This window comes from Burkholderia cepacia GG4, assembly GCF_000292915.1.
Taxonomy (GTDB): Bacteria; Pseudomonadota; Gammaproteobacteria; order Burkholderiales; family Burkholderiaceae; genus Burkholderia; species Burkholderia cepacia_D.
This window is the reverse complement of record NC_018513.1, coordinates 1,368,999-1,426,669: the sequence shown is the minus strand read 5'-3', so window position 1 is coordinate 1,426,669 and position 57,671 is coordinate 1,368,999. Positions and strand designations below refer to the sequence as shown.

The window sequence follows — 57,671 nt, the reverse complement described above, 5'->3', positions numbered from 1 at the left end:
TCGAAGTCGAGATCAACCCGGCCGACCTGCGCATCGACACGTACCGCGCATCGGGCGCGGGCGGTCAGCACATCAACAAGACCGACTCCGCGGTGCGGATCACGCACATGCCGACCGGCATCGTCGTGCAGTGCCAGAACGACCGCTCGCAGCACCGCAACCGCGCCGAAGCAATGGCGATGCTGAAATCGCGCCTGTACGAAGTCGAAATGCGCAAGCGCCAGGCCGAACAGGACAAGCTCGAATCGAGCAAGACCGATGTGGGCTGGGGTCACCAGATCCGTTCTTACGTGCTCGACCAGAGCCGCGTGAAAGACCTGCGCACGAACGTCGAAATGAGCAACACGAGAGCTGTCCTCGACGGCGATCTCGACGACTTCATCAGCGCGAGCCTCAAACAGGGCGTGTAAGCGCCGCGGCGCGGCCCCTCCGGTCGCGCCGCCCCTCCCGTTGCGTCGCCGCACCCACTCCGAATTCCGACCATCATGACCGAACCGACCCAAACGCAGCCCGCCGTCGCGGCGGACGAAAACCAGATCATCGCCGAGCGCCGCGAGAAGCTGCGCGCCTTGCGCGAGCAAGGCATCGCCTATCCGAACGATTTCCGGCCGACGCATCACGCCGCCGATCTCCAGGTGAAATTCGCCGACTCGGACAAGGCCGCGCTCGAAGCGAACCCGGTCGAGGTGTCGGTCGCCGGCCGCATGATGCTCAAGCGCGTGATGGGCAAGGCGAGCTTCGCGACGGTGCAGGACGGCTCGGGCCAGATCCAGTTCTTCGTGACGCCGAACGACGTCGGCGCGGAAACCTACGACGCATTCAAGAAGTGGGACCTCGGCGACATCGTCGCCGCCCGCGGCGTGCTGTTCCGCACCAACAAGGGCGAGCTGTCGGTCCAGTGCAAGGAGTTGCGCCTGCTGTCGAAGGCGCTGCGTCCGCTGCCGGACAAGTTCCACGGCCTCGCTGACCAGGAAATGCGCTATCGCCAGCGCTACGTCGACCTGATCGTCACGCCGGAAACACGCGACACGTTCCGCGCGCGCACCAAGACCATCGCGTCGATCCGCAAGTTCATGGACAACGCCGAGTTCATGGAAGTCGAAACGCCGATGCTGCACCCGATCCCGGGCGGCGCCGCGGCCAAGCCGTTCGTCACGCATCACAACGCGCTCGACATGCAGATGTTCCTGCGCATCGCGCCGGAGCTGTACCTGAAGCGCCTGATCGTCGGCGGTTTCGAACGCGTGTTCGAGATCAACCGCAACTTCCGGAATGAAGGCGTGTCGCCGCGCCACAACCCGGAATTCACGATGATGGAGTTCTACGCCGCGTACACCGATTACCGCTGGCTGATGGATTTCACCGAACAGCTGATCCGCCAGGCGGCGATCGATGCGCTCGGCACCGCGACGATCCAGTACCAGGGCCGTGAGCTCGATCTCGCGAAGCCGTTCCACCGCCTGACGATCACGCAGGCGATCCAGAAGTACGCGCCGCAGTACACCGACGGCCAGCTGTCGGACGACGCATTCCTGCGCAGCGAACTGAAGCGCCTCGGCGTCGACGTGTCGCAGCCGGCCTTCCTGAACGCCGGCATCGGCGCGCTGCAACTCGCGCTGTTCGAGGAAACCGCCGAATCGCAGCTGTGGGAGCCGACCTACATCATCGACTACCCGGTGGAAGTGTCGCCGCTCGCACGCGCATCGGATACGGTGCCGGGCATCACCGAGCGTTTCGAGCTGTTCATGACGGGCCGCGAAATCGCGAACGGCTTCTCCGAGCTAAACGATCCGGAAGACCAGGCCGCCCGCTTCAAGAAGCAGGTCGAGCAAAAGGACGCCGGCGACGAGGAAGCCATGTTCTTCGACGCCGACTATATCCGCGCGCTCGAGCACGGGATGCCGCCGACGGGCGGTTGCGGGATCGGTATCGACCGTCTCGTGATGCTGCTGACCGACAGCCCGACGATCCGCGACGTGCTGCTGTTCCCGCACCTGCGCCGCGAAGACTGACGGCCGCGCATGCGTGTGCGCCGCGCCCCGCGGCGCGCACGCGTCGGCTTTGTAACCACGCGTAAATCCCGCCTGCCGGCGTCCGACGGCTTTCGATCCTCCCCCCGTTTTACTCCCTTGCCGCAACGGCCTTCCCCGGGTTTTCCCGAGCGCGCTCGCCGGTCCCCCGCTGCAATTCGTTACACCTTGATACGGCGCGGCCCGCGCCCGTGGACGACACTCCTGTTGCGTCACCACGCATGACCACGGGACCAGAACGCGGCGCCGGAACGCCAAGTCTGCTCGCTCCCGAAGCGTGGGATCCGACCCGCACCAACGTGCGGCCGGATCGACACCGGAGAAAAAAATGGACAACCAGAATCAGACCACGCCGCAAAAGCAACGCCTCCACCCGCTCATCGCGACCGCAGCAGGCGCCGTCATCGTCGCCAGCCTCGCGGCGACAGCCGCGATCACGGGCATTTTCCCGAAGGCAAGCAGCAACAACGCGCAGAACGGCCAGACCCAGGCCGCGCTGATTGCGTCTCAGCCGGCCGTCGACACGGCCGCCGCGGCCAGCGCCGCGCTTGCCGCGCAGGCGCAGCAGCAGGCGGCCGAACAGGCCGCGCAGCAGAACGCTGCTGCCGAGAAGGCGGCGGCTGAGAAGGCAGCGGCTGAGAAGGCAGCTGCCGCACAAGCCGAACCGAAGCCCGCGCCGCGCCCGGCGGCAACGCACCACCGCCATCCGCCGGCACCGCAGCCGCCGCAATATGCGCAGCAGCCGTCCGCCCCCGCGCAGCCGACCTATTGCCAGACCTGCGGCACGGTCGTCGGGATTACGCAGACTCGCACGCCGGGCCAGAGCTCGGGGATCGGCGCGGTCGGCGGCGCAGCGGCCGGCGGCCTGCTCGGCAACCAGTTCGGTCACGGCAACGGCCGCACCGCGATGACGATCATCGGCGCGCTCGGCGGCGGTCTGGCCGGCAACCAGGTCGAGAAGCAGGTGCGTGCGGAAACGGACTACCAGGTGCAGGTACAGATGGAAAGCGGCGCGACGCGCACGTTCACGTACCACAACCCGCCGCCGTTCGGCCAGGGTCAGCGCGTCCGTGTCGAGAACGGCACGCTGGTCGGCTCGTAACGCGCAACGGATGACGCATCGCCGGGGCCATCCGTCGACGGGCGACCCCGGCAGCGCGCCGGAAACGAAAAAGGCTCGTGACGCATCACGAGCCTTTTCTTGTTACGGGAGCAGCGCGGCGCGAGTGCCGGCGCGAACCTCAGTCCTCGTCGTCGAAGTCGGATTCGTCGATCCAGTGGGCCTGGATCGCTTCGAGGATCTTCTCGCCCGAGTGGCCAGGATCGTCGGTGAAGCCGTCGAGCTCGAGGACCCACTGGCGCAGGTCGACGAAATTGATCCGCTGCGGATCGACGTCCGGATGCTTGTCTGCCAGCGCGATGGCGATTTCGCGCGAATCGGTCCATTTCATGGCCTGCTCTCCCGTGTACGTGGCGGGTCCGCAGGGCGGAATGCACGCGATCCGCGCCGCCCGACCCGCCGGTCCGTCAGTGATTTTCCTTCGCGTGGTTGATCGAGTACTTCGGGATCTCGACCACCAGGTCCGACTCTTCCGTCACGATTGCCTGGCACGACAGGCGAGACGTCGGCTCGAGGCCCCACGCCTTGTCGAGCAGGTCGTCCTCGTCCTCCTCGGACGGCTCGAGATCGTTGAAGCCCTCGCGGATCACCACGTGGCAGGTCGTGCATGCGCACGACTTCTCGCATGCATGCTCGATTTCGATCCCGTGGTCGAGCAGGTTGTCGCAAATACTCTTGCCGGGCGTCGCGTCGATCACTGCGCCGTCCGGGCACAGTTCGACGTGAGGCAGCACCACCAGTTGAGGCATGTCCGTTCCGTCAGTCAGGGTGCGGCGGCTGGCGCCGCACGGTTCAATATCGCGCGGGCCGTCGCCGGCCCGCGTGCAGTTCGTTCAGATCTCGTCGAGCCGCCGGCCCGCCAGCGCGCGCTTGATGCTCTTGTCCATCCGGCGCGCTGCGAATTCGTCGGTGCCGTCGGCCAGCGTCTTGGTCGCGGCTTCGATCGCGTCCGTGTCGTCGCCCCGTGCGATCGTGCGCAGCGCCGCGACGAGCGCGTCGACCTGCGTGCGCTCGGCGTCATCGAGCAATTCGCCGTCGGCCGCCAGCGCCGCCTGCGTCGCCTCGATCATCCGTTCGGCCTCGACCTGCGCTTCGCGCAGCGCGCGTGCCCGCATGTCGATCTCGGCGGTCTTGAAGCTGTCCTCGAGCATCTTCGCGATGTCGTCGTCGGCCAGGCCGTACGACGGCTTCACGACGACCGATGCCTCGACGCCCGAATGCTGCTCACGTGCGAACACCGACAACAGCCCGTCCGCATCGACCTGATAGGTCACGCGGATCCGCGCCGCACCCGCCGTCATCGGCGGGATGCCGCGCAACTCGAAGCGTGCAAGCGACCGGCAGTCGGCAACGAGCTCGCGCTCGCCCTGCACGACGTGGATCGCCATCGCGGTCTGGCCGTCCTTGAAGGTCGTGAATTCCTGCGCACGCGCGATCGGAATCGTCGAGTTGCGCGGAATGATCTTCTCGACCAGGCCGCCCATCGTCTCGACGCCGAGCGACAGCGGAATCACGTCGAGCAGCAGCCAGTCGTCGCCGCTGCCGCGATTGCCCGCGAGCAGGTCGGCCTGAATCGCCGCGCCGAGCGCGACGACCTGATCCGGATCGAGATTGACGAGCGGCGGCTGGCCGAAATGCTTCGCGACCGCCTCGCGGATCACCGGCATGCGCGTCGCGCCGCCGACGAGCACGACCCCCTTGATGTCGGCCGGGCTCACCTGCGCGTCGCGCAATGCCTTGCGGGTCGGCGTCAGCGTGCGCTGCACGAGCGGCTCGACGAGCGACTCGAACGTGTCGTGCGAGATCGTCTGTACGAGATGCGCACCGTTCGACAGCATCACGTCGAGCGACGCCTGGGGCGCGGACGACAGCGCTTCCTTCAGCACCCGCACGCGGTCGAGCAGCAGGCGCACATCCTCGGGCGCGAGCGCCTTCGCGTCGATGCCGGCCTGCGCGAGCACGTGGCCGAACAGCGCGTGGTCGAAATCGTCGCCGCCGAGCGCGGAATCGCCACCCGCAGCCAGCACTTCGAACACGCCCTTCGTCAGCTTCAGGATCGACAGGTCGAACGTGCCGCCGCCGAGGTCGTACACCGCGTAGAGGCCTTCGGCAGCGTTGTCGAGACCGTAGGCGATCGCCGCCGCAGTCGGTTCGTTCAGCAGGCGCAGCACGTTGAGGCCCGCGAGACGCGCGGCGTCCTTGGTCGCCTGGCGCTGCGCATCGTCGAAATACGCGGGCACCGTGATCACCGCGCCGACCAGTTCGTCGCCGAGCGTGTCTTCCGCGCGGTAACGCAGCGTCGCGAGAATCTCGGCCGAGACTTCGACCGGGCTCTTCACGCCGTCGATCGTGCGGATCTGCACCATACCCGGCGCGTCGACGAATTCGTACGGCGCGTTCGCCGCGCCTTCGACCTCGGCCTTGCCGCGGCCCATGAAGCGCTTGACCGACACGATCGTGTTGCGCGGATCGGTCGCCGCCTGATCCTTGGCCTCGTGGCCGATGCGGCGGCCGCCCTTCTCGAGATAACGGACCACCGACGGCAGCAGCGCACGGCCCGCTTCGTCCGGCAGCACTTCGGGCACGCTGTTGCGCACCGCCGCGACGAGCGAGTTCGTCGTGCCGAGATCGATCCCGACAGCGAGTCGCCGCTGGTGCGGCGCCGGCGCCATGCCCGGTTCGGAAATTTGCAGTAAAGCCATCTTGGTTCGTTCGGGCGCTCGGCCCGTTTGCTGCGCGTGCCGCGAGGCACGCGGTTAAGTTTCGAGGCGCTCGATCTGCGCGCCCACTTCCGACGCGACCCGTTCGATGAACATCAACTGGCGCACGGCCTCGGCGGCGGCCTGGTCGGCCGCGCTGTCGAGCAGCGTGCCGAGGCGCTCGAGGCGGACGCGCTTTTCGTCGCGCAGTTCGGCGAGCAGTGCATCGAGCGCGCCGACGTTGCGGGCCGCCGCGGCATCCTCGATGCCTTCGCGCCACTCTATCTGCTGCATCAGGAACGCGGGCTCCATCGCGGTGTTGTTTTCAGCACCGATGTCGACGCCGCGCAGCGTCAGCAGATAGGTCGCGCGCTTCAGCGGATCGCGCAGCGTGCGGTACGCCTCGTTCGCGCGGGTCGCCCATTGCATCGCGATGCGCTTTTGCGCGTCGCCGGCCGCAGCGAAGCGGTCCGGGTGCACCTGCGTCTGCACCGTGCGATACGCGCTGTCGAGCGTCGCCTCGTCGAGCGCGAATTGCGCCGGCAGGTGAAACAGATCGAAGTGGCTGTCTTTCAGCGAAACCATCGTCGCGTTCAATTCCGGTTCGTCGCGCGGCAAACGCCGCACATTAAAAAGGCGGCACGTGCCGCCTCTTGCCCGCATCGCGCGGAAGCCCGCGTCACACGCGGAACGATTCGCCGCAGCCGCACTCGTCCTTCACGTTCGGGTTGTTGAACTTAAACCCTTCGTTCAGGCCTTCGCGCGCAAAGTCGAGCTCGGTGCCGTCGATGTACGCGAGGCTCTTCGGGTCGACGATGACCTTCACGCCATGGCTCTCGAACACCTGATCCTCGGGGGCCAGCTCGTCGACATACTCGAGCTTGTACGCGAGCCCCGAGCACCCGGTCGTGCGAACGCCAAGCCGCAGGCCCACACCCTTGCCGCGACGGACGAGGTATTTCTGGACGTGCTGTGCTGCTTTTTCGGTCAGTGTAATTGCCATGATGTCCTTGCCGCAGCGTGCCACGGGGGCCCGCCGCGTTCCTTCACAAGCCGCTCGATGCCGCTCAGGCCGCTGCCTGATCGCCTTCCGTGGTGTCGTGGCGCTTCTTGTAGTCGGCCACGGCTGCCTTGATCGCGTCTTCCGCGAGAATCGAGCAGTGAATCTTAACCGGCGGCAGTGCAAGCTCCTCGGCGATCTGCGTGTTCTTGATCGACAGCGCCTCGTCGAGGGTCTTGCCCTTCACCCATTCGGTCACGAGCGAGCTCGACGCGATGGCCGAACCGCAGCCGTACGTCTTGAACTTCGCGTCTTCGATCACGCCGTCCGCGCCGACGCGGATCTGCAGCTTCATCACGTCGCCGCAGGCGGGCGCGCCGACCATGCCCGTGCCGACCGCGTCGTCGTCTTTCGCGAACGAACCGACGTTACGCGGGTTTTCGTAGTGATCCAGAACCTTGTTGCTGTATGACATGACTCAGACTCCTTGACTCGTTACGTCTGCGTGCGCAAATCCGCCCGCGAATGTATTCAATGCGGTGTTTAGTGTGCGGCCCATTCGATCGTCGACAGATCGATGCCTTCCTGGTGCATTTCCCAGAGCGGCGACAGTTCGCGCAGCTTGGCGATCTTGCTGTTCAGCAGTTCGATCACGAAGTCGACGTCCTGCTCCGTCGTGAAGCGGCCGACCGTGAAGCGGATCGAGCTGTGGGCCAGTTCGTCGTTGCGGCCGAGCGCACGCAGCACGTACGACGGCTCCAGCGACGCCGACGTACACGCGGAGCCCGACGACACCGCGACGTCCTTGATCGCCATGATCAGCGACTCGCCTTCGACGAAGTTGAAACTGATGTTCAGGTTGTGCGGGACACGGTGCTCCATGTCGCCGTTCACGTACGTTTCCTCGATCTGCGACAGGCCGCGCAGCAGTTTGTCGCGCAGCATGCGCACCCGCTCGTTCTCGGTCGCCATTTCTTCACGCGCGATGCGGAACGCTTCGCCCATGCCGACGATCTGGTGCGGCGCCAGCGTGCCCGAACGCATGCCGCGCTCGTGACCGCCGCCGTGCATCTGCGCTTCGATGCGCACGCGCGGCTTGCGGCGCACGTACAGCGCGCCGATGCCCTTCGGGCCGTAGGTCTTGTGCGCCGAGAACGACATCAGGTCGACCTTCAGCTTCGCGAGGTCGATCTCGACCTTGCCGGTCGACTGTGCGGCGTCGACGTGGAACACGATGCCCTTCTCGCGGCAGATCTCACCGATCGTCTCGATGTCCTGGATCACGCCGATCTCGTTGTTCACGTGCATCACCGACACGAGGATCGTGTCCGGGCGCAGCGCAGCCTTGAACACGTCGAGGTCGATCAGGCCGTCTTCCTTCACGTCGAGATAAGTGACTTCGAAGCCGTCGCGCTCGAGCTCGCGGCAGGTGTCGAGCACGGCCTTGTGCTCGGTCTTCACCGTGATGATGTGCTTGCCCTTGCCCTTGTAGAAGTTCGCGGCACCCTTGATCGCCAGGTTGTCCGATTCCGTTGCGCCGGACGTCCAGATGATCTCGCGCGGATCCGCGTTCACGAGCGCGGCCACCTGTTCGCGTGCTTCCTCGACCGCGCGTTCCGCGTCCCAGCCGTACGCGTGGCTACGCGATGCCGGGTTGCCGAACTGCTCGCGCAGGTACGGCACCATCTTGTCGACCACGCGCGGGTCGACCGGCGTCGTCGCGCTGTAATCCATGTAGATGGGCAGGTGGAGAGTCTCTTGGGTCATCTGTCGCTCCGGGTATTCTGTGCAGGGACTATGTGTGCGTTGTGGGGTGTGCGGCGCGTTCGCGCTCACGAACTCGCGATGTTGAACACCGAATTGGGGCCGAGCGGCATCGTGCGCACCGGCTCGGCCGGCGCCGCGGCGGGCTCCGGCGCGCGCCGATCGCGCAGCACCGCGGGCGCGCCCTCGCGTGCGCGCTGCTGATCGACGAGATCCTGCAGCGACACCGAATCGAGGTATTCGACCATTTTCTGGTTCAGGGTCGACCACAGCTCGTGCGTCATGCAATGGCCGTCGGGCTGCTTCGAGCCGTCGCACGTGCCTTTGCCGCCGCACTGCGTGGCGTCGAGCGGTTCATCGACCGCGATGATGATGTCGGCAACGGTAACGTCCTGCGCGCGACGCGCGAGGTTGTAACCGCCGCCCGGGCCGCGCACGGATTCGACAATTTCATGCCTGCGCAGCTTGCCGAACAGCTGTTCGAGATACGAGAGCGAAATCCGCTGGCGCTGGCTGATGCCTGCAAGCGTCACCGGGCCCTGCTCCTGGCGCAGTGCCAAGTCAATCATCGCCGTGACGGCGAAACGGCCTTTGGTGGTGAGTCTCATGGTGTCTAGGGGACTGCAATCTTGACGATTTTGGTCAAGTATAAATATTTGACGATTTTAGTCAAGTATCCATGTCTTCGACAGGGTATTCGCAGAGCGCTGAATACCCGCGATCAGCGTGCGATGCGCGCGTGGAGCGTTTCCAGCAGGCCCGCGCACGCGCGCTCGACCTGGTCGAGCACCTGCTCGAAGCCCTGCGCGCCGCCGAAATAAGGATCGGCCACTTCGGTCTCGGCCGCGCCTGGCGCAAATTCCATCAGCAGGCGCACCTTGTCGCGTTGCTCCGGCGGGCAGCGCCGGCGCAATTCCGCGAGATTGGCTTCGTCCATCGCCAGCAGCAGGTCGAACCGGTCGAAATCCACCGCGCTCACCTGCCGCGCACGCAGCGCCGACAGGTCGTAACCACGGGTGCGCGCGGCAGCCTGCGCGCGCGCGTCGGGCGGTTCGCCGACGTGCCAGTCGCCGGTGCCGGCCGAATCGATCGCGATCCGGTCGGCCAGCCCGGCCGCGCCCACCTGGTGGCGCATCACGCCTTCTGCCGTGGGCGAACGGCAGATATTGCCGAGACAGACGAAACAGATCGCAACGCGGGTCATCGCACTATCGGAAAGCCGCGGCGAGCCGCGTGGGAGAACAACGCGCCATTATACAAAGGCGCCCGGAATCGCGCCGCCGCGCAAAGCGACGGCGGCGTGCCTTACAGCGCCTTGGGTGCGGCGAGCACGACGTCGCCGGATGCGGCCGGCAACGGCTTCGTCGCGTCGTCGACCAGCCCGAACGACACCGCGCGCGCGAGTTCGGCCGATGCCTGATGAACGGCGATCGGGCCACGCGACGGCGCGTCCGCCACGGCGTGCAGATAGGCGACCGCGGCGAGCGGGACGACGATTGCCAGCGGCCAGTACATCGATATTGTCTTTCTCATGATGCGGCTCCTTGACCTCATTCCCCGAAACCCAATTTCGGGGACTACAGGCAAGATTCTATAGACCGCATCTATCGAGATAAATACATAAATAGCGAACGCACTGTTGCCGCCCGATGAACAGTCGTCAGCCGAGGTGGCTTTGCGATGCCGCGTACAGTTCGCGGAACGTGCGGCCGGTCGGCGTCGGCATGTCGCGCGTGTCCATCCAGCCGCCCATCATCGGCAGGCGCCGCAGCGCGCCACCGCTGCCGCCCAGCCGCTCGAGCACCCGCACCGCAAGCTTGGTCGTCAGCGCGTAGAGCAGCGGCCGGCGCGCGAGAAAGCCCCACGCGGCGAGCGCGGCGCGCTCGCGCCACGGCCGCAGGTGTCGCTCGACCTGCTTCTCGCGCAGCGTGCGCAGCAGGTGCGACAGCGGAATCCCGGCCGGGCATACGCTGTCGCATTCGCCGCACAGCGTCGCGGCCTGCGGCAGGTCGAGCGCGCGGTCGACCCCGACATAGCTCGGCGTCAGCACCGACCCCATCGGCCCCGGGTAGACCCAGCCGTACGCGTGGCCGCCGACCTTCTGGTACACCGGGCAATGGTTCATGCACGCGCCGCAGCGGATGCAGCGCAGCATCTCCTGGAACTCGCCGCCGATCAGGCCCGTGCGACCGCCGTCGACGAGCACCACGTAGTTGTGCTCCGGGCCGTCCTCGTCGCCGGGGCCGCGCGGTCCCGTCAGCAACGAGAAATAGTTCGACGTCTTCTGCCCGGTCGCCGAGCGCGGCAGCAGGCGCATCGCGGTCGCGAGATCCTCGAGCGTCGGCAGCACCTTCTCGATGCCCGTCACCGCGACATGCACGCGCGGCATCACCGTGCACATCCCTTCGTTGCCTTCGTTCGTGACGACCGCGACCGAACCCGTCTCGGCGATCACGAAGTTGCCGCCCGTCACCCCCATGTCGGCCGACAGGAAATGCGGACGCAGCACCTCGCGCGCCTCGCGCGTCATGTCGGGAATCTCGGTCAGCCGCTCGCGGTGGTGCGTGCGCGCGAACAGGTCGGCAATCTCGTCCTTGTCCTTGTGCACGACCGGCGCAATGATGTGGCTCGGCGGCTCGTTGTCGTTGATCTGCAGGATGTATTCGCCGAGGTCCGTCTCGATCGATTGCACGCCCATCTCGGCGAGCACCGCGTTCAGGCGCATTTCCTCGGACACCATCGACTTCGTCTTGATGACCTTCTTCACGTCGTGCCGGCGCGCGATGTCGGCGACGAGCCGCGCGGCGTCCGCGGTCGTTTCCGCGAACAGCACCGTCGTGCCCCGCCGCGTCGCCTCGCGCTCGAACGCCTCGAGCCACACGTCGAGGTTCTCCAGCGCACGGTCGCGGCGCGCCTTGAGCGCCGCGCGCGTCGCCGGGAAGTCGATCGCGGTCATCGCGTCGGCGCGCGCCGACACGAACTTCGTCGACAGCTTCTTCAGGTTCTGCTGCAGGCGCTGGTCGGCCAGCTTCTGGCCGGCACGCGCCTTGAAATGCATCGATTGGACTTGCATCGCGGTATCGGGGATAAGTGAGCGGAACCGGGCGTCAGACGTCGCCCGCCAGCACCTGCGCGACGTGCAGCACGCGGGTGTCGCGGTCGCCGGTGCGGCGCAACCGCCCTTCGATGTTCAGCATGCAGCCGAGATCGCCGAGCACGACGGCGCCCGCGCCGGATGCGCGCACGTTCGCGCATTTCTCGTCCGCGATGGCCGCCGAAATGTCGCCGTACTTGACCGCGAACGTGCCGCCGAAGCCGCAGCAGTGCTCGCAGTCCTTCATCTCGGTGACGGCCACGCCGCGCTGCGCGAGCAGCGCGCGCGGCTGCGCCTTCACGCCGAGCTCGCGCAGGCCCGAGCACGAGTCGTGATAGGTGACGGGCCCCGTGAATTCACCGGGCGCGAGCGTGACCTTCGCGACGTTCGCGAGAAAATCGGTCAACTCATAGACTTTCTGCTGGAACCGCCCGTAGCGCCCCATCAGCTCCGGGTCGTCGCGGAACAGGTCGCCGTAATGCGCGCGGATCATGCCGCCGCACGAGCCCGACGGCGCGACGACGTAATCGAACTGCTCGAATTCGCGCAGGGTCTTTTCCGCGAGATCGCGCGCGAGCGCGCGGTCGCCGGAGTTGTAGGCCGGCTGGCCGCAGCAGGTTTGCGCGGGCGGCACGAACACCTCGTAGCCGGCGTCGCGAATCAGTTTCAGCGCCGAGAAACCGATTTCCGGACGCATCAGGTCGACCAGGCAGGTCACGAACAAACCGACTCGCATACGCGCTCCTTCGAGAAAACGGCTCTCATTATCCGCCGTTTGGCCGGTAAGACCAACGCCGGCGCGCGCGCAAGTGCACGCTGCCGGAAACGAGGACTTCCTCGAACGGCGTTCGCTTTTTTCACGATACGAGATACAATCGTCGCAACACCGCTTGACGCGTCAACCGATTCCTCCCCCGACATGAGCCAACCCACCCCGGATTCCAAAACGTCGATCCAGGTGATCGAACGCATGATGCGGCTGCTGGACGCGCTCGCCGCGCACAGCGACCCCGTCAGCCTGAAGGAACTTGCGCAGCGCACGGAGCTGCATCCGTCGACCGCGCACCGCATCCTCAACGACATGGTGACCTGCCGCCTCGTCGACCGCTCCGATCCCGGCACCTACCGGCTCGGCATGCGGCTGCTCGAGCTCGGCAACCTCGTGAAGGCGCGCCTGTCAGTGCGCGACGCGGCACTGATGCCAATGCGCGAGCTGCACCGCCTCACGGGGCAGACCGTGAACCTGTCGGTACGCCAGGGCGACGAAATCGTCTATATCGAGCGTGCGTATTCGGAGCGCTCGGGGATGCAGGTCGTCCGCGCGATCGGCGGCCGCGCACCGCTGCACCTGACGTCGGTCGGCAAGCTGTTTCTCGCGGTCGACGAAACGTCGCGCGTGCGCGCCTATGCGACGCGCACCGGGCTGTCCGGCCATACGCAGAACAGCATTACCGACATCGCGAAGCTCGAGCGTGAGCTGACGCTCGTGCGCCAGCAATCGTGTGCGCGCGACAACGAGGAACTGGAGCTGGGTGTGCGCTGTATCGCGGCCGGCATCTACGACGACTCAGGCAAGCTCGTTGCGGGCCTGTCGCTGTCCGCACCGGCCGACCGCCTGCAGGACGCATGGCTCGGCCAACTGAGCCGCACCGCGCTGACCATCTCGGAATCGCTCGGCTACCGGCCCGCGCCCGCGAAGGACGCGGAAGGGTTGCAACGGCACGCATAAGCCGCGCCACCCGCCGTACCGCGCCCGAACGAAAAAAGCCCCGCGATTGCGGGGCTTTTTGTTTGCAGCTATCGGACGACTGGCACGGCGGCGAACCGCCGTGGCCCGATCAGGTGCCGCCGGTCGCCGTGTTGGAGGCCGTCAGGCGCTCGCCGCCGCCGGCGTCGAGCCAGTTGCGCAGGCGCGCCGCGTCCGCGAAACGCGAATACTTGCCGAACGAATCCAGCAGCACCATCACCATCGGCCGGCCATGGATCGTTGCCTGCATCACGAGACATTCGCCTGCCTCGTTGATGAAGCCCGTCTTCTGCAGGCCGATGTCCCACGAGCCGTTGCCGCGGATCAGCGCGTTCGTGCTGTTGTAGACCAGGTTGCGCTTGCCCGTATTGACATCATAAGTACGGTCGGTCGAGAACTGGCGAATCATCGGGTACTGGTACGCCGCATTGACCATCTTCACGAGGTCGCGCGCACTCGACACGTTCGAGCTCGACAGACCCGTCGAATTCTCGAAGTGGGTGTCGTTCATCCCGAGCGCCTTTGCCTTCGCGTTCATCGCGGCGATGAACGCCGGACGGCCGCCCGCGTAGTAACGCGACAGCGCGGCAGCGGCGCGGTTTTCCGACGCCATCAGCGCGATGTGCAGCATGTCCTCGCGCGACAGGATCGAGCCGACCGACAGGCGCGAGCCCGTACCCTTCTCGTAGTCGCGATCTTCGTCGGTGACTTCGATCTGGTCGGTCATCGGCGACTTCGAGTCGAGCACGACCATCGCCGTCATCAGCTTCGAGATCGACGCGATCGGCACGACGGCGTGCGAATTCTTGTCGAACAGCGGCTCGCCGGTGTTCTGGTCGACGACGTACGCCACGCTCGAGCGCAGCGCGAGCGCGTCCGGCGTGTCGTGCAGGCCGAACGCCTGGCCGACCGTCGGGCGACGCGGCTGGAACGCGACCCTGCGGACCGCGCCACGGTGGCCGTGCACGTTCGACGCGAGCGTCGCGCGCTTGCGCGTGGCCTTCGGCGCATCGGCCGACGCGACGTTGGCGGATTTTGCGGAAGCGGCCTTCACCGTCTTCTTCTTCGCGGACGAAGCGGAAGCGGCTTTCCTGGCGGCCTGGTGGGTATTCGCAGTGGCGGCAAAGGCGTCAGCGGGCGTGACGGACGCAGCGGTCGCCAGCAAGGCGACGGCGACCGACACAGCCGTGCCGAGCGTCATGCTCTGCAACAATCTGCGCGGTGAAAACGATTCGGCTTTCATTGGGGTCTGGACAAAGCGGGCGGGAGGTTTCCGCAAGTGTAGTTAAAGCTTAAAAAAAGAGCAATATTAGGCACTTACCGATCGTCGTTAAACCGGAATGTAAGGGTCGATCACGCAAAAACGATCAACCCTCCCGCCCCCATCGAAAAAATTGATGGGATGCGCTGCCCGACAGTACCCGTCTCCCGATTACCACGCGGTTAATTGAGATAACGTCACTTCGGCGACAAATTAAAGCGGGGAAAGTACGGATCCGGCGCTCGGCGTGCCAACGACACCGGTCTCGGCCATGGCGGCGGCACGTCGCCACGGCACGCACATCGAAACGGCGCGTTTTTCGACAGGAACAGAAGCATAACGTTCCACACGCCTGTCAGGTTTACCTGTGCATGATCATGGTGCGCCGCGCGCGCCCCGGCTATGTGCGCACCATGTGGGAACGCGCCTGAAACCGATTCCGAACGACCACGATAACTTGTTGTTTTATCGATAATTTGTCACGATTGTGCAACGCACAAAAAGTGCTTGACAAGCATTTTCTCTGCCCTAAAATACGACTCATTGTTGCGTTGCACAAAGCACGCACATCCGAGGTTCCCCAGCGTAGTGCCCTTTACCCCTGCGATCGACGCGATCGCTTTTCAGGAGCTTGACATGTCCTTGCTGACCCCCGAGCAAATCGCCGCCGCCCAGAAAGCCAACCTCGAAAGCCTGTTCGGTCTGACGACCAAGGCATTCGAAGGCGTCGAAAAGCTGATCGAACTGAATCTGCAGGTCGTGAAGTCGACGCTGACGGAGAGCCAGGAAAACGCACAGCGTCTGCTGTCGGTGAAGGACGCGCAGGAACTGATCGCGCTGCAAGCGAGCCTGACGCAACCGGTCGCGGAAAAGGTGCTGTCGTACAGCCGTCACCTGTATGAAATCGCGTCGTCGACGCAAGCCGAGTTCGCGAAGGTTGCTGAAGCGCAATTCGAAGAGCAGAACAAGAAGGTCCAGGCCCTCGTCGACAACGTCGCGAAGAACGCCCCGGCCGGTTCGGAAACGGCTGTTGCCGCACTGAAGTCGGCACTGAACGCCGCGAACACGACGTACGAAACGGTCCAGAAGGCTGCCAAGCAAGCCGTCGAGATCGCTGAAACGAACTTCAACGCGGCTGCCGCTGTCGCGACGAAGGCTGCGAGCGCTGCCGCATCGCGCCGCACGAGCAAGCCGGCCGCGTAAGCGTCCCCTGCTCCTGAAAAAGCCGCGCACTGCGCGGCTTTTTCGTTTCCGGCGCCGGAACGCGCGCGCATCCGGTCGTCGCCCGTCGGCGCTGCACGGCAGTGGGTAGCCGCCGGTCGCGGGCAAAAGAAAACGCCGCCGTCCGGATTCCCGGGCGGCGGCGTTTTTCGTGGCCGGCGCGAGGCCGGCCATGCCGGTCGCGTTACTTCTTGCGTTGCGGCGGCAGGTCGGTACAGACGCCTTCGTACAGTTCGGCGGCCATGCCGACCGATTCGCCGAGCGTCGGGTGCGGATGGATCGTCTTGCCGATGTCTTCCGCGTCCGCGCCCATCTCGACGGCGAGACACACTTCGCTGATCAGGTCGCCCGCGTTCAGGCCGACGATCCCGCCGCCGATCACGCGATGGGTTTCCTCGTCGAAGATCAGTTTCGTGAAGCCTTCGTCGCGGCCGTTCGCGATCGCGCGGCCCGATGCGGCCCACGGGAACACGGCCTTGCCGTACTTGATGCCTTCGGCCTTGCACTGGTCTTCCGTCTTGCCGGCCCACGCCACTTCCGGATCCGTATAGGCCACCGACGGGATCTGCAGCGCGTCGAAGTACGCCTTCTCGCCGTGCGCGGCTTCCGCTGCGACGTGGCCTTCATGCACGGCCTTGTGTGCGAGCATCGGCTGGCCGACGACGTCGCCGATCGCGAAGATGTGCGGGACGTTCGTGCGCATTTGCTTGTCGACGTCGATGAAGCCGCGGTCGGTGACGGCGACGCCGGCCTTGTCGGCGCCGATCTTCTTGCCGTTCGGGCTGCGACCCACCGCGACGAGCACGAGGTCGTAGCGCTGCGCTTCCGCCGGCGCCTTCTCGCCCTCGAACTTCACGTAGATGCCGTCTTCCTTCGCTTCCGCGCCGACCGTCTTGGTCTTCAGCATCACGTTGCCGAAGCGCTTCGCGTTGTACTTTTCCCAGACCTTCACGAGATCGCGGTCCGCGCCCATCATCAGGCCGTCCATCATTTCGACGACGTCGATCTCGGCGCCGAGCGTCGCATACACCGTCGCCATTTCGAGGCCGATGATGCCGCCGCCGATCACGAGCATCCGCTTCGGCAACTGGCGCAGTTCGAGTGCGCCCGTCGAATCGACGACGCGCGGGTCCTCAGGCATGAACGGCAGCTTCACGGCCTGCGAGCCCGCGGCGATGATCGCCTGCTTGAACTTGACGACCTTCTTGCCGTTTTCGCCCTGCACTTCCATGTGATACGGATCGACGAACGCGCCGACGCCGGTGACCACTTCGACCTTGCGCGCCTTCGCCATGCCGGCGAGGCCCGTCGTCAGCTTCTTGACGACGCCGCCCTTGAAGTCGCGCAGCTTGTCGAGATCGACTTCCGGCTTGCCGAACGAGATGCCGTGCGACGCGAGCGCCGCGGCTTCGTCGATGACGAGCGCGGTGTGCAGCAGCGCCTTCGACGGAATGCAGCCGACGTTCAGGCAGACGCCGCCGAGTGTCGAGTAGCGTTCGACGAGCACCGTCTTCATGCCGAGGTCGGCGGCGCGGAATGCGGCCGAGTAGCCGCCGGGGCCGGCGCCGAGCACGAGCATGTCGCATTCGATGTCGGCGGAGCCGCTGTAGCTGCCTGCTTGCGGAGCGGCGGCCGGGGCGGCGGCGGGCGCGGCGGCCGGAGCCGGTGCTGCGGCCTTCGCGGGTTCGGCTGCTTTCGCGGGCGCGGCTGCGCCTGCCGAGGCTTCGACGATGGCGATCACGGTGCCTTGCGAGACTTTCTCGCCGGCCTTGACCTTGATTTCCTTGACCGTGCCGGCGACGTCGCTGGGCACTTCCATGGATGCTTTGTCCGATTCGAGCGTGATGAGCGTTTGCTCTTTTTCGATCACGTCGCCCGGCTTCACGTTGACTTCGATGACATCGACGCCGCTGAAATCGCCGATATCCGGAACCTTGACTTCGATGAGACTCATTACTGTCCCCTTCTTGATTAGCTGCAGACAGAGAGGGAGAGACCCGCGATTGACCCCGAGACTACGGCCGGACAAAAGAACGGGAATTTGGGCAGAACCACCTTTGCTGTCCGCCCAAGGACGCGCCTTTCTTTTGGTTACTTTTCTTTGGAAGACAAAGAAAAGTGACCGCCGCCCCGCGCAGGGGCGACGCTAATAGACCGTTAGCGAAACAGGTTCAACGACAGGGCGTGGAAAACCAACAAAAAACCCACGCCCCCGCGAGCACCCTCCCCGCTCATCAAAGAATGATGCGACGGAAATCGGCAAGCAACGCGCCGAGATACGCATTGAACCGCGCGGCTTCCGCGCCATCGATGACGCGATGGTCATACGACAGCGACAGCGGCAGCGTCAGACGCGGCACGAACTGCTTGCCGTCCCACACCGGCTTCATCTGGCCGCGCGACAACCCGAGGATTGCGACTTCCGGCGCGTTGATGATCGGCGTGAAGTTGGTGCCGCCGATCCCGCCGAGCGACGAGATCGAGAAGCAGCCGCCCTGCATCTGGTCCGGCTTCAGCTTGCCGTCGCGCGCGGCCTTCGACAACTCGGCCATTTCCTTCGCGATGTCGACGAGCCCCTTCTTGTCCGCATCGCGGATCACCGGCACGACGAGACCGTTCGGCGTGTCGGCGGCGAAACCGACGTGGTAGTACTGCTTGAACACCAGGTTGTCGCCGTCGAGGCTCGCATTGAAGGTCGGGAACTTCTTCAGCGCCGCGACGACCGCCTTGATCACGAACGCGAGCATCGTGAACTTCACGCCCGCCTTCTCGTGCTCCTTGTTCAGCTGCACGCGCAGTGCTTCGAGCTCGGTGATGTCCGCTTCGTCGTTGTTCGTGACGTGCGGGATCATCACCCAGTTGCGATGCAGGTTCGCGCCCGAGATCTTCTTGATGCGCGACAGCGGCTTCGCCTCGAACGGGCCAAACTTCGAGAAGTCGACCTTCGGCCACGGCAGCAGGTTCAGCTCGCCACCGCCTGCCGGCGCGGCTGCAGCGGCCGGCGCTGCGCGCTGGCCCGTCATCACGCCCTTCACGAAGCCGGTGACGTCTTCCTTCGTGATACGGCCCTTCGGACCGGTACCCTGCACGCGTGCGACCTCGACGCCGAGTTCGCGCGCGAACTTGCGCACCGACGGCGATGCGTGGCTCGCGCGGTACTCGCCCGACGACGCGGCAGCCGGCGCGGCGGCAGCCGGAGCCGGTGCAGCCTGCGCGGGTGCCGGCGCGGCAGCCGGAGCCGGCGCAGCAGCGGCCGGAGCCGGTGCGCTTGCCTGCGGTGCGGCAGCAGCCGGTGCACCGACGGCGTCGAGCAACACGATCAGCGTGCCTTCCGACACCGAGTCGCCCACCTTGACCTTGATTTCCTTCACGACGCCGGCGGCCGGGCTCGGCACGTCCATCGTCGCCTTGTCCGACTCGAGCGTGACGAGCGACTGCTCCTTCTCGACCGTGTCGCCGACCTTCACGCCGATCTCGATCACCGGGACGTCCTTGTAGTCGCCGATGTCGGGCACCTTGACCTCGAGCGTGCCGCCCGATGCAGCGGGAGCGGCAGCCGTTGCTGCGGCAGCCGGTGCTGCGGCAGCCGGTGCTGCGGCAACCGGCGCCGGCGCTGCCGCCGGAGCCGGGGCTGCTGCCGGCGCGGCCGCGCCGTTCACCTGCGCCGCGGCGCCGCCGTCGAGCAGGATGATCAGCGAGCCTTCCGACACGGAATCGCCGACCTTGATCTTCACTTCCTTGACCGTGCCGGCTGCCGGGCTCGGGACGTCCATCGTCGCCTTGTCCGACTCGAGCGTAACGAGCGACTGCTCGGGCTCGACCGTGTCACCCACCTTGACGAGCACCTCGATGACGGGCACGTCCTTGTAATCGCCGATATCCGGCACCTTCACTTCGATCGCTTGACTCATCTTTTTGTGTCTCCATGGCCGCGCGCGCCCCTCCCGGAAGCGGCGCGCGGCATCACACGGCGCGTGTGCGTTAAACGGTCATCGGGTTGGGCTTGGACGGATCGAGGTTGTACTTGGCGATCGCGTCCGCGACCACCTTGCGCTCGATCGTGCCTTCGTCGGCCAGCGCGTTCAGCGCGGCGACGGTGACCCAGTGACGGTCGACTTCGAAGAAGTGACGCAGCTTCTCGCGGGTATCCGAGCGACCGAAGCCGTCCGTACCCAGCACGACGAAGCGGCGATCGATCTGGCCGCGGATCTGGTCGACCAGCGCACGGACGTAGTCGGTCGATGCGATGACCGGGCCCTGCGTGTCCTTGAGGCACTTCTGCACGTGCGACAGGCGACGCTCCTCGCTCGGATGGAGCAGGTTCCAGCGCTCGACTTCGTGGCCTTCACGCGCGAGTTCGGTGAAGCTCGGCACGCTCCACAGATCGGCCGCGACGCCCCAGTCGTTCTTCAGCAGGTCGGCGGCAGCGATCACTTCGTTGAAGATCGTGCCCGCGCCGAGCAGTTGCACGCGCGGCGCCTTCTTGTCGGCGTCGGCCTTCTTGAACGCGTACATGCCCTTGATGATGTCGGCCGCCACGTGCTCGCCCTGCGGAATCGCCGGGTGCTCGTAGTTCTCGTTCATCACCGTGATGTAGTAGTACACGTCTTCCTGGTCCTGCACCATGCGGCGCAGACCGTCCTGGATGATCACCGCGAGTTCGTAACCGAACGTCGGGTCGTAGCTCACGCAGTTCGGCACCGATGCCGCCCACAGGAGCGAGTGGCCGTCTTCGTGCTGCAGGCCTTCGCCGTTCAGCGTCGTACGGCCCGCGGTACCGCCGAGCAGGAAGCCGCGCGAACGCATGTCACCCGCGGCCCATGCCAGGTCGCCGATCCGCTGGAAGCCGAACATCGAGTAGAAGATGTAGAACGGCACCATGATCTCGCCGTGCGTCGAGTACGACGTCGCCGCCGCGATCCAGTCGCACATGCCGCCCGCTTCGTTGATGCCTTCCTGCAGGATCTGGCCGGTTTCCGATTCCTTGTAGAACATCAGCTGGTCGGAATCTTCCGGCACGTACTTCTGGCCCTGCTGGTTCCAGATACCGATCTGGCGGAACAGGCCTTCCATGCCGAACGTGCGCGATTCGTCCGGGACGATCGGCACGACGCGCTTGCCGAGCGCCTTGTCCTTCAGCAGGATATTCAGGATCCGCACGAACGCCATCGTCGTCGAGATCTCGCGGCCTTCGCCCGTGCCCTTCAGCAGCGGCTCGAATGCATCGAGCGCCGGCACCGGCAGCGACGTCGCCTTCTCGCGGCGGTGCGGCAGATAGCCGCCGAGGTCCATGCGCTGCTTGCGCATGTATTCGAGTTCCTTCGAGCCTTCCTCGAACTTCAGGTACGGCACGTCGGCGATCTGTTCGTCGGTGATCGGCAGGCGGAACTGGTCGCGGAACTTCTTCAGTTGCTCGACCGGCAGCTTCTTCTGCTGGTGCGTGATGTTCATCGCCTGACCCGACTCGCCCATCCCGTAGCCCTTGATGGTCTTCGCGAGGATGACGGTCGGCGCGCCCTTCGTGTTGCTGGCTTCGTGGAACGCCGCGTAGATCTTGTGCGGATCGTGGCCGCCGCGGTTCAGCGCCCAGATGTCGTCGTCCGACCAGTCGGCGACGAGCGCCTTCAGTTCAGGCGTGTTGAAGAAGTGCTCGCGCACGAACGCGCCCGACTCCGACTTGTACGTCTGGTATTCGCCGTCGACGACTTCCATCATGCGGCGCATCAGCGCGCCCGACTTGTCGCGTGCGAACAGCGCATCCCAGCGGCTGCCCCAGATGACCTTGATCACGTTCCAGCCGGCGCCGCGGAATTCCGATTCGAGTTCCTGGATGATCTTGCCGTTGCCGCGCACCGGGCCGTCGAGACGCTGCAGGTTGCAGTTGATCACGAACACGAGGTTGTCGAGCTTCTCGCGGCTCGCCATCCCGATCGCGCCGAGCGATTCCGGTTCGTCCGTCTCGCCGTCGCCGAGGAATGCCCACACCTTGCGGCCTTCCGTCTTCGTGATGCCGCGCGCCTCCAGGTACTTCATGAAGCGCGCCTGGTAGATCGCCATGATCGGGCCGAGACCCATCGACACGGTCGGGAACTGCCAGAAGTCCGGCATCAGCCACGGGTGCGGGTACGACGAAATACCCTTGCCGTCGACTTCCTGGCGGAAGTTGTCGAGCTGGTCTTCCTTCAGGCGGCCGAGCAGGAACGCGCGCGAGTACACGCCCGGCGACGAATGGCCCTGCACGAACACGAGATCGCCGCCGTGCTGGTCGGACGCCGCGTGCCAGAAGTGGTTGTAGCCGACGTCGTAGAGCGTCGCGGCCGATGCGAACGATGCGATGTGGCCGCCGACGTTCGTGTCCTTGCCGGCGCGCAGCACCATCGCCAGCGCGTTCCAGCGCGTGTACGAACGGATGCGGTGCTCGATGTCCTGGTCGCCCGGGATCTTCGCCTGGGCGGCAACGGGAATCGTGTTGATGTACGGGGTGTTGGCGGAGAACGGCAGGTGTTCGCCGTGAATGCGCGCGAATTCGATCTGCTTTTCGATCAGGTAGTGCGCGCGGCCGGTGCCCACGGAGGAGATCACGCCGTCGAGCGACTCGAGCCATTCAACGGTTTCTTGCGGGTCGTCGTCACGTTCGGCGGCGACAAATTTCATCACTTCGTTCGGTACAGCGGACATTCTCGTCTCCTGGGTCCTGGAATGTGAGGATCGCTCTGGTGCAGACGACGCGACGCGGCGGGCTGCGGGCAAGCTCCAGCGGATTGTAATGAGCGTGGCTGGCCGTGCGCAACAGAATTTTCGAATTATGAGATCTTTTCTCGTAATGCGAAATATTGCTGCGCTGCACCCATATTTCGGGCGTCTGCGGCGCGCGCCGCCGCGACAAATTCGTTTCCGTTCAACATATCCGGTATAGGTTTTCCATGTATTGCGCTGCGCTACAATCCTGCCATGTTGACCGATCGGCTTTTCGCACGCTCGGCGCGACCGTCGGGCCCGCCGGCGGAGTCGCAGCCGTCCCGTTGGCACCACGGACCGTGGTGGTCCAATTCCTATTTGCTGACGCCCCTGCTGTCGATCCTCGTGTTCCTCGTGGTGATGAGCCTGATTCTATGGAGCCTCAATCGCCGCGAGCAGCAGCAGCAGGAAGACACCCTGTTCCGTAACGTCGCATGGGCGCAGCAGCAGATCCGCCTGTCGATGACGGGCGCACAGGAACAGTTGCAGGCGCTGTCGCGCGATCTCGCGTCCGGCCGCCTCGACCAGAACGCGTTCCAGATGGCCGTCGCCGACGTGATGCAGACGCATCCGGAAATCCTCTATCTGAACTGGTACACCGCGCCCGGCGTGCAGCGCTGGCCGACCGTGCATCCGCCGCTGCTCGGCCAGCGGCTCGCGAAGCCCGGCGACGCGCAGTTGCAGGACGCCGTGCGCGGCGCCTACGACGAAGCGCGCAGCACGCGCCGCCAGGCCTATTCGCCGCTGATCTACGACGACTTCGGCAACGGCTTCATCACGCTGCAGACGCCCGTGATGCGCGGCGACCGCGAATATCTCGGCTCGATCGCCGCGGTGTTCTCGGTCGAAGGGATCCTGAAGCACGACATCCCGCAGGAGCTGTCGTCGAAGTACAAGATCTCGATCACCGACTCGAACAACCGTGAGCTGTCGTCGACGTCGACGCGCCCGCGCCTGCCGCGCGACTCCCACTACGACCTGCCGCTCGATCCGCCCGGCCAGGGGCTGACGGTGCGCGTGTACGCGTTCCCGCAGCTCACGAACCTGACCAACAACACGCTCGTGTGGCTCGTGGCCGGCCTGTCGTGCTTCGTGCTGTGGAGCCTCTGGAGCCTGTGGAAGCACACGCGCCAGCGCTTCGAGGCGCAGCAGGCGCTGTACGCGGAAGCGTTCTTCCGCCGCGCGATGGAAAACTCGGTGCTGATCGGCATGCGCGTACTCGACATGCACGGCCGCATCACGCACGTGAACCCCGCGTTCTGCCGGATGACGGGCTGGGACGAAACCGACCTCGTCGGCAAGGTCGCGCCGTTCCCGTACTGGCCGCGCGACTCGTACCCGGAAATGCAGCGCCAGCTCGACATGACGCTGCGCGGCAAGGCGCCGAGCTCGGGCTTCGAGCTGCGCGTGCGGCGCAAGAACGGCACGCTGTTCCATGCGCGGCTGTACGTATCGCCGCTGATCGACAGCTCCGGGCGCCAGACCGGCTGGATGTCGTCGATGACCGACATCACCGAGCCGAAGCGCGCACGCGAGGAACTCGCGGCCGCACACGAACGCTTCACGACGGTGCTCGAAAGCCTCGACGCCGCGGTGTCGGTGCTGGCCGCCGACGAGGCCGAGCTGCTGTTCGCGAACCGCTACTACCGCCACCTGTTCGGGATCCGCCCGGACGGCCACCTCGAGCTGTCGGGCGGCGGCTTCGACCGCGCGCAGGCCTCGTCCGACTCGATCGACATGGTCGACGCGTTCGCGGGCCTGCCGGCCGCCGCGCTGACGAGCAGCACCGCCGACGCGCAGGAGGTGTACGTCGAGAGCATCCAGAAGTGGTTCGAGGTGCGCCGCCAGTACATCCAGTGGGTGGACGGCCACCTCGCGCAGATGCAGATCGCGACCGACATCACGACCCGCAAGAAGGCGCAGGAACTCGCGCACCAGCAGGAAGAGAAGCTGCAGTTCACGAGCCGATTGATGACGATGGGTGAAATGGCGTCGTCGATTGCTCACGAATTGAACCAGCCGCTCGCCGCGATCAACAACTACTGCTCGGGCACGCTCGCGCTCGTGAAGAGCGGCCGCGGCACGCCCGAGACGCTGCAGCCCGCGCTGGAAAAGACCGCGCAGCAGGCGCTGCGCGCGGGGATGATCGTCAAGCGGATCCGCGAATTCGTGAAGCGCAGCGAGCCGAAACGCCAGCCGGCGCGGGTCGCGGACATCGTCGCCGACGCGGTCGGGCTCGCCGAAATCGAGGCCAGGAAGCGCAGGATCCGGATCGTCACGGAAATCCTCGCAAGAATGCCTATTATTTATGTCGACCCCGTGCTGATCGAGCAGGTGCTCGTGAACCTGATGAAGAACGCGGCCGAGGCGATGGCCGACGTGAAGCCGGCGGCCGCGGACGGCGTGATCCGCGTGGTCGCCGACATCGACGCGGGTTTCGTCGACATCCGCGTGATCGACCAGGGTCCGGGCGTCGACGAAGCGACCGCCGAACGCCTGTTCGAACCGTTTTACAGCACCAAGTCCGACGGCATGGGCATGGGGCTGAACATCTGCCGTTCGATCATCGAATCGCATCGGGGGCGTCTGTGGGTGGTCAACAATGTCGAACCGGACGGCCGCATTTCCGGCGCGACATTCCACTGCAGCCTGCCCATTGGGGAACCCGCTGATCTCGGCCAAGGGGGGCGCGAGGCATCGGCATCACATACCGTTACGGGAGAACTATGAATAGCCCTGTCACCACCACTCAGGAAACTGTCTTCGTCGTCGACGACGACGAAGCCGTACGGGACTCGCTGCGCTGGCTGCTGGAGGCGAACGGCTATCGCGTGCAATGCTTCTCGAGCGCCGAGCAGTTCCTCGATGCCTATCAGCCGGCCCAGCAGGCCGGCCAGATCGCATGCCTGATCCTCGACGTGCGGATGTCGGGCATGAGCGGCCTCGAACTGCAGGAGCGCCTGATCGCCGACAACGCCGCGCTGCCGATCATCTTCGTCACGGGCCACGGCGACGTGCCGATGGCGGTGTCGACGATGAAAAAGGGTGCGATGGACTTTATCGAGAAACCGTTCGACGAGGCCGAACTGCGCAAGCTCGTCGAGCGGATGCTCGACAAGGCCCGAAGCGAAAGCAAGAGCGTCCAGGAACAGCGCGCCGCGAGCGAGCGCCTGTCGAAGCTGACCGCACGCGAGCAGCAGGTGCTCGAGCGGATCATCGCCGGCCGCCTGAACAAGCAGATCGCCGACGATCTCGGGATCAGCATCAAGACGGTCGAGGCGCACCGCGCCAACATCATGGAAAAGCTCAACGTCAACACGGTAGCCGACCTGCTGCGCCTCGCGCTGTCGAAGAAGCAGGCCTGAACGTTGTGCGCGGCCCCCGGGCAATCGCGCCCGGGCGGGCCGCGCCACCGCGCCGCGCGACGCGGTCCACTCGCGCGGCGCGGCCCGGCGCTTCCTCCCGGGGCGCCGGCGCCGCCGCCATGACGCTTCCCGTGTATTCGCTGTCGGACGACAGCAAGCGAACGGTATAATTGCGTGTTTTGCTGCGGCGCTTCGCGCGTCGTACGCCCGCATTCCAACTTCCCGGCAGGACCCACCACCATGACAGCCCTCCTCATCGACGGCAACGCCCTCTCGAAGACCTTGCGCGCGCAGGCCGCCGAACGCGCCGCCGCGCTGACCGCGCGTGGCCACCAGCCCGGCCTCGCGGTGATCCTCGTCGGCGCGAACCCGGCGAGCGAAGTCTACGTGCGCAACAAGATCAAGGCGTGCGAGGACAACGGTTTCTTCTCGCAGAAGGATGCGTACTCGGACACGCTGTCGGAAGCCGACCTGCTCGCGCGCATCGACGAACTGAACCGCGACCCGAAGATCCACGGCATCCTGGTCCAGCTGCCGCTGCCCGCGCACATCGACAGCCACAAGGTGATCGAGGCAATCGCGCCGGAGAAGGACGTCGACGGCTTTCACGTTGCGAATGCCGGCGCGCTGATGACGGGCAAGCCGCTGTTCCGCCCGTGCACGCCGTATGGCGTGATGAAGATGTTCGAAGCAAACGACATCCCGCTGCAAGGCGCGAACGCGGTGGTGATCGGCCGCTCGAACATCGTCGGCAAGCCGATGGCGATGCTGCTGCTCGAAGCCGGCGCGACCGTGACGATCTGCCACAGCAAGACGCGCGACCTCGCCGCGCACACGCGCCAGGCCGACATCGTGGTGGCCGCGGTCGGCAAGCGCAACATCCTGACGGCCGAGATGGTCAAGCCCGGCGCGACGGTGATCGACGTCGGCATGAACCGCGACGACGCGGGCAAGCTGTGCGGCGACGTCGACTTCGCGGGCGTCAAGGAAGTCGCCGGCCACATCACGCCGGTGCCGGGCGGCGTCGGCCCGATGACCATCACGATGCTGCTGATCAACACGATCGAAGCCGCCGAGCGCGCCGCCGCTGCCGCCTGATCGCCCTGCCCGTCCAGCCGGCGCGCATTCGTGCGCCGGCGTCTCGCCGGTCGCCATCGCGGCCGCGTCGCCACACTGTCACGCTGCCACACCGCGTTTCGCCCGGATCCGCCCCCGCTCAACCGCCCCAATCGCGTCGTTAGAAACTAACGATTGGAAAGCGCGCGATGCGCCCCAATAATGTCGATATCGGGCGCGGCCGCATCGCGCCTCACCCTTTTCACCCCGGTTCATCCGGCAACAGACAGGGAGTCTTAATGTCCGCCAGCGCCAACACCAATCCGCTCCTCGATTTCTCCGGCCTGCCCCGCTTCGGCGAGATTCGCCCGGAACACGTGACGCCCGCGCTCGACACGCTGCTCGACGCCGCCAATCGCGCGGTCGACACCGCGAGCGCGCCGGCGACGCCGGCGACCTGGGCCGAGATCGTCGAGACGGTCGAGCAGGCGACGGAGCCGCTCGGGCGCGCATGGGGCGTCGTCGGCCACCTGAACGCGGTCGCCGATACGCCGGAACTGCGCGCCGCATACGGCGAGAACCTGCCGCGCGTGACCGAATTCTGGTCGAGCGTCGGCCAGAACCTCGCGCTGTACGAAAAGTACAAGGCGATCGCCGCGGGCGCCGAATACGCGACGCTGTCCGCCGAGCGCAAGAAGATCCTCGACAACGCATTGCGCGACTTCCGCCTGTCGGGCGCCGAACTGCCCGAGGACGAGAAGCCGCGCTTCGCGGAACTGCAGGAACAGCAGGCCGCGCTGTCGAAGGCGTTCTCCGACCACGTGCTCGACGCAACCAACGCGTATGCGTATTTCGCGCAGGACGAGGCCGAACTGGCCGGCCTGCCGGGCGACGCGATCGAAGCGGCCCGCGAAGCCGCGCAAAAGGAAGGCAAGGAAGGCTGGAAATTCACGCTGCACTTCCCGTCCTACTTCCCGGTGCTGCAGTACGCCGAAAACCGCGCGATGCGCGAGACGCTGTATCGCGCGTATGCGACGCGCGCGTCCGAACTCGGGCCGCAGTACGGCGACGGCAAGGCCGAGTGGGACAACACGGCGATCGTCGCCGACGAGCTGAAGCTGCGCCGTGAAGAGGCGCAGATGCTCGGCTACCGCAACTTCGCCGAAGTGTCGCTCGCGCCGAAGATGGCCGAATCGCCGCAGCAGGTGATCGCATTCCTCGAGGATCTCGCGACGCGCGCGCGCCCGCACGCCGACAAGGACTGGGACGAACTGCGCGCATTCGCCGCGAAGGAACTCGGCCTGACCGAACACGCGCCGTGGGACATCGCGTTCGCGGCCGAACGGCTGCGCCAGCAGCGCTATGCGTTCTCGGAAAACGAGGTCAAGCAGTACTTCCCGGAACCGGCCGTGCTGAAGGGCCTGTTCACCGTCACCGAAACGCTGTTCGGCGTGCGGATCAAGCCGGACGATGCACCGGTGTGGCACAAGGACGTGCGCTTTTTCCGCGTCGAGAACCGCGACGGCTCGCTCGTCGCGCAGTTCTATCTCGACCTGTATGCCCGCGAAGGCAAGCGCGGCGGCGCGTGGATGGACGATGCGCGGGCGCGCGCGAAGCGCGGCAGCACCGTGCAGACGCCGGTCGCGTACCTGACCTGCAACTTCTCGGCGCCGGTCGGCGGCAAGCCCGCATGCTTCACGCACGACGAAGTCATCACGCTGTTCCATGAATTCGGCCACGGGCTGCATCACATGCTCACGCGCGTCGACGAACTCGGCGTGTCGGGCATCAACGGCGTCGAATGGGATGCGGTCGAGCTGCCGTCGCAGTTCATGGAAAACTTCTGCTGGGAATGGGACGTGCTGTCGTCGATGTCGTCGCACATCGACACGGGCGCCACGCTGCCGCGCGAGCTGTTCGACAAGATGATCGCCGCCAAGAATTTCCAGAGCGGGCTCGGCACGCTGCGCCAGATCGTGTTCTCGATGTTCGACATGCTGCTGCACGTCGACTTCGACCCGGCGGGCGCGACCGGCGTGAACGCGTTCGCGCGCGAGATCAACGAGCGCTACCACGTGATCCCGCAGGCCGCGTTCTCGCGCTGGCCGAACACCTTCAGCCACATCTTCGCGGGCGGCTATGCGGCCGGCTACTACAGCTACAAGTGGGCCGAGGTGCTGTCGGCCGATGCGTACGCGGCGTTCGAGGAAGCGGCCGCCGCAAGCGGCAGCGTGCTCGACGCGGCGACCGGCACGCGCTATCGCCGCGAGATCCTCGAGGTTGGCGGCAGCCGCCCGGCGATGGATTCGTTCAAGGCGTTCCGCGGCCGCGAGCCGGAAATCGACGCGCTGCTGCGTCACAACGGGATGGCCGCTCCCGCGCACTGAGCGCGCGGCCCTGCCCGGTTCGTCCTGCTGCATCGAAAGGCACCGCTTCGGCGGTGCCTTTTTTCACGGCGCCGGCGTTTCGTTGCCGGCGGCTTCGCCAGCTTCGTCGTCGAACAGCGAGAACTGCCCGTGACGCTCGGCCGTGTCCTCGTCGATGCGCACGCCGACACCGAGCAGCCGCACGGCCTGCGCGCGCCGCTGCAGCCCCTTCGCGAGCAGCGTGACGGCCGTCCGCTCATTCGTCGCATCGGCCACGCATTCGACCGTCGTGCGCTGGAAATCGGCGAAGCGGATCTTCACGTACAGCTTGCGGATCGCGCGCGCGGCGCCCGCGCGCGCGATGCGTGCGTCGAGCTGCACGACGAGGCGGCGGATCTCTTCCGCGCATTGCTCGAGCGTCGTCAGGTCGGTCACGTAGGTCGTCTCGACGCTGACCGACTTGCGCTCCTGGTCGGCCTCTACCGGCCGCTCGTCGATGCCGCGCGACAACTGGTACAGCCGCCGGCCGAACGCGCCGAACTCGCGATGCAGGTCGATCAGCGACCAGTCGCGCAACTGCGCGCAGGTCTGGATGCCGAGCCGGTCGAGGCGCGTGGCCGTCACCTTGCCGACACCGTGCAGCTTGCGCACCGGCAGCGCTGCGACGAACGCGTCGACCTCATGCGGGCGCACCACGAACAGGCCGTCGGGCTTGTTCCAGTCGGACGCGATCTTCGCGATGAACTTGTTCGGCGCGACGCCCGCCGACACCGTCACGCCGACCGTGTCGTACACACGTTGGCGGATCTCCCGCGCAATCAGCGTCGCGCTGCCCTGGCACAGTTCGGAACCGCTGACGTCGAGGTACGCCTCGTCGAGCGACAGCGGCTCGACGTCGTGCGTGTAGTCGCGGTAGATCGCCATGATCTGCCGCGACGCCGCACGGTACTTGTCCATCGCGGACGGCAGGATCAGCAGGTCCGGACACTTGCGCATCGCGAGCGCCGACGACATCGCCGAATGCACGCCGTAGCGCCGTGCCTCGTAGTTGCAGGTCGCGATCACCCCGCGCTGATCGGGCCGGCCGCCGACCGCGATCGGCCGGTTGCGCAGCGACGGGTCGTCGCGCATCTCCACCGACGCGTAGAAGCAGTCGCAATCGCAATGGATGATCTTGCGCACGCGCGGCGGCGCGTCGCCGGGCGGCGGCACGGCCGGATCGGCAGGCGGGATGATGGTCGGATTCACGGTGCCGATACTGTACAAAAACACAGTGATCGTTTCAACTGTCGCGTGCTGCCACGTTCGGCCGCCGCCGGGCGCAGCCGGCCGCCCGGAGACCCTCCCGCACTCCCCGGCCACCGCCGGCCGTCAGCCCCGGCCGGTCGCACCGTACCGGTCCGCTTCGCGCGGATCGTACCGCCGCGCGCACGGGACGCCCCCTATACTCGTCTGCCACGAGATACGAAATGCACAGGTGACGGATGAAGACGATCGGGTTGATCGGCGGGATGAGCTGGGAATCGTCGGCCGAGTATTACCGGCTGATCAATCGCCATTCGAAGGCGCTGCACGGCGGGCATCACAACGCGAAGAGCGTGCTGGTCACAGTGGATTTCGCGGAAATCGAAGCTTTGCAGCGCACGCACGACTGGCCGGCACTCGGCGAACGGATGGCCGATGCCGCGCGTCAGCTCGAAGCGGCCGGCGCCGATCTCGTCGTGCTGACGACCAACACGATGCACCGCGTGCACGGCGCAATCGAGGCTGCAGTGTCGCTGCCGTTCCTGCACATCGCCGATCCGACCGGCGCCGCGCTGCGCGCCGCCGGCGTCGAGCGCGTCGCGCTGCTCGGCACGCGTTACACGATGGAACTGCCGTTCTATGCGAAGCGTCTGCGCGACAAGTTCGGCCTCGACGTGCTGGTGCCGGACGAACCCGCGCGCAACGACGTGCACCGGATCATCTACGACGAGCTGTGTCACGGTGTCATCGATGCCGGGTCGCGCGCGACCTACATGGCGATCATCGACGAACTGGCGAAGCGCGGCGCGCAGGCCGTGATTCTCGGATGCACGGAAATCACGCTGCTGATCGGCGCGGAGGATTCACCGCTGCCGGTGTTCGATACGACCGCGCTGCATGCTAAGGCCGCGGTCGAGTGGGCGGCGGGCTGAAAACAAAAAACCCGGCACGGAGCCGGGTTCTTGTCGACGAAGCGCGCATCGGTCACTTGCGCAGCACATCGTCTGGTGTGCTTGGTTGCGGGGGTAGGATTTGAACCTACGACCTTCGGGTTATGAGCCCGACGAGCTGCCAGACTGCTCCACCCCGCGTCAGAGAAATAAATTATAGGGTGAGGAAGTACTCACGTCAACACTTTTGTCACAATTTCTTCGCGAGCGGCCGCCGTCGCGATGCACGCCGCCCGCTTCGCGTTGCGCATCGCGCGCGTTCGCGCCCCGTGCTCGCGGTAAGATGGCGGCCTTCGCATTCACCCCGCACGCACTCCCGTTCATGAAAATCGCCACCTGGAACGTCAACTCGCTCAACGTCCGCAAGCAGCACGTGCTCGACTGGCTCGCGCAAAGCGGAACCGACGTGCTGTGCCTGCAGGAACTGAAGCTGCCGGACGAGAAATATCCACGCGCCGATCTCGAGGCAGCCGGCTACCGCAGCTGGTTCACCGGTCAGAAGACCTACAACGGCGTCGCGATCCTCGTGCGCGACACGCTCGCCGTCGACGAATCGGACGTCGTGCGCAACATCCCCGGCTTCGACGATCCGCAGCAGCGCGTGGTGGCCGTGACAGTCGACGGCGTACGCATCGTGTCCGCGTATTTCCCGAACGGCCAGGCCCCCGACTCCGACAAGTTCGTCTACAAGATGCAGTGGCTCGACGCACTGCAGGCATGGCTGAGCACCGAGATGCAGCGCTACCCGAAGCTCGCGCTGCTCGGCGACTTCAACATCGCGCCGGAAGACCGCGACGTGCACGACCCGGCGAAATGGGAAGGCCAGAACCTCGTGTCGCCGCAGGAACGCGCGCACTTCGCGAAGCTGATCGAGCTCGGCTTCGTCGATGCATTCCGCCGCTTCGAGCAACCGGAGAAGACCTTCACGTGGTGGGACTACCGGATGTTCGCGTTCCGCCGCAACGCCGGGCTGCGCATCGACCACATCCTGCTGTCGCCGGCGCTCGCCGCAACCTGCACGTCGTGCGAGGTGGACCGTACGCCGCGCACGTGGGAACAGCCGTCCGACCACACGCCCGTCGTCGCGATCGTCGGCTGAGCCCCTCCCCACCCGCTCACGCCCGCGCTCAACTGCGCGCGGGCGCGGGCCCGAGATGGGCCCACAGGAAACCGAATTCCGCCGCGTCCGATTCGGCGCGTTCGAGATCGTCGGCACTGCCGTGGCCGCCGTCGGTGTTCTCCCAGTACCACACCCGTTCGTGTCCGAGCGCATGCATGCGCGCGGCCATCTTGCGCGCATGCGCGGGATGCACGCGGTCGTCGCGCGTCGACGTCGTCAGCAGCAGCGGCGGATACACGACGCCGTCGCTCACGCGGTGATACGGCGAATAGGCGGCAAGCGCCGCGCCCTCGCGCGGATCGTCCGGATCGCCGTACTCGTCGAGCCATGCGGCGCCCGCGTGCAGCTTCGGATAGCGCCGCATGTCGAGCAGCGGCACGCGACACAGCACCGCGCCGAACAGCTCCGGACGCTGCACCATGCATGCGCCGACCAGCAGCCCGCCGTTGCTGCCGCCCTCGATGCCGAGCTGCGCGGGCGTCGTCACGCCGGTGCGGATCAGGTCCTCGGCCACCGCGATGAAGTCGTCGAACGAACGTTGCCGATGCTCGCGTTGCGCGTCGACATGCCAGCCCGGTCCGAATTCGCCACCGCCGCGGATGTGTGCGAACGCGGCGACACCGCCGCGTTCGAGCCACGCGATGCCGAGCGCGTCGCTATAGCCCGGCAGGTTCGGAATCGCGAACCCGCCATAGCCTGACAGCAGACACGGCCGCGCGACACGGGCGCTGCGGTCGGGGTGATCCGGCGCATCGAGTCCATCGAGTGCGTCCCGCGGCCCGATCAGCGTGTACGGCACGACCGTGCCGTCGCGCGAGCGGGCATTCGCGCGACGCACGACGAGCCCGGCCGCATCGAAGCGCACCGGCGGACGGTCGAGCAGCACGCGACGCGACGGCGCATCGGCTGCGCGATCGGCCAGATCGGCAAGCCAGCATTCGGGCGGATCGAGATAGGTATCGACGTCCACGTACACGTCGTCGTTCAGCGTGGACTCGACCGGCTCGACGTCGATCTGCGCATCGCCCGGCCATTCGAACGGCCGCGCGTCCCACGTCCACGCGCCGTCATCGGACTGGCGCGGCTGCCACAGCATCGTGCGGTTGTGCACGTCGTCGAGCCAGCTCGCGATCAGCATCGTGCGCGTGTGCGTCCACGTGCAAGCGGACGTCGTCGGTCGCGGCTCGAACAGCGTCGTGAGGTCGCGCGACCCGGCGAGGAATGCCTGCTCGCGGATCGCGAGCAGCGAGCCGCCCGCGTGACGCACGCCGCCGCAGTCCCAGTCGAGCCGCGGCTCCAGCATCAGCCAGCCTTCCCAGAAACCGACGTCGACATGCGTCGGCACGTCGTAGCGCGCCCACTCGCCCGCGTCGGTCAGCCGGTATGCATGCGCGTCGAAGAAATCGACACTGCGCCACGCGACGTGGCGACCGTCGATCGGATCGAACCCCGCGCCCGCGCTGATGTCGTCGGGTTCGCCGCGGAACACGACCGGCGCATCGGCGAGCGGCGTGCCGCGTACCCAGCGGCGCGCTTCGTACGGATAGCCGGCGGCGGTCGCATGCGCCTCGCCGCGATCCCAGCTCACGTAGACGGTATCGCGGTCGATCCAGCCTATCGTGTGATTCCCGGGCACGTCGATCGTGAAACCGCCGTCGACGAAACGGCGCTGCACGAGGTCGAATTCGCGCACGACGACCGCGTCGGCACCGCCCGGCGACAGCGACAGCAACGCGCGGTCACCGTCCGGATACAGGATCGTGTCCTGCTCGAACACCCATGACTCGCCCTCGTCCGCGCCGAGCGCGTCGACGTCGAGCAGCGTGTCCCACTCGGGCCGGCCGGCGCGCCAGTCGTCCCAGCGCGCGCGGCGCCACAACCCCTTTGGATGGAGATCGTCCTGCCACAGGTCGTACGCCCACTCGCGCCAGCGGGTCGGGATCACCGGGCGTTCGCGCGGCAGGTACGCCTGCGCGAGCCGCGCGGTGAGCGCGCGATACGCATCGTCGTCGCGCAGCGCGACACGCGTGCGCGCGTTCTGCTCATCGACCCACGCACGGGCGCGCTTGCTGTCGAGCGCTTCGAGAAAACGGAAGGGATCGGCCCCGGCGGGCCAGCGGAAGGAATCGGACATGACGGATGCGCACGTGACGGCAAACCGCGATTATGTCCGATCGCGGCAGGCGCGGTGCCCGCGCATGCCGCGACGGATGCTTACGGCTCCAGATGCAGTTCCTGGATCTTGCGCGTGATCGTGTTGCGGCCGATGCCGAGCCGCTCCGCCGCCTCGACCTTGCGGCCGCGCGTGAAGTCGAGCGCCTCGCGGATCACGGCCGCTTCGAAGCGCCGCGCGAGCTCGTCCATCACGTCGGTCGAGTTCTCGCGCAACAGCCGCGCGACTTCGGTGCGCAGCCCGTTCTCCCACATCGGATAACCGGCCGGCGCGCCGTTCGGCGCAGCCGCGACAGGCACGGCCGTCAACGGTGCCGCGCCGACCGCCGGCTGCACGCGCGCTACGTCGCCCCCGCCACCGTTGCCACCGCCGTGTGCATCCGCGCCGTCGGTCGTCGCGACCACCGGTGCGCCTGCCGGCACCAGGTCGGGTGGCAGGTCCTTGATCTCGACCGTCTGCGCGGGCGCCATCACGGTCAGCCAGTTCGCGAGATTCTCGAGCTGGCGCACGTTGCCGGGAAACGCGAGCGAAGTGAGATAGGCCAGCGCCTCGTCGGACACCCGCTTCGGCTCGACGCCGAGATCGCGCGCGCTCTTCTGCAGGAAGTGGCGCGTGAGCAGCGCGATGTCCTCACTACGTTCACGCAGCGGCGGCAGGCGCAGCCGGATCACGTTGAGCCGGTGGTAAAGGTCCTCGCGGAACAGCCCCTGCCGCACGCGCGACTCCAGATTCTGGTGCGTCGCGGCGATCACGCGCACGTTCGCGCGCAGCGGGTTGTGGCCGCCGACCCGATAGAACTGGCCGTCCGACAGCACGCGCAACAGGCGCGTCTGCAGATCGAACGGCATGTCGCCGATTTCGTCGAGGAACAGCGTGCCGTTCTCGGCCTGCTCGAAGCGGCCCTGGCGCGTCGTCTGCGCGCCGGTGAACGCGCCGCGCTCGTGGCCGAACAGTTCGGATTCGAGCAGGTCCTTCGGAATCGCGGCCGTGTTCAGCGCGATGAACGGCCCGCTCGCCCGTGGGCTATGGCGGTGCAGCGCACGCGCGACGAGCTCCTTGCCGGTGCCCGATTCACCCGTGATGAGCACGGTCGCGGCCGAATGCGACAGGCGGCCGATCGCGCGGAACATGTCCTGCATCGCGGGCGCCTGGCCGAGCATCTCGGGCGCCTCGGCGACACGCTCGTCCTGCGGCGCGCCGGCGCGCAGGCTTTCCTCGACCGCGCGGCGGATCAGCTCGACCGCCTTGTCGACGTCGAACGGCTTCGCGAGATATTCGAACGCGCCGCCCTGGAACGCCGCGACGGCGCTATCGAGATCGGAGAACGCCGTCATGATGATGACGGGCAGGCCCGGCAGGCGCTCGTGCATCGCCTGCAGCAACTCGAGGCCGGAACCGCCCGGCATCCGGATGTCGGACACCAGCACCTGCGGTGTCTCGTGGTCGAGCGCGGCCAGCGCGTCGCGCACGTTCGCGAAGCTCTTCGTCGCGAAGCTGTCCCGGGCGAGCGCCTTTTCGAGCACCCAGCGGATCGATTGGTCGTCGTCTACTATCCAGATCGGCTTCATAGGTCGGTCAGATATTGGTGAATCCGGTGAATCGCAATGTCGCCGCTCAATGGTCGAGCGGCAGCAGGATCTGAAACTCGGTACGGCCGGGCCGGCTCTCGACCTCGATCATCCCGTCGTGTTGCTGCACGAACGTCTGCGCGAGCGTGAGGCCAAGGCCGCTGCCGTCGTCGCGCCCGGACACGAGCGGATAGAAGATCCGGTCGCGGATCTCTTCCGGAATGCCGGGCCCGTTGTCGACCACGTGCAAGTCCAGTGCCAGCTTGTACAGGCGCTTCGCGATCGTCACCTTGCGCGCGACGCGCGTGCGCAGCTCGATCTTCGCGTCGCCCTGCGCAATCCGCTCGCGCAGCGCCTGCGCGGCGTTGCGTACGATGTTCAGCAGCGCCTGGATCAGCTGCTCCTTGTCGCCGCGCAGGTCCGGCACGCTCACGTCGTAGTCGCGCTCGATCGTGAGCCCGCGCGGAAATTCCGCGAGCATCACCGCGCGCACGCGTTCGCACACTTCGTGAATGTTCACGTCGCCGACGATGTGCGGATGCCGGTGCGGCTCCAGCAACCGGTCGACGAGCGTCTGCAGGCGGTCGGACTCCTTGATGATCACCTGCGTGTATTCGCGCAACTCGCCGCGCTCGCGCTCGCTCAGTTCGAATTCGAGCAGCTGGGCTGCGCCGCGAATGCCCCCGAGCGGGTTCTTGATCTCGTGCGCGAGGTTGCGGATCAGTTGCTTGTTGACCGCGGTCAGGTCGTGGATGCGCTCCTCGCGATCGGTGCGCGACTGCCGTTCGTTCTCGAACAACTCGACGAGCACGAAATCGGGTGCGGTCTCGAGAAAGCCGACGATCGCATGCACGTGCAGCGCTTCGTGGCCGGGCCGGTCGAGCACGGTGTCGAGATGCGTCGCGTGAAAGCGCTCCTCGCCGATCGCGGTGATCGTCGACGCGAGCGCGTTCGCGTTCGGAAAAATCTCGCCCCACGGCCGCTGCGCGAGCTGCCGGCGCGAGATGTCGAGCATCGCCTCCGCGGACGGGTTCGCGAACGCGACCCTGAGCGTCTTGCGGTCGAGCACGATCACGACCGTCGGCAGCGCTTCCAGCCCCGCAAGCAGGCCCGAGCGCGCGAGCCGCTCGTCTTCCGTCAGTCGCTCGGGCTGCCCCGTCTTCGCCTTGATCAGATTCTTCAGAGCCATCTTGCGTGTCGTCGCGCCTCACCGGATCGGGAAATGGAAATGCTCGGAACAAAAAAGGGACGGCTGGACGCCGTCCCCTTTCAGACTCCGCCGCTCCCGCCGCAAACCGCGCGGCGGGAACGAACCGGCATGACGGCGCTGAATCGAAGCGCCATCGCCGATTACAGCGAGTAGTACATCTCGAACTCGATCGGATGCGTCGTCATGCGGAACTTCGCCAGCTCCTGCTCCTTCAGCGCGAGGTACGCGTCGAGCATGCCGTCGGTGAACACGCCACCGCGCGTCAGGAACTCGCGATCCTTGTCGAGCGCTTCGAGAGCCTGGTCGAGGCCGGCGCAGACGGTCGGGATCTTTGCATCCTCTTCCGGCGGCAGGTCGTACAGGTTCTTGTCCGCGGCTTCGCCCGGATGGATCTTGTTCTGGATCCCGTCGAGACCCGCCATCATCAGCGCCGTGAAGCACAGGTACGGGTTCGCCATCGGATCCGGGAAGCGCGTTTCGATACGGCGGCCCTTCGGGTTCGACACGTGCGGAATGCGGATCGATGCCGAACGGTTGCGCGCCGAGTAAGCGAGCTTGACCGGTGCTTCGAAGTGCGGGACCAGACGCTTGTACGAGTTCGTCGTCGGGTTCGTGATCGCGTTCAGTGCACGGGCGTGCTTGATGATGCCGCCGATGTAGAACAGCGCCAGTTCCGACAGGCCGGCGTAGCCGTTGCCCGCGAACAGGTTCTGGCCGTCCTTCCAGATCGACTGGTGAACGTGCATGCCCGAACCGTTGTCACCGACGACCGGCTTCGGCATGAACGTCGCCGTCTTGCCGTACGAGTGCGCGACGTTGTGGATGATGTACTTCGACCATTGCGTCCAGTCGGCGCGCTCGACCAGCGTCGAGAACTTCGTGCCGATTTCGTTCTGGCCCTGGCCCGCCACTTCGTGGTGGTGCACTTCGACCGGGATGCCGAGCTGTTCGAGCAGCAGGCACATTTCCGAACGCATGTCCTGGAACGTGTCGACCGGCGCGACCGGGAAGTAGCCGCCCTTCGTGCCCGGACGGTGGCCCGTGTTGCCGCCTTCGAATTCCTTGCCGGCCGACCACGGTGCTTCTTCCGAGTTGATCTTCACGAAGCAGCCCGACATGTCCGTGTTCCACTGGACCGAGTCGAAAATGAAGAATTCCGGTTCCGGACCGAAGTAGGCCGTGTCGCCGATGCCCGTGCTCTTCAGGTACGCTTCGCCGCGCTTCGCGAGCGAACGCGGGTCGCGCTCGTAGCCCTTGCCGTCGGCCGGCTCGACCACGTCGCAGGTCAGCACGAGGGTCGACTCTTCATAGAACGGGTCGACGAAGGCAGCGTTCGGGTCCGGCATGAGCAGCATGTCCGACGCTTCGATACCCTTCCAGCCCGCGATCGACGAACCGTCGAATGCATGGCCGCTTTCGAACTTGTCCTCGTCGAACGCCGAAACCGGCACCGACACGTGCTGTTCCTTGCCGCGCGTGTCCGTGAAGCGGAAATCGACAAACTTGCAGTCCTCGTCCTTCACGAGTTGCATGACGTCGGCGACGGTTTTACTCATAACCTCTTCTCCTGATTGAACAATTCCGGCGGACTGGGAACCGCCTCGTTTATCGAGCTGCCCGGAGTCTGGCTTTGGCGCAGCGCGCCCCGGGTCGACCGAATTCTATATAGCAGCTTCCGTGCCAATCATCGCAAAACCGACGCGAATCTTGCCGGCCCGCGTCGCTGCGGGGCCCGGCTGCACGATGCCGGGGCCGGACGCCGCACCGGCCATCGAGCGACCGCACCGCCATGGTGCAATTGGCAGGCCGCATCGGCGCGACGGGATCATTCTGGTGCACGCACGCCATTCTGCACCCTTTTGGTGAGCGTGTGGCGGTGCATGCACCGCACGGCGCCCGGACATCCGCGCGGCGGTGCCGCGCTAGAATGTTTGTTTGACCGATACGGAGACCTCCTGCCATGAGTACGCTCGACCAGCTTTACGCGAAGGCCGAAGAACGCCGCGTCCAAGGCCCGCTCAACTATGCCGGCGCGCTGCTGCCGATCGAGGCATTCGAACTGCTGCAGCTCGACCCGTCGGCGCGTCTCGTCGACGTGCGCACCCGCGCCGAGCTCGACTGGATCGGCCGCCCGCTCGTCGGCGACGGCCAGTACCTGCACATCGAATGGACGCGCTACCCGGGCGGCGTGCCGAATGCCGAATTCGTCGACGAACTGAAGGCGGCCCTCCCGGCCGATACGCCCATCCTGTTCCTGTGCCGCAGCGCCGCGCGCTCGAAGCTCGCCGCGGTCGCGTCGACGCAGGCCGGCTTCACGAAGGCGTTCGACCTGCTCGAAGGCTTCGAAGGCGGCAAGGATGCCGAAGGCCACCGCAAGACGGTCGACGGCTGGTGCTTCCGGAAACTGCCGTGGATCGGCGCCTGAGCGCGGATCCGCCGGGCCGCACCCGACTGCGACATCGTCGAGCCGGGCGATGACATCCCGATGACGGGCCGCGTTGCGCGGCCCGTGCCTTTTGGACGGCCGTTTCGTGTGATGGATCCGGGCCGCTCAGGCGCGCGGGGCATCCGGCTCGACGACGTCGCCGCCGAGCAGGTGCACGCCCTCGCGCAGCTTCACGAACGCGGCCGCGACCGCTTCCGGCTCGCCCTTCACGCCGAGATCGATATGCCGGCGTGCATAGATCCCGCCGCGCTCCGCGTCGCCGACGCTGGGCAGGCTGAACACGCGCACGCCCGGGAAGTCGCGCTCGATCCTCTCCATCAACGGCGTGAGCGTCGATTCCGGCAGTTCGAACACGTACAGCGAGCGCTCCGCGTGCGGCGTCGCGTGATGGAGATGCCGGTACTTCGTGTCGAGCACCCATTCGATCATCGGCCACGCCATCACCGGGAAGCCAGGCACGAAGTGGAGATCGCCGACCGAAAAGCCGGGAATCCGGTTGTAGCCGTTCGGGATGATCGACGCGCCCGCCGGAAACACGCCCATGTTGAAGCGGTGCTGGTTTTCCGGCGAATCGAAGTCGACCGGCGTGGCCGGATCGGCGTGTGTCTCGCGGATGCGCTCCGAGATCAGCACCTTCGCTTCCGGATGCAGCTCGAGCGGCACGCCGAGCGCGGCGGCCGCGCACTGGCGCGTGTGGTCGTCCGGCGTCGCGCCGATCCCGCCCGTCGAGAACACGATGTCGCCGGACGCGATCGCGCGGGCGAGCGTCGCGGTGATGCGCGCCGGATCGTCGCCGACGTATTCGGCCCAGTCGAGCGCGAGGCCACGCGCGCCGAGCAGCTCGATGACCTTCGCCAGATGCTTGTCCTGCCGGCGGCCCGAAAGGATTTCGTCGCCGATGATGATGATGCCGATGCTCATGCCTGCCCCATGTCGATTGCGGTGGCGCGCGAACTCGCGCGCAGGTCGTCCAGCGCGCGCAGGCAATAGTGCCCGAACCACAGCGCCGAGAAGACGAGGATGAAAGCGTAAACCCAGATCATGGCCGCCGCCACGAACGGAAACAGCACCATCATCCAGACCGACGACACCCATACGAAGGTCGGAACGGTGCCGAGCAGCCCGGTCGCGACGCCGATGCCGATCAGCGGCCAGCGATGCTGGCGCACCAGCGCGCGGCGCTCGTCGCGGCTCGCGTGCTGCGCGAGCGCGTCGTAGGTCATCACGCGGTAAGTGAGCCAGCCCCAGATCACGGGCGGCAGCAATGCGAAGAACGGCGGGATCAGCCACAGCGGGATCGTGACGACGAGCAGTACGACGCCGACGAGCGCCGCGCCGAGCGAATTGAACACGCTGCCGAAGAACGTGCCGCCCCGCTTCGCCTCGAGCGCGGCGAACTGCCGGTTCGACAGGTGCTTGATCACGACCGGCATCGAGATCGTCGCGATCAGCAGCAGCACGGTCAGCACGATCAGCGGAATCGCGAGCGACACGACGACGAACGGCGCGACGACCGCATGCAGCTGCGACATCCCGATCGCATCGAATGCGCGGTACAGCGCGGCGGTCAGCACGAAACCGTCGAGCGCGCCGCGTGCGGTGTCGATCAGCATCTGCCACGAGAACCACAGCACGACGCCCCACAGCAGCGCCGAGACGACGAACGGCATCAGGGTGAGCCACAGCATGCGCGGGTGCAGCGCGCTGGCGAACGCCCGGACGAAGGAGCGCAGCAAATCGTTCATGCGAACCTGTATCGACGGAGAAAAACGGGGAAAGGATAAACCACACGGCCCGCATGCGCCAAAGCGCATGCGGGCCGTATCGGAAAGCCGTTCAACGGGAACGCGACGGGATCAGGCCGATGCCGCGCCGCGCTTCGCGGGAACGAGGCGCCGGAAGATCCGCACGAACGCGAGGCCGTGCTGTGCCCAGAAGCCCTCGCCGTAGGAAACGCCTTCGACCTGCTCGCGGATGCCGGTCGGCTCGACCGTGCGATTCCACGACGCGGTGCCAAACATCATGTCCCACCACGGGAACAGCACGCCGAAGTTGCAGCCGTACTTGGTGCCTTCGTGGCCGTAGCCGACCGCGTGGTGGCGCCGGTGGAAGATCGGGCTCACGAGCAGGCGCTCGCCGAGCCAGCCGAACGACAGCCGCGCATTCGTGTGCTGGATGCTCTGCAGGAAGTTCGTGACCGCGGTCAGCACGACGAACTGCGACGGCGTCACGCCGATCACGAGCGCGATCGCCGCGAAGAAGCACGATTGCAGCACGTCGTCGAGCAGGTGGTTGCGGTCGTCGCACCACAGCGACATCTGCCGCTGGCTGTGATGCACCGCGTGCAGCTCCCACCAGATGCCGAACTTGTGCTGCCAGCGGTGATACCAGTAGCCGGCGAAATCGAGCACGACGAGGTAGATCGCGAACGCGACGATCGGCTGCGAGGTCACGCCCGGCCACAGATAGTCGAGGTTGAAGTTCGCAACGCCGTGCAGGCGCAGCCACGCCTGGAAGCCGTCGAACACCGGCTGCAGCGCGAAGAAGAAGAACAGCGTGTAGATGCCGAGCTTCGAGATCGCCGTGTAGATCACGTCGACCCGCACCGCGCGGCGGTTCTTCCAGCGCTCGACGGGCGCGAGCGCCTCGAGCGGGCGCAGCAACGCGAACATCAGCACCATCTGCAGCGCGCCGATGATCACCCAGTACAGCGCGTCGTAGGTGTCCTCGTCATAGTCCATCAGGTTGAACTTGAAGAGGAGCGGCTGCACGACGTCGACGTACAGCCAGGTCTGGATGTCCGACACGAACGCATCGATCAGGTGCAGCATCGTTCGCCTCCGCCCGTCACGCGCCGTTCGCAGCCTTCCACGGCGCGCGGTCGTAGAAGTAGATCCCGTGCGGCGAGCGGCCGACGGCGATCGTCTGCACCAGCTTGCGCGATGCCAGATCGATAATACCGACCTTCTTCGCGAAGCGGAACGTCACCCACAGCGTCTTCTTGTCGGCGGACAACTCCATGTCGTCCGGGCCCGGCAGCAGGCCGGTGATGTCGCCGACTTTGGTGAGCGTGATCTCGTCGATGATGCTGATCGTGTTCGCGACCCGGTTCGTGATCGCGACGTGCGTGCCGTCGGCAAGCGAGCGGAAGTTGTGCGCGCCCTTGCCGGTCTGGATCGTCTTCACGACCTTCTGATTGCGCCAGTCGACGACCGCGATGTAATCGGCGCCCGTCATGCCGACCAGCAGGTATTTGTCGTCCGGCGTCATCCACAGGCCCGCCGGGACCTTGCCGACCGGCATCTTCCACTTGACCGTCTGCGTCGCGAGGTCGACCGCCGCGATCTCGCCGGACACCTGCAGCGACACGAGCACGGTCTTGCTGTCCTTCGTGAACGCAAGGTGGCTCGGCATCACCGCAAGCGGCAAGCGCTTCACGAGATGCAGGTCGCGGCCGTCGTAGCTGTAGATGTCGAGCCGGTCGAGGCGCAGCCCGGTCGACACGAACCACTTGTTATCGGGCGAGAAACCGAGCTGGTACGGATCCTCGATGCCTTCGACCGTGCGCTGCAGCTTGCCCGTCTTCGGATCGACGAACATCAGGCTGTTCGAGACCGAATTCGCGACGATCAGCGACGAATTGTCCGGCGTCGCCATCAGGTGGTGCGGCTCCTTGCCGGTCGGCATCGTGCCGACGACCTGGCGGGTCTGCTGGTCGATCAGGGAAAGCGACGCTTCGGCCGAATTCAGGACGATCACGTTAGTCGCGTGTGCGGCGGGCGCCAGCACGGCGGCGGCCAGCGCAAGCGTGCGGCCGAGGGAAAGGAAAGTGCGCATGAAGACTCACGTCGTGGAACAGCAGTCATTGTAAAACGTCCGACCGGCCCCGCCGGTTGACGAAAGCCGGCGTTGCGCCACTTCGACGCACGCCGCAGCGGCCGGGCGGCCGGCTGCGGCAGGCGCCGTGCGGCCGGCCGGGGCCGGCAACCGGTGCGGGCCCGGAGAACCGTTATTGCGCTAGCGCTGCATCGACTCCCAGACCTTGTGCAGACGCTTGACAGAGACAGGCATCGGCGTGCGCAGTTCCTGCGCGAACAGCGAAATTCGCAGTTCCTCGAGCAGCCAGCGGAATTCCGCCAGCCGCGGGTCCGCAACGCCGCCGCGCTGCGACACCGCGCGCTGGAACTGCTGGACCAGCGGCAGCAGCTCGCCGGACTGTTTCGCGTCGCGGGCCGGGTCGGCCTTCAGCTTGTCGATCCGCAGTGCGATGCCCTTCAGGTAGCGCGGGAAGTGTGCAAGCTGCACGTAAGGCGTGTCGATCACGAAGCGCTTGCCGACCAGCGCGGCGAGCTGCTGCTGCAGATCCGCGTGGGCCTGCGCGAACGGCTTCGCCTGCGTGAGCTTTTTCGCAAGCCCCGCGTATTCGGCAAGGATCTGCCCGACGAGCCGCGCGATCTCCTGCGCAAGCAGGTTCAGGCGGCTCCGGCCCTCGTCGCGGCGCGCGTGGAAGCTCGCGTCGTCGGCGGGCAGCGGATCCTGCAGGCACGCGCGGTCGAGCGCCGTGTCGATCAACTGGTCGCGCAGCTCGTCCTGCGTGCCGAGCGACATGTACTGCATCGCCATCTCGCGCAGCCCCGGCAGGTTCTTCTCGAGGAACTTGATCGGTTCCTTCAGTTGCAGCGCGAACAGCCGCCGCAAGCCGGCCCGGTGGATCCGCGCAGCCTCCTCCGGCGAGTCGAACACCTCGACGTCGCAATGCGTGCCGCGATCGACGAGCGCCGGGTAGCCGTACAGCGTCTGGCCGCGCCGGCGGATCTCCAGCAGCTCGGGAAGCTTGCCGAAGTTCCACGTCGTCAGGTTCTCGTACAGCGCGGTCGCGCCGGCTTCCGCCGGGGCCGCCGTGTGCGGCGCCGCGCCCTTGCCGGCCTGCGCCGTCGAACCCGGCGCGGCAACGGGTGCCGGCACGTCGCCCGCGTCGGCATCACCACCGGTCGCGATCGTCGACGCCGCCGCGATTTTCTGGAACTGCTGCTGCGCCTGCGCGCCGAGCTCCTGGCGCAACTGCGCGAGATTGCGCCCCATTGCGAGCTGGCGGCCGTGCTCGTCGATCACCTTGAAATTCATGAACAGGTGCGCGGGCAGCGTCTCGAGCTTGAAGTCGGCCGTCTTCATCGCGACCTGGGTCTCGCCGCGCACGTCGGCGATCAGCGCCTCGACGAGGCCGCCCGCGCCGAAGCGCTCGCGCCCCGCCCGCTCGACGAAGCCGGCCGCATACTCGGGCAGCGGCACGCAGTGCCGGCGCAGCTTCTGTGGCAGCGACTTCAGCAGCAGCTGGACCTTCTCCTTCAGCATCCCCGGCACGAGCCATTCGCAGCGGCGCGCGTCGACCTGGTTCAGCGCGTAGAGCGGCACCGCGAGCGTGACGCCGTCGCGCGGCGTGCCGGGCTCGAAATGGTACGTGAGCGCCATCTCGACGCCCGCCATCGTCGCGCGCTTCGGGAACAGCTCGGTCGTCACGCCGGCCGCCTCGTGGCGCATCAGGTCGTCGCGCGACAGGTACAGCAGGCGCTGCTTGTCGTCCGCCTGGCCGCCCTGCTTCACCTCGTCGCGATACCAGCGCTCGAACGCGGCGCCCGTGTGGATGCCCTCTGGAATCGCCTGGTCGTAGTACGCGTAGATCAGCTCGTCGTCGACCAGCACGTCCTGCCGGCGCGACTTGTGCTCGAGCTGCTCGATGTCGGCGAGCAGCTTGCGGTTGTGCGCGAAGAACGGCAGCTTCGTGTCGAACTCGCCTTCGACCAGCGCGCCGCGGATGAACAGCTCCCGCGCGCGGGCCGGATCCTGCTTGCCGAACGCGACGCGCCGGCGGTGGTAGATCGGCAGCCCGTACAGCGTCGCGCGCTCGAACGCGCTGACCTGCGCGGGACGCTTCTCCCAGTGCGGTTCCGACAGCGATTTCTTCAGCAGGTGCGCGCCGACTTTCTCGACCCACTCCGGCTCGATCTTCGCGAGGCAGCGCGCGTACAGCCGGCTCGTCTCGACGAGCTCGGCCGCCATCACCCAGCGGCCGGCCTTCTTCGCGAGTGCGGAGCCCGGCCACAGGTAGAACTTGATCCCGCGCGCACCGAGGTAGTGCGGATCGTCGTCGGCCTTCATGCCGAGGTTGCCGAGCAGGCCGGTCAACAGGGCCAGATGCACCTGCTCGTAGGTCGCCTCGACCTCGTTGAGCCGCCAGCCGTGCTCGCGCACCACCGTCAGCAGCTGCGAATGGACGTCGCGCCACTCGCGCAGCCGCAGGTGCGACAGGAAGTTCTGCCGGCACGCGTCGATCAGCTGGCGGTTCGATTTCTTGTGCGCGACGGCCTCTTCGAACCACGCCCAGATCTTCAGCCACTGCAGGAATTCGGAACGCTCGTCGGCGAACCGGCGGTGCGCCTGGTCGGCCTGCTCCTGCGCCTCGATCGGCCGGTCGCGCGGGTCCTGCACGGACAGCGCGCTCGCGATGATCAGCACCTCGCGCAACGACTGCTGGTCGCGCGCGGCGAGAATCATCCGGCCCACGCGCGGGTCGAGCGGCAGCCGCGCGAGTTCGCGGCCGAGCGGCGTCAGCGCGTTGTCGTCGTCGACCGCGCCGAGTTCATTGAGCAGTTGATAACCGTCCGCGATCGCGCGGCCGGGCGGCGGCTCGAGGAACGGGAACGATTCGATCGCGGTCAGGTGCAGCGACTTCATCCGCAGGATCACCGACGCGAGCGACGAGCGCAGGATTTCCGGATCGGTGAAGCGCGCGCGCGCCTGGTAGTCGCTTTCCTCGTACAAGCGGATGCAGACGCCGTCGGCCACCCGGCCGCAACGGCCTGCCCGCTGGTTCGCGGCGGCCTGCGAGATCGACTCGACCTGCAGCTGCTCGACCTTGTTCCGGTACGAATAGCGCTTCACGCGCGCGAGGCCGGTGTCGACGACGTAGCGGATCCCCGGCACCGTCAGCGACGTTTCGGCGACGTTGGTCGCGAGCACGATGCGGCGCGCGTTCGACGCCTTGAACACCTTGTCCTGGTCGGCCGCCGAGAGCCGCGCGAACAGCGGCAGGATCTCGGTATGCGGCGGATGGTGCTTGCGCAGCGCCTCGGCCGCCTCGCGAATCTCGCGCTCGCCGGGGAGGAACACCAGCACGTCGCCGGGGCCTTCGCGGCACAGTTCGTCGACCGCGTCGACGATCGCGTCCATCAGGTCGCGTTCGGCCTCGCGCGCGGTCTTCACGCGGTCGCGGCCGCCCGTGCCTTCGGCGTTCTTCACGGCCGGCCGATCCTCGGCCACCGGACGGTAGCGCATCTCGACCGGGTACAGCCGCCCGCTCACCTCGATCACGGGCGCCGGGCGCTCGTCGGTGCCGAAATGGCGCGCGAAGCGGTCGGCGTCGATCGTCGCGGACGTGACGATCAGCTTCAGGTCCGGCCGCCTCGGCAGAATCTCCTTCAGGTAGCCGAGCAGGAAGTCGATGTTCAGGCTGCGCTCGTGCGCCTCGTCGATGATCAGCGTGTCGTACGCCTTCAGCAGCGGGTCGGTCTGCGTCTCGGCGAGCAGGATGCCGTCCGTCATCAGCTTGACGGACGCGCCCGGCGCGAGATTGTCGGTGAAGCGCACCTTGTAGCCGACCACCTCGCCGAACGGCGTGCCGAGTTCCTCGGCGATGCGCCGGCCAGTCGACGACGCGGCCAGGCGCCGCGGCTGCGTATGGCCGATCAGGCCCGTGCCGCCGGCGCCGAGGCCGCGGCCGAGATCGAGACAGATCTTCGGCAGCTGGGTGGTCTTGCCCGAGCCCGTTTCGCCGCAGACGATGACGACCTGGTGACCGGCGATCGCGCGCGCGATCTCGTCGCGCTTGCCCGACACGGGCAGGCTTTCGGGGTAGGTGATCGGCGGAACGGGATTCGGTGCGACAGCCGCGCGCGGCGGACGCTCGCGACGCGGCGCGCGCTCGCCGGTGGCCTGGGGCGCGCTCTTTGCGACCGGCTGGCCCGCGTCGCGGTGGCGCTCATCGCCGCGCGGCCCGCGCGGCGGCTTGCCAGCCCGCTGTTCCTGCTGCTGGCGCGGCGGCTGGCCCTGCTGCGGGCGCACGTCGGCCGCACCATCCGGGTGCTTCGCCGACGGCGCTTTGGCCCGCGTCGGCGCGGGACTTTTAGGTACATTCGACATGGGGGCGCATTATAATCCCGCCCATGAATTCCCAAACCGACCTCCCTCCCGCCCAGACCGGCGCCGCGACGCCGCCGGCCGCCGACGATTCGGCCGCCAGCCACGCGCAGTTCGTCGACTGGATGCGCTCCGTCGCGCCCTATATCCACAAGTTCCGCAACAGCACGTTCGTCGTGGGGTTCGGCGGCGAGGTGGTGCAGCAGGGGCTCCTGAACGCGCTCGTGTCCGATATCGCGCTGCTGCAGGCGATGGGCATCCAGATCGTGCTGGTGCACGGCTCGCGGCCGCAGGTCGAGGAGCAGTTGAGCCTGCATGGTGTCGAATCCGAGTTTTCGCACGGGCTGCGCATCACCGATGCGCGCGCGCTCGAATCCGCGAAGGAAGCGGCCGGCGAAGTGCGTCTCGACATCGAGGCCGCGATCAGCCAGGGTCTGCCGAACTCGCCGATGGCGCACGCGCACATCAGCGTCGTGTCCGGCAACTTCGTGACCGCACGGCCGGTAGGGATACTCGACGGGGTCGATTTCGCGCACACGGGCATCGTGCGCAAGATCGACGCCGAATCGATCCGTCATTCGCTCGCGAGCCGCAAGCTCGTGCTGCTGTCGCCGCTCGGCTTCTCGCCGACCGGCGAGGCGTTCAACCTGTCGATGGAAGACGTCGCGTCGGCCGCCGCGATCGCGCTGCGTGCCGACAAGATCATCTTCCTGACCGAAGCGCCCGGCATCGTCGACGACGAAGGCGAGCTGGTCCGCGAAATGTCGCTCGACGCGGCCGCCGAGCTGCTCGATTCCGGCAATGTCCAGGGCGACGACGCGTTCTTCCTGAAGCACTCGATCCGCGCCTGCCGCGGCGGCGTGACCCGGGCCCACCTGATTCCGCAGTCGCTCGACGGCAGCATGCTGCTCGAACTGTTCCTGCACGACGGCGTCGGCACGATGATCTCGTACGAGAACCTCGAGAGCCTGCGCGAGGCGACGCCGGACGACGTCGGCGGCATCCTGTCGCTGATCGAGCCGCTCGAGTCGGACGGCACGCTGGTGCGGCGCGGCCGCCACCAGATCGAACGCGACATCGACCACTTCTCGGTGATCGAGCACGATGGCGTGCTGTTCGGCTGCGCGGCGCTGTATCCGTACCAGCAGGAAAAGATCGGCGAGATGGCATGCCTGACGGTCGCGCCGGAAGCGCAGGGCTCGGGCGACGGTGAACGCCTGCTCAAGCGCATCGAGCAGCGCGCCCGCGCGCGCGGCCTCACGCACATCTTCGTGCTCACGACGCGCACCGAGCACTGGTTCCTCAAGCGCGGCTTCGTCAAGGTCAGCGTCGACGACCTGCCGGAAGACCGCCGCAAACTCTATAACTGGCAGCGCAAGTCGCTCGTGCTGATGAAGCAGCTCTGAGCGCAGGCACGCCTGCCCTCCCCCAGACCGATTACAGGAGAAGTACACGATGGCTCGAATGATCCAATGCGCGAAGCTCGGCAAGGAAGCCGAAGGTCTCGATTTCCCGCCGCTGCCGGGCGAACTCGGCAAGCGCATTTACGAAAGCGTGTCGAAGGAAGCATGGCAAGGCTGGCTCAAGCAGCAGACGATGCTGATCAACGAGAACCGCCTGAACATGGCCGACCCGCGCGCGCGCCAGTACCTGATGAAGCAGACCGAGAAGTACTTCTTCGGCGACGGCGCGGACCAGGCGTCCGGCTACGTGCCGCCGACGGAAGGCTAAAGCGCAGTGATTCGCGCAGGCCGGCCGCGCCGGCCTCGCGCAGAAACAGCAAACGGCACCGTGTATCGCACGGTGCCGTTTGCTTTTGGGGGAACGCAATCGACGCAAGGCGAGGCGGTGCGAGACGCCCCGGCCGGCGTGTTGGATGCCGCGGCAGCACCCCGGCCTGCCCGACTCAACCCGCCGGCTTCAACGTACCACGATCGTCCGGCTGCGCGGCCGCGCCGGCCGGGTGTTCCGCACCGGCGCTTTCGGCGCCCCATTCGGCCGCATCGCTGCACTCGGCCGTCGACAGTTCGTCCGCGCGATAGCCGGTGCGATTCAGCAGCGCGAGCATGCAGGCGAGCGACACGAGCGCATACAGCCCCGACGCGACCGCAACGCCGACGATGCTGCCGGTCGCGGTCACGAAGCGCGGCTGTGGCAGACGATCCTGTCGATGATCGAGTTCGGGATGGGCATCGCGCTGGTGCCGCGCGTGCTGCAGCAGGTGAAGAGCGCCCGGCTCGCGTTCCTGCCGCTGAAGGATGCGTCGCTCGAATCGCGCACGCTCGAACTGAAGCGCAGCGGTACCGCGGAACCGGTCGCGCTGCGCTTCGCCGACTACGTGCGCGCGTCGATCGACGCGCTGCCCACGCTCGCGGGCTGAGGCAGCGCGCCGTCACTTCGCGCCGCTACCTCTTCGTTACTGCGTCGTTACTGCTTCGTTACTTCGCTTCGGGCTGCAGCACCGGCTGAGCGCGGCGATACCACACCGCATACACGACCGACAGCGCGATCAGGAACGGGATGCCGAAGATCAGCGTCATGTGGAATTCAGCTGTGAAGTACGTCGTCACCATCACCGCGAGCATCAGCGCCGCGCCGAGCAGCGTCAGCAGCGGAAAGCCGCGCATCCGGAACGCGGGCGCCGGCAGGCCGAGCGCCGCACGACGCCGCCGGAAACAGTAGTGCGTGACGAAGATCATCATCCACGTGAACAACGCGCCAAACATCGACACCGCCATCATGATCGTGAACGACGCGTCCGGATACAGCACGCTCAGGACCGTCGCGAGCGCGATGCCGAGCGTCGACAGCAACAGCGCGCCGAACGGCACGCCGCGCGCGTTCACTTCGCCGAGCGCCTTCGGCGCATGGCCCGCGCGCGACAGGCTGAACATCATCCGCGTCGTGATGTAGAGCTGGCTGTTCATCGCAGACAGCGCGGCGATCAGCACGACGAAGTTGATCAGCCCGGCCGCGCCCGGCAAGTGGATCGCCTCCATCACCTTCACGAACGGGCTCTCGTCGCGCCCGGCCGCCGTCCACGGCACGATCGCGAGCATCAGCGCGAGCGTGACCAGGTAGAACAGCACGAGCCGCACGATCGTCGAGCGGAACGCGCGCGTTACCGCACGCTCGGGGTCTTCCGCCTCGCCGGCCGCGACCGCGATCATCTCGATGCTCAGGTAGCTGAAGATCGACACGATCACGGCGACCCACATCCCCCACATGCCCTTCGGAAAGAAGCCGCCGTGACCGGTGTAGTGGTGAAAGCCCGCGCGTGCCGCGCCGTTGCCGACCAGCGCCGGATTGCCGAACACGACATACGCGCCGAGCACGATGAAGCCGACGATCGCCGCGATCTTCACGACCGAGAAGCCGTATTCGACCGCGCCGAACACGTCGACGCTGCGCGCATTGACGAACACGAGCAGCGCCGAGAAGCCGACGATCCACAGCCAGCCCGGCGCGCCCGGAAACCAGTACTTCATGTACAGCGCGATCGCGGTGACTTCGGTGCCGACCGCGAGCACGATGCACGCCCAGTACGCATAGCGCACCAGGAACCCGGCCCACGGGCTCACGTAATGTTCGGCGTAGGCGCCGAACGACCCGGAGGTCGGGTGCGCGACCGTCATCTCCGCGAGACAGCCCATCAGCAACAGCGAGATGAACGCGCCGATCGCGTAGCTGACGAGCACGCTCGGGCCCGCGAAGCCGATCGCGAACCCGCTGCCGAGAAACAGACCCGTGCCGATCGCACCGCCGATCGCGATCATCGCCATCTGCCGTGCGGAAAGCGTGCGGCGCAGACCGTGCTCGCGCGCCGCGATGTGCTGGAATTGCCCTTCTGGTTGCATCGAATGACCTCGTTCGAAAGCGATTGTCCGGTCGAAACGTCGACGGCGCGCGGACCGGTGCCGGACCGCACCGGCCACCGCGCGCCGCGTGCTCAGAACAGGTGGCGCAAGCCGGCCGCGATGCCGGTCTGGTTACCGCGTCCGGGCAGTTCGGTGAACGCGCCGCCGGTCACCCGGTTGTAGTCGACCGTCGCGTAGACCTGGGTTGCCTTCGACAGCGCGTACTCGGCCTCGAGCACGCCCGTGTAGCGCTTGCCGCCGTTGGCAGCCACGCCGTTGACGTTGCGGATGTCGTCGTAGTACGCGACGCCCGTCACCGAAACCGCGGGCGTGATCTGCACGCTCGCGCCGGTATAGAAGATCATGTCGCGGCGCGGGTTGTCGGCGAACGAACCGTAAGTCACGTCGCGGCCCGGTGCGTTCAGCAGTTGCTGGTCGAGCATGCCGGTGCGGTCGATGCCGCCGAGATAGCCCGCGTACAGCGTCGCCGCGCCGAACGCATAGCGTGCGCCCGCACCCCATGCCTGCTGCGCGCGGCTGTTCAGGTCGCGCACTTGCTGGTACGTCGCGCCGACCATCAGCCCGCCGAGCGTGTACGACACGTGCGTGCCCCAATACGCATTCGCACCGAGGCTGCCCGCGACGCCGCCGAAGCCGTAGCTCGCGCCGACGTTCAGCCCGCCGAACGTGCCGTCATAGCTGACCACGTTGCTCGCGCGGCCCTGCGTGAGGAAGTACGGCCACATGTTGGCCGTGTAGTTGCCGACCGTCAACGGATCGAGATCGCCGAACAGGTTGAACGCCTCGGTCGCCTGCCGGCCGAGCTTCACCGTGCCCCAGTCGCTCGCGAGGCCGACATACGCATAGCGGCCGAACAGCGCGCCGTCGAGTTGCCCGTTCTGCGGCTCGAAGCCGCTCTCGAGCCGGAAGATCGCCTTCAACCCGCCGCCGATCGCTTCGCTGCCCTTCAGGCCCCAGCGGCTGTTGGTGATCGCGCCGTTGGCCAGTTGCACGCTCGCGTCGTTCGACGCGTCCGCATGCGTCGTGTAGCGGATGCTCTGGTCGACGATGCCGTACAGCGTCACGCTGCTCTGCGCCATCGCACCGCTCGCGGCGAGCATGCCCGCCATCATCTGTACTCCGAATCGAATCATTCTCGTCACGTTTGTCTCCATCCTTGCCTCGCCTTTTTGATGCTTGTTGATGTTTGCTGGTAATTACGGGTACGGCAATCCGCGCCAGGCGGCATGCGTGCTAATCGCGCGTCGCCGGCAGCGCGACATACGCGACGAGTTCGACGCGCATGGCCGAATGCGCGAAGCCCTGCACGCCGACGCATGTACGGTTCGGGTAGGGCTCGCGGAAGTGACGCCGGTACTCGGCGTCGAATTCGGGCATCGCCGTCACGTCGGACAGGTAGACGAGCACCTGCGCGACGTCGTCCATCGTCGCACCGACCGCCGCGACGGCCTTCGCGAGATTGCCGAGCGTGATACGCGCCTGCTCGGCCATCGTGTCGCCGACGATCGTGCCGGACGCGTCGACCGGCCCGTGACCGGTAAACATCAGCCCGCCCGCGCGGGTCGCCCACGAAAACGGCTGCGCGAGCTGCGGCAAGTCGACCGGGATCATGTCTGCCATCGTGTCCTCCTTCGGTTCGGAATCGGCCGCTCAGGCGGCCTGGCGCGCCGTGCCGCCGAGCACGTCGGCGATCGCGTTCGCGACATGGTCGACGTTCGCATCGTTCAGGCCCGCGATGCACATGCGGCCCGAGCGCAGCAGGTAGACGCCGTGCGACGCACGCAGCCGGTCGACATCGCTCGCGGCGATGCCCGTGTAGCTGAACATGCCGAGCTGCGTGACGAGCGCATCGAACGCGGGCGCCGGCAGGCGCGCGTCGAGCCGCGCCTTCAGCGCGCCGCGCATGCGCTTGATGCGCGTGCGCACCTGGGCCACCTCGTCTTCCCAGCGCGCACGCAGTGCGTCGTCGTTCAGCACCGTCGACACGAGCTGCGCGCCGAACAGCGGCGGGCTCGAATAGGTGCGGCGCACGCCGGCCTGCAACTGGCTCAGCACCGTCGCCGCTTCGCCCGCGCTCGCGCAGACGATCGACAGCCCGCCGACGCGCTCGCCGTACAGCGAGAAGTTCTTCGAGAACGAGTTGCTGACGATCGCCGGCAACCCCGCGTCGACGATCGAGCGCACGGCCCATGCGTCGTCGTCGAGACCGTCGCCGAAGCCCTGGTACGCCATGTCGAGAAACGGAATCAGCCCGCGGCGCACGAGCACGTCGATCACCGCACGCCACGCGTCGCGGCCGAAGTCGAGGCCCGTGGGGTTGTGGCAGCACGGCTGCAGCAGCACGATGCTGCGCGCGGGCAATGCGTCGAGTGCCGCGAGCATCGCGTCGACGCGCAGGCCATTGCGCGCTTCGTCGTAGTACGGATACGTGTGCACGTCGACGCCGGCCGCCGAGAAGATCACGCGATGGTTGTCCCACGTCGGATCGCTGATCCAGATCGCGCTGTCGGGGAAATAGCGCTTCACGAACTCCGCGCCGAGCCGCAACGCGCCCGAGCCGCCGAGCGTCTGCAGCGTCGCGATGCGCGCTTGCGCGAGCGCCGCGCAGTCGGCGCCGAACACGAGGCGCTGCACGCCCTGCCGGTACGCGGCCAGCCCTTCCATCGGCAGGTACGTATGCGGCGCGCCGGCTTCGTGCAGGCGCTCGGCCGCAAGACGCGTGCTCTCCAGCACCGGAATGCGGCCCGCGTCGTCGTAGTAGAGGCCAATGCTCAGGTTGACCTTGTGCGGATGCGGGTCCTGCTGGAACGCCTGGAACAGCGACAGGATCGGGTCGCCCGGATAGGCGGGAATGTGTTCGTACATGGCGGAGTGACGGTAGGGGTTGAAGGCGGCGATACGGCCGGCGGCGTGACAGCGCGTCAGGCCGTGCGGTCAAGGCATGGGGCGCATGTTATCGAGGACGAAATAGAATGAGCTTCACTTTTCGATGACGAATCGGCTCGATTGCAGTAGAGTCTGCGCTTGTCATCTCATAAATCACGGGATTCTGCGAAATGGCTCTGGATCGAACCGACATGCGGATCCTCCGGCACCTCGAACAGGACGGACGCATCAGCAATCAGGACCTCGCGAACGCGGTCGCACTGTCGCCGTCGGCATGCCTGCGGCGCGTGAAGCTGCTCGAGGAGCGTGGCGCGATTTCGGGGTACCGCTGCACGATCGAGCCGAAGAAGGTCGGTGTCGCGTTCGAGGCGCTCGTGCATGTGTCGATGCGGCCGGACGTGCCCGAGTGGCACGACCGCTTCGTGGAAGCGATCCAGCAATGGCCGGAGGTCATCGCCGCGCAGATCGTGACGGGCGGGTCGAACTACGTGCTGACGGTGCGCGCGCGCGACCTCGACCACTACTCGGACTTCGTGATCAACCGGCTGCACCGCGCAACGGGCGTGATGTCGATCAATTCGAGCATCGTGCTCGCGACGCTCAAGCGGGACGGCTCGATCCTCGATCTCGTCGACCCGTCGACGGCCGGCTGACGGACTTTTGGCACGGGCCTGAAAAATATTTGAAGAAAGTGCTTTACGAACCCGAAAAGCTCTGACATAATTTCAGCTTCTTTGGGCGGTTAGCTCAGCGGTAGAGCACTGCCTTCACACGGCAGGGGTCACTGGTTCGATCCCAGTACCGCCCACCAGGATTCATCGGTGTGTGAAGCCCGAAGAACAAAGGCCCTCTGGCGTAAGCCGAGGGCCTTTTTCTTTGCGCGCAAAACCTCGCCGAATGCCCTTTTGGTGCGCAGCGGGCGCACCTCGAAAATTAGCCCAGACAACGACCAACGACTGTCTGGAGCATCCAGTGGCATCAATCTTGAAGCGGGGAAACTATTGGCGCGCGTTCATTCGTCGACGCGGCTACCGATATGTCCAACCGGCTTTCCAGAAAGCAGCCATTCGCTGGTTCGCGGATGCCTCAGCCGGTCAGCAAGTTTCGACGTCGATGGCGCTCACGCGACGCTCGTCAAGCGCCAGCATCTGTGCAAGTTTCGCCAGAGGCGCTCGTTGCACCGCCGATATTGCCGTCGAGCACAATTGCAGGACTGAGCCGCTGGGATTCACGTCGTTGTGCAGTTGGTGATCCGTGAGTTGATGGTCGACTCGTCGGGCGATTGCAGTCGCTGTTTCAATCAGGTTCAATCGATCGCCAAAGACGCGCTTGATGCTTGGAACAAGCAGCGCGTAGTGGGTCGAGCCCAGCACGAGCGTATCTGCGCCGTCCACGATCATTGGCGTCAAGTACTTATCGAGTAGCGCCTCGATCGACGATCCCGTGGCCTCGCCTTGCTCAATGAGTTCAACCAAGCCGTGCCCGGCTTGACATATGAAGCGACAAGCATGGCCGTGAGCTGACAGTAGCGCCTGCAGTCTATGGCTGCGCAAGGTTGCGGCCGTAGCCAGCACTCCAACGACCTTTGCGCCCGATACCTGTACAGCCGGCTTGATCCCGGGTTCTACACCGATGACAGGAATCGCGAGCCGACTTCGGACATACGAGATCGCGTGAGTCGTCGCAGTGTTGCATGCAATCACAAGCAGTTTCGCGCCTCTTTGCGCCAGCCATTCCGCGAGCGCCAAACTCCGTGACCGAATGAATTCGTCGGTCTTCTCACCATATGGCGCGTAAAGGGTATCGGCGATATACACGATCGCTTCTCCCGGTAATCGACGGCGAATCGCCTCGACGACCGACATTCCTCCCAAACCCGAGTCGAAAATCCCGATTGGTGCAATTCCGTTGAACATGAGTTTCTGTACTGACGTCGGGCCGTGAATGGGTCGGAAAAGCGGAACGTTTATTGAGGCCAGATTGTTGACGATTTCTGTAAACATGTCGACCGGTTTAATCCGCCCGCATTCCGGGTCGGTCGAACGGGATGCAACGGCCGGCAAGGCATGCGCGTGCAGCATCCGCGTCAGACCTGAGTGTGCGATTCGGTGCCATGCGTCGAGTGATCATTCGCGAAATGATGTTGCAGCGAATGCGAGCCGTTGCCCATGGCCGTCGCCAGCACGATGCCCTAACGACGAAGACAGCATTGCGCCGGAATCAATCGGCGTTGGTGAATGTCGTGAAATACGCCTGGATATCGAACTGATCTGCGCCCCGCACACCGGTCGGAGCTTCCCCCTTGCGCACTTGACCCGGCGTGGTTCCGAAACGCTCGCGGAAAGCCCGGCTGAAGTTTTCGGGGCTCGTAAAGCCGCATTCGAGACCGAGGCGCTTGATCGAATCCACGGAGGTGTTAGAGGACGGCACGCTGAGCATCCGGTAAGCCAGATCAAGACGCTTTTCGCGAATCAGCCGGGAGATGCCACCGTCCTCTTCGAAGGCACGGTAAAGATGTGCACGCGAGATTCTGAAGCGCGT

Annotated in this window: 47 protein-coding genes, 2 tRNA genes and 2 pseudogenes (2 of these 51 cut by a window edge); 17 read left to right on the top strand and 34 right to left on the bottom strand. The window is 66.3% G+C overall.

Annotation, left to right across the window (positions count from 1 at the left end; translation table 11 throughout):
* The 3 genes from prfB to GEM_RS06495 all read left to right on the top strand — a co-directional run.
* Positions 1-410 (top strand): peptide chain release factor 2 gene (gene prfB / locus GEM_RS06505; RefSeq protein ID WP_148283807.1); it begins 695 nt to the left of the window's first position. Within the gene, positions 1-410 belong to an annotated coding region that runs on past the window's edge; the region does not span the whole gene.
* Between the two features lie 75 nt (positions 411-485).
* Positions 486-2,012, top strand: a complete 1,527-nt coding sequence (gene lysS / locus GEM_RS06500) for a lysine--tRNA ligase (protein ID WP_014896633.1) — start codon at positions 486-488, stop codon at positions 2,010-2,012.
* A 346-nt stretch (positions 2,013-2,358) separates the two neighbouring features.
* Positions 2,359-3,132 carry a glycine zipper 2TM domain-containing protein gene (locus GEM_RS06495; RefSeq protein ID WP_014896632.1) on the top strand — a complete coding sequence of 258 codons (774 nt, stop codon included), beginning with the start codon at positions 2,359-2,361 and terminating at the stop codon, positions 3,130-3,132.
* 139 nt (positions 3,133-3,271) lie between these two features.
* Here GEM_RS06495 and iscX read toward each other — a convergent pair whose 3' ends face one another.
* The 12 genes from iscX to GEM_RS06435 form a co-directional block, all read right to left on the bottom strand.
* Positions 3,272-3,481, bottom strand: coding sequence for a Fe-S cluster assembly protein IscX (gene iscX / locus GEM_RS06490; RefSeq protein ID WP_014896631.1), 210 nt, complete (start codon positions 3,479-3,481; stop codon positions 3,272-3,274).
* Between the two features lie 76 nt (positions 3,482-3,557).
* Entirely contained in the window at positions 3,558-3,899 is a 342-nt protein-coding gene (gene fdx, locus GEM_RS06485) for an ISC system 2Fe-2S type ferredoxin (protein ID WP_014896630.1), read from the bottom strand.
* Between the two features lie 84 nt (positions 3,900-3,983).
* The gene (hscA, locus tag GEM_RS06480; RefSeq protein WP_041490465.1) at positions 3,984-5,852 is read right to left on the bottom strand and encodes a Fe-S protein assembly chaperone HscA; all 1,869 of its coding nucleotides are present in this window, start codon (positions 5,850-5,852) and stop codon (positions 3,984-3,986) included.
* A 54-nt stretch (positions 5,853-5,906) separates the two neighbouring features.
* Entirely contained in the window at positions 5,907-6,434 is a 528-nt protein-coding gene (gene hscB, locus GEM_RS06475) for a Fe-S protein assembly co-chaperone HscB (RefSeq protein ID WP_041490626.1), read from the bottom strand.
* A gap of 94 nt (positions 6,435-6,528) precedes the next feature.
* The gene (iscA, locus tag GEM_RS06470; RefSeq protein WP_014896627.1) at positions 6,529-6,852 is read right to left on the bottom strand and encodes an iron-sulfur cluster assembly protein IscA; all 324 of its coding nucleotides are present in this window, start codon (positions 6,850-6,852) and stop codon (positions 6,529-6,531) included.
* A 64-nt stretch (positions 6,853-6,916) separates the two neighbouring features.
* Positions 6,917-7,324, bottom strand: coding sequence for a Fe-S cluster assembly scaffold IscU (gene iscU / locus GEM_RS06465; RefSeq protein WP_006754131.1), 408 nt, complete (start codon positions 7,322-7,324; stop codon positions 6,917-6,919).
* A gap of 68 nt (positions 7,325-7,392) precedes the next feature.
* Positions 7,393-8,616: an IscS subfamily cysteine desulfurase gene (locus GEM_RS06460; RefSeq protein ID WP_014896626.1), complete on the bottom strand. Its 1,224-nt coding sequence runs from the start codon at positions 8,614-8,616 to the stop codon at positions 7,393-7,395.
* A gap of 65 nt (positions 8,617-8,681) precedes the next feature.
* Positions 8,682-9,221, bottom strand: coding sequence for a Fe-S cluster assembly transcriptional regulator IscR (iscR, locus tag GEM_RS06455; protein WP_006760276.1), 540 nt, complete (start codon positions 9,219-9,221; stop codon positions 8,682-8,684).
* A gap of 113 nt (positions 9,222-9,334) precedes the next feature.
* Positions 9,335-9,817: a low molecular weight protein-tyrosine-phosphatase gene (locus GEM_RS06450; protein WP_041490464.1), complete on the bottom strand. Its 483-nt coding sequence runs from the start codon at positions 9,815-9,817 to the stop codon at positions 9,335-9,337.
* 101 nt (positions 9,818-9,918) lie between these two features.
* The gene (locus tag GEM_RS06445; protein WP_014896624.1) at positions 9,919-10,146 is read right to left on the bottom strand and encodes a hypothetical protein; all 228 of its coding nucleotides are present in this window, start codon (positions 10,144-10,146) and stop codon (positions 9,919-9,921) included.
* A 127-nt stretch (positions 10,147-10,273) separates the two neighbouring features.
* Positions 10,274-11,686, bottom strand: a complete 1,413-nt coding sequence (locus GEM_RS06440; RefSeq protein ID WP_014896623.1) for a lactate utilization protein B — start codon at positions 11,684-11,686, stop codon at positions 10,274-10,276.
* A 34-nt stretch (positions 11,687-11,720) separates the two neighbouring features.
* Positions 11,721-12,443 (bottom strand): (Fe-S)-binding protein, encoded by a 723-nt coding sequence (locus GEM_RS06435; protein ID WP_014896622.1) that lies wholly within the window; start codon positions 12,441-12,443, stop codon positions 11,721-11,723.
* Between the two features lie 183 nt (positions 12,444-12,626).
* Between GEM_RS06435 and GEM_RS06430 the strand changes: the two genes are divergently transcribed.
* On the top strand, positions 12,627-13,436 hold the full coding sequence (locus GEM_RS06430; protein ID WP_014896621.1) for an IclR family transcriptional regulator: 810 nt from the start codon (positions 12,627-12,629) through the stop codon (positions 13,434-13,436).
* A 109-nt stretch (positions 13,437-13,545) separates the two neighbouring features.
* Here the strand turns inward: GEM_RS06430 and pbpG are convergent, their stop codons facing one another.
* Positions 13,546-14,697 carry a D-alanyl-D-alanine endopeptidase gene (gene pbpG / locus GEM_RS06425; RefSeq protein ID WP_014896620.1) on the bottom strand — a complete coding sequence of 384 codons (1,152 nt, stop codon included), beginning with the start codon at positions 14,695-14,697 and terminating at the stop codon, positions 13,546-13,548.
* 654 nt (positions 14,698-15,351) lie between these two features.
* Between pbpG and GEM_RS06420 the strand changes: the two genes are divergently transcribed.
* The gene (locus GEM_RS06420) at positions 15,352-15,918 is read left to right on the top strand and encodes a phasin family protein (RefSeq protein WP_014896619.1); all 567 of its coding nucleotides are present in this window, start codon (positions 15,352-15,354) and stop codon (positions 15,916-15,918) included.
* 202 nt (positions 15,919-16,120) lie between these two features.
* On the opposite strand, the gene lpdA is transcribed toward GEM_RS06420, so the two are convergent.
* The 3 genes from lpdA to aceE form a co-directional block, all read right to left on the bottom strand.
* Positions 16,121-17,890 carry a dihydrolipoyl dehydrogenase gene (gene lpdA / locus GEM_RS06415; protein ID WP_014896618.1) on the bottom strand — a complete coding sequence of 590 codons (1,770 nt, stop codon included), beginning with the start codon at positions 17,888-17,890 and terminating at the stop codon, positions 16,121-16,123.
* Positions 17,891-18,170: 280 nt separating this feature from the next.
* Positions 18,171-19,847 carry a dihydrolipoyllysine-residue acetyltransferase gene (aceF, locus tag GEM_RS06410; RefSeq protein ID WP_014896617.1) on the bottom strand — a complete coding sequence of 559 codons (1,677 nt, stop codon included), beginning with the start codon at positions 19,845-19,847 and terminating at the stop codon, positions 18,171-18,173.
* Positions 19,848-19,917: 70 nt separating this feature from the next.
* Entirely contained in the window at positions 19,918-22,614 is a 2,697-nt protein-coding gene (aceE, locus tag GEM_RS06405; protein WP_014896616.1) for a pyruvate dehydrogenase (acetyl-transferring), homodimeric type, read from the bottom strand.
* A 273-nt stretch (positions 22,615-22,887) separates the two neighbouring features.
* Here aceE and fixL point away from each other — a divergent pair, with 273 nt between their 5' ends.
* The 4 genes from fixL (at position 22,888) to GEM_RS06385 (ending at position 29,482) form a co-directional block, all read left to right on the top strand.
* Entirely contained in the window at positions 22,888-25,404 is a 2,517-nt protein-coding gene (gene fixL / locus GEM_RS06400) for an oxygen sensor histidine kinase FixL (RefSeq protein WP_014896615.1), read from the top strand.
* Positions 25,401-26,039 carry an oxygen response regulator transcription factor FixJ gene (gene fixJ / locus GEM_RS06395; RefSeq protein ID WP_006493245.1) on the top strand — a complete coding sequence of 213 codons (639 nt, stop codon included), beginning with the start codon at positions 25,401-25,403 and terminating at the stop codon, positions 26,037-26,039. The genes fixL and fixJ overlap by 4 nt, the downstream gene beginning before the upstream one ends.
* A gap of 240 nt (positions 26,040-26,279) precedes the next feature.
* On the top strand, positions 26,280-27,137 hold the full coding sequence (folD, locus tag GEM_RS06390; RefSeq protein ID WP_014896614.1) for a bifunctional methylenetetrahydrofolate dehydrogenase/methenyltetrahydrofolate cyclohydrolase FolD: 858 nt from the start codon (positions 26,280-26,282) through the stop codon (positions 27,135-27,137).
* Between the two features lie 257 nt (positions 27,138-27,394).
* Entirely contained in the window at positions 27,395-29,482 is a 2,088-nt protein-coding gene (locus GEM_RS06385; RefSeq protein WP_014896613.1) for a M3 family metallopeptidase, read from the top strand.
* 63 nt (positions 29,483-29,545) lie between these two features.
* On the opposite strand, the gene dinB is transcribed toward GEM_RS06385, so the two are convergent.
* Positions 29,546-30,733 (bottom strand): DNA polymerase IV, encoded by a 1,188-nt coding sequence (gene dinB, locus GEM_RS06380; protein WP_051137967.1) that lies wholly within the window; start codon positions 30,731-30,733, stop codon positions 29,546-29,548.
* A gap of 212 nt (positions 30,734-30,945) precedes the next feature.
* Between dinB and GEM_RS06375 the strand changes: the two genes are divergently transcribed.
* Complete coding sequence (locus GEM_RS06375) at positions 30,946-31,638, top strand: aspartate/glutamate racemase family protein (RefSeq protein WP_014896611.1); 693 nt, start codon at positions 30,946-30,948, stop codon at positions 31,636-31,638.
* An 82-nt stretch (positions 31,639-31,720) separates the two neighbouring features.
* Here GEM_RS06375 and GEM_RS06370 read toward each other — a convergent pair.
* Positions 31,721-31,797: transfer RNA gene (locus GEM_RS06370), tRNA-Met, on the bottom strand.
* Between the two features lie 181 nt (positions 31,798-31,978).
* Between GEM_RS06370 and xth the strand changes: the two genes are divergently transcribed.
* Positions 31,979-32,755: an exodeoxyribonuclease III gene (gene xth, locus GEM_RS06365; protein WP_187293241.1), complete on the top strand. Its 777-nt coding sequence runs from the start codon at positions 31,979-31,981 to the stop codon at positions 32,753-32,755.
* A 28-nt stretch (positions 32,756-32,783) separates the two neighbouring features.
* On the opposite strand, the gene GEM_RS06360 is transcribed toward xth, so the two are convergent.
* The 4 genes from GEM_RS06360 to glnA all read right to left on the bottom strand — a co-directional run bounded on the left by GEM_RS06360 (position 32,784) and on the right by glnA (position 39,283).
* Positions 32,784-34,910, bottom strand: a complete 2,127-nt coding sequence (locus tag GEM_RS06360; protein ID WP_014896609.1) for a prolyl oligopeptidase family serine peptidase — start codon at positions 34,908-34,910, stop codon at positions 32,784-32,786.
* 80 nt (positions 34,911-34,990) lie between these two features.
* Complete coding sequence (ntrC, locus tag GEM_RS06355) at positions 34,991-36,517, bottom strand: nitrogen regulation protein NR(I) (protein ID WP_014896608.1); 1,527 nt, start codon at positions 36,515-36,517, stop codon at positions 34,991-34,993.
* A gap of 46 nt (positions 36,518-36,563) precedes the next feature.
* The gene (gene glnL / locus GEM_RS06350) at positions 36,564-37,706 is read right to left on the bottom strand and encodes a nitrogen regulation protein NR(II) (RefSeq protein WP_014896607.1); all 1,143 of its coding nucleotides are present in this window, start codon (positions 37,704-37,706) and stop codon (positions 36,564-36,566) included.
* Positions 37,707-37,867: 161 nt separating this feature from the next.
* A complete protein-coding gene (gene glnA / locus GEM_RS06345; protein WP_014896606.1) occupies positions 37,868-39,283 on the bottom strand; it encodes a type I glutamate--ammonia ligase in 1,416 nt (471 codons plus the stop codon).
* A 404-nt stretch (positions 39,284-39,687) separates the two neighbouring features.
* Between glnA and GEM_RS06340 the strand changes: the two genes are divergently transcribed.
* Positions 39,688-40,152, top strand: coding sequence for a rhodanese-like domain-containing protein (locus GEM_RS06340; RefSeq protein WP_014896605.1), 465 nt, complete (start codon positions 39,688-39,690; stop codon positions 40,150-40,152).
* Between the two features lie 126 nt (positions 40,153-40,278).
* Here GEM_RS06340 and GEM_RS06335 read toward each other — a convergent pair whose 3' ends face one another.
* The 5 genes from GEM_RS06335 to hrpA form a co-directional block, all read right to left on the bottom strand.
* A complete protein-coding gene (locus tag GEM_RS06335; RefSeq protein WP_014896604.1) occupies positions 40,279-41,094 on the bottom strand; it encodes a competence/damage-inducible protein A in 816 nt (271 codons plus the stop codon).
* On the bottom strand, positions 41,091-41,918 hold the full coding sequence (locus GEM_RS06330) for an EI24 domain-containing protein (RefSeq protein WP_014896603.1): 828 nt from the start codon (positions 41,916-41,918) through the stop codon (positions 41,091-41,093). The genes GEM_RS06335 and GEM_RS06330 overlap by 4 nt, the downstream gene beginning before the upstream one ends.
* Positions 41,919-42,029: 111 nt before the next feature.
* A complete protein-coding gene (locus GEM_RS06325) occupies positions 42,030-43,004 on the bottom strand; it encodes a sterol desaturase family protein (protein WP_014896602.1) in 975 nt (324 codons plus the stop codon).
* A 16-nt stretch (positions 43,005-43,020) separates the two neighbouring features.
* Positions 43,021-44,010: a beta-propeller fold lactonase family protein gene (locus GEM_RS06320; protein WP_014896601.1), complete on the bottom strand. Its 990-nt coding sequence runs from the start codon at positions 44,008-44,010 to the stop codon at positions 43,021-43,023.
* 180 nt (positions 44,011-44,190) lie between these two features.
* A complete protein-coding gene (hrpA, locus tag GEM_RS06315; RefSeq protein ID WP_014896600.1) occupies positions 44,191-48,369 on the bottom strand; it encodes an ATP-dependent RNA helicase HrpA in 4,179 nt (1,392 codons plus the stop codon).
* 23 nt (positions 48,370-48,392) lie between these two features.
* Here hrpA and argA point away from each other — a divergent pair, with 23 nt between their 5' ends.
* Together argA and GEM_RS06305 are read left to right on the top strand one after the other, a co-directional pair.
* Positions 48,393-49,772, top strand: coding sequence for an amino-acid N-acetyltransferase (gene argA, locus GEM_RS06310; protein ID WP_014896599.1), 1,380 nt, complete (start codon positions 48,393-48,395; stop codon positions 49,770-49,772).
* Between the two features lie 49 nt (positions 49,773-49,821).
* The gene (locus tag GEM_RS06305; protein WP_006478357.1) at positions 49,822-50,097 is read left to right on the top strand and encodes an oxidative damage protection protein; all 276 of its coding nucleotides are present in this window, start codon (positions 49,822-49,824) and stop codon (positions 50,095-50,097) included.
* A gap of 175 nt (positions 50,098-50,272) precedes the next feature.
* Here GEM_RS06305 and GEM_RS06300 read toward each other — a convergent pair.
* Positions 50,273-50,506: pseudogene (locus GEM_RS06300) on the bottom strand (MFS transporter); the annotation flags it as partial.
* On the opposite strand from GEM_RS06300, the pseudogene GEM_RS06295 reads away from it, so the two are divergent.
* Positions 50,504-50,746: pseudogene (locus GEM_RS06295) on the top strand (LysR substrate-binding domain-containing protein); the annotation flags it as partial. The pseudogenes GEM_RS06300 and GEM_RS06295 sit on opposite strands and share 3 nt — an antisense overlap.
* Before the next feature lie 58 nt (positions 50,747-50,804).
* Here the strand turns inward: GEM_RS06295 and GEM_RS06290 are convergent.
* The 4 genes from GEM_RS06290 to GEM_RS06275 all read right to left on the bottom strand — a co-directional run bounded on the left by GEM_RS06290 (position 50,805) and on the right by GEM_RS06275 (position 55,109).
* Positions 50,805-52,223, bottom strand: a complete 1,419-nt coding sequence (locus GEM_RS06290) for an amino acid permease (protein WP_014896596.1) — start codon at positions 52,221-52,223, stop codon at positions 50,805-50,807.
* 92 nt (positions 52,224-52,315) lie between these two features.
* Positions 52,316-53,377 (bottom strand): porin, encoded by a 1,062-nt coding sequence (locus GEM_RS06285; RefSeq protein ID WP_041490624.1) that lies wholly within the window; start codon positions 53,375-53,377, stop codon positions 52,316-52,318.
* A gap of 100 nt (positions 53,378-53,477) precedes the next feature.
* Complete coding sequence (locus GEM_RS06280) at positions 53,478-53,864, bottom strand: RidA family protein (RefSeq protein ID WP_014896594.1); 387 nt, start codon at positions 53,862-53,864, stop codon at positions 53,478-53,480.
* A gap of 30 nt (positions 53,865-53,894) precedes the next feature.
* Positions 53,895-55,109 (bottom strand): amino acid aminotransferase, encoded by a 1,215-nt coding sequence (locus GEM_RS06275; RefSeq protein ID WP_014896593.1) that lies wholly within the window; start codon positions 55,107-55,109, stop codon positions 53,895-53,897.
* A gap of 191 nt (positions 55,110-55,300) precedes the next feature.
* Between GEM_RS06275 and GEM_RS06270 the strand changes: the two genes are divergently transcribed.
* Positions 55,301-55,783: an Lrp/AsnC family transcriptional regulator gene (locus tag GEM_RS06270; protein WP_041490462.1), complete on the top strand. Its 483-nt coding sequence runs from the start codon at positions 55,301-55,303 to the stop codon at positions 55,781-55,783.
* 83 nt (positions 55,784-55,866) lie between these two features.
* A tRNA-Val gene (locus GEM_RS06265) sits at positions 55,867-55,941 on the top strand.
* A 283-nt stretch (positions 55,942-56,224) separates the two neighbouring features.
* Here the strand turns inward: GEM_RS06265 and murI are convergent.
* Together murI and GEM_RS06255 are read right to left on the bottom strand one after the other, a co-directional pair.
* A complete protein-coding gene (murI, locus tag GEM_RS06260; RefSeq protein WP_014896591.1) occupies positions 56,225-57,211 on the bottom strand; it encodes a glutamate racemase in 987 nt (328 codons plus the stop codon).
* A 139-nt stretch (positions 57,212-57,350) separates the two neighbouring features.
* Positions 57,351-57,671: the 3' portion of a helix-turn-helix domain-containing protein gene (locus tag GEM_RS06255; protein WP_014896590.1), read on the bottom strand. The gene runs 699 nt beyond the window's last position; 321 of the gene's 1,020 nt are visible here — the last part of the coding sequence; its start codon lies off the right edge, out of view; the stop codon is at positions 57,351-57,353.

Bases quoted from the DNA above. Each gene is read 5' to 3' on its own strand.
- GEM_RS06340 (WP_014896605.1), top strand. From the start codon at position 39,688: ATGAGTACGCTCGACCAGCTTTACGCGAAGGCCGAAGAACGCCGCGTC.
- GEM_RS06430 (WP_014896621.1), top strand. From the start codon at position 12,627: ATGAGCCAACCCACCCCGGATTCCAAAACGTCGATCCAGGTGATCGAA.
- argA (WP_014896599.1), top strand. From the start codon at position 48,393: ATGAATTCCCAAACCGACCTCCCTCCCGCCCAGACCGGCGCCGCGACG.
- GEM_RS06270 (WP_041490462.1), top strand. From the start codon at position 55,301: ATGGCTCTGGATCGAACCGACATGCGGATCCTCCGGCACCTCGAACAG.
- hscA (WP_041490465.1), bottom strand. From the start codon at position 5,852: ATGGCTTTACTGCAAATTTCCGAACCGGGCATGGCGCCGGCGCCGCAC.
- murI (WP_014896591.1), bottom strand. From the start codon at position 57,211: ATGCTGCACGCGCATGCCTTGCCGGCCGTTGCATCCCGTTCGACCGAC.
- GEM_RS06275 (WP_014896593.1), bottom strand. From the start codon at position 55,109: ATGTACGAACACATTCCCGCCTATCCGGGCGACCCGATCCTGTCGCTG.
- pbpG (WP_014896620.1), bottom strand. From the start codon at position 14,697: ATGAAAGCCGAATCGTTTTCACCGCGCAGATTGTTGCAGAGCATGACG.
- GEM_RS06285 (WP_041490624.1), bottom strand. From the start codon at position 53,377: ATGATTCGATTCGGAGTACAGATGATGGCGGGCATGCTCGCCGCGAGC.
- aceE (WP_014896616.1), bottom strand. From the start codon at position 22,614: ATGTCCGCTGTACCGAACGAAGTGATGAAATTTGTCGCCGCCGAACGT.
- aceF (WP_014896617.1), bottom strand. From the start codon at position 19,847: ATGAGTCAAGCGATCGAAGTGAAGGTGCCGGATATCGGCGATTACAAG.
- folD (WP_014896614.1), top strand. From the start codon at position 26,280: ATGACAGCCCTCCTCATCGACGGCAACGCCCTCTCGAAGACCTTGCGC.
- GEM_RS06495 (WP_014896632.1), top strand. From the start codon at position 2,359: ATGGACAACCAGAATCAGACCACGCCGCAAAAGCAACGCCTCCACCCG.
- GEM_RS06330 (WP_014896603.1), bottom strand. From the start codon at position 41,918: ATGAACGATTTGCTGCGCTCCTTCGTCCGGGCGTTCGCCAGCGCGCTG.
- fixL (WP_014896615.1), top strand. From the start codon at position 22,888: ATGTTGACCGATCGGCTTTTCGCACGCTCGGCGCGACCGTCGGGCCCG.
- iscR (WP_006760276.1), bottom strand. From the start codon at position 9,221: ATGAGACTCACCACCAAAGGCCGTTTCGCCGTCACGGCGATGATTGAC.
- GEM_RS06450 (WP_041490464.1), bottom strand. From the start codon at position 9,817: ATGACCCGCGTTGCGATCTGTTTCGTCTGTCTCGGCAATATCTGCCGT.
- GEM_RS06435 (WP_014896622.1), bottom strand. From the start codon at position 12,443: ATGCGAGTCGGTTTGTTCGTGACCTGCCTGGTCGACCTGATGCGTCCG.
- GEM_RS06320 (WP_014896601.1), bottom strand. From the start codon at position 44,010: ATGCGCACTTTCCTTTCCCTCGGCCGCACGCTTGCGCTGGCCGCCGCC.
- GEM_RS06440 (WP_014896623.1), bottom strand. From the start codon at position 11,686: ATGCAAGTCCAATCGATGCATTTCAAGGCGCGTGCCGGCCAGAAGCTG.
- glnL (WP_014896607.1), bottom strand. From the start codon at position 37,706: ATGGCTCTGAAGAATCTGATCAAGGCGAAGACGGGGCAGCCCGAGCGA.
- GEM_RS06360 (WP_014896609.1), bottom strand. From the start codon at position 34,910: ATGTCCGATTCCTTCCGCTGGCCCGCCGGGGCCGATCCCTTCCGTTTT.
- xth (WP_187293241.1), top strand. From the start codon at position 31,979: ATGAAAATCGCCACCTGGAACGTCAACTCGCTCAACGTCCGCAAGCAG.
- iscU (WP_006754131.1), bottom strand. From the start codon at position 7,324: ATGTCATACAGCAACAAGGTTCTGGATCACTACGAAAACCCGCGTAAC.
- GEM_RS06305 (WP_006478357.1), top strand. From the start codon at position 49,822: ATGGCTCGAATGATCCAATGCGCGAAGCTCGGCAAGGAAGCCGAAGGT.
- GEM_RS06420 (WP_014896619.1), top strand. From the start codon at position 15,352: ATGTCCTTGCTGACCCCCGAGCAAATCGCCGCCGCCCAGAAAGCCAAC.
- GEM_RS06325 (WP_014896602.1), bottom strand. From the start codon at position 43,004: ATGCTGCACCTGATCGATGCGTTCGTGTCGGACATCCAGACCTGGCTG.
- ntrC (WP_014896608.1), bottom strand. From the start codon at position 36,517: ATGAAGCCGATCTGGATAGTAGACGACGACCAATCGATCCGCTGGGTG.
- glnA (WP_014896606.1), bottom strand. From the start codon at position 39,283: ATGAGTAAAACCGTCGCCGACGTCATGCAACTCGTGAAGGACGAGGAC.
- GEM_RS06460 (WP_014896626.1), bottom strand. From the start codon at position 8,616: ATGACCCAAGAGACTCTCCACCTGCCCATCTACATGGATTACAGCGCG.
- lpdA (WP_014896618.1), bottom strand. From the start codon at position 17,890: ATGAGTCTCATCGAAGTCAAGGTTCCGGATATCGGCGATTTCAGCGGC.
- fdx (WP_014896630.1), bottom strand. From the start codon at position 3,899: ATGCCTCAACTGGTGGTGCTGCCTCACGTCGAACTGTGCCCGGACGGC.
- GEM_RS06280 (WP_014896594.1), bottom strand. From the start codon at position 53,864: ATGGCAGACATGATCCCGGTCGACTTGCCGCAGCTCGCGCAGCCGTTT.
- GEM_RS06385 (WP_014896613.1), top strand. From the start codon at position 27,395: ATGTCCGCCAGCGCCAACACCAATCCGCTCCTCGATTTCTCCGGCCTG.
- fixJ (WP_006493245.1), top strand. From the start codon at position 25,401: ATGAATAGCCCTGTCACCACCACTCAGGAAACTGTCTTCGTCGTCGAC.
- hrpA (WP_014896600.1), bottom strand. From the start codon at position 48,369: ATGTCGAATGTACCTAAAAGTCCCGCGCCGACGCGGGCCAAAGCGCCG.
- hscB (WP_041490626.1), bottom strand. From the start codon at position 6,434: ATGGTTTCGCTGAAAGACAGCCACTTCGATCTGTTTCACCTGCCGGCG.
- GEM_RS06290 (WP_014896596.1), bottom strand. From the start codon at position 52,223: ATGCAACCAGAAGGGCAATTCCAGCACATCGCGGCGCGCGAGCACGGT.
- iscX (WP_014896631.1), bottom strand. From the start codon at position 3,481: ATGAAATGGACCGATTCGCGCGAAATCGCCATCGCGCTGGCAGACAAG.
- lysS (WP_014896633.1), top strand. From the start codon at position 486: ATGACCGAACCGACCCAAACGCAGCCCGCCGTCGCGGCGGACGAAAAC.
- GEM_RS06335 (WP_014896604.1), bottom strand. From the start codon at position 41,094: ATGAGCATCGGCATCATCATCATCGGCGACGAAATCCTTTCGGGCCGC.
- GEM_RS06445 (WP_014896624.1), bottom strand. From the start codon at position 10,146: ATGAGAAAGACAATATCGATGTACTGGCCGCTGGCAATCGTCGTCCCG.
- iscA (WP_014896627.1), bottom strand. From the start codon at position 6,852: ATGGCAATTACACTGACCGAAAAAGCAGCACAGCACGTCCAGAAATAC.
- GEM_RS06375 (WP_014896611.1), top strand. From the start codon at position 30,946: ATGAAGACGATCGGGTTGATCGGCGGGATGAGCTGGGAATCGTCGGCC.